At 44.2% G+C, this 57,671-nt stretch carries 44 protein-coding genes (2 of these 44 cut by a window edge); 21 read left to right on the forward strand and 23 right to left on the reverse strand.

Annotation, left to right across the window (positions count from 1 at the left end):
- Window positions 1–1,147, forward strand: the 3' portion of a protein-coding gene (locus tag AC1DU2_RS04900) for a serine hydrolase (RefSeq protein ID WP_477383089.1). The gene continues 347 nt to the left of window position 1, outside the view; the window shows 1,147 of its 1,494 coding nt (coding positions 348–1,494); its start codon lies off the left edge, out of view; it ends in the stop codon at window positions 1,145–1,147.
- A 107-nt stretch (window positions 1,148–1,254) separates the two neighbouring features.
- The gene (locus tag AC1DU2_RS04905; RefSeq protein ID WP_477383090.1) at window positions 1,255–1,599 is read left to right on the forward strand and encodes a hypothetical protein; all 345 of its coding nucleotides are present in this window, start codon (window positions 1,255–1,257) and stop codon (window positions 1,597–1,599) included.
- 217 nt (window positions 1,600–1,816) lie between these two features.
- Here the strand turns inward: AC1DU2_RS04905 and AC1DU2_RS04910 are convergent, their stop codons facing one another.
- Window positions 1,817–4,000, reverse strand: a complete 2,184-nt coding sequence (locus AC1DU2_RS04910) for a S9 family peptidase (RefSeq protein WP_477383091.1) — start codon at window positions 3,998–4,000, stop codon at window positions 1,817–1,819.
- Window positions 4,001–4,104: 104 nt separating this feature from the next.
- Here AC1DU2_RS04910 and AC1DU2_RS04915 point away from each other — a divergent pair, with 104 nt between their 5' ends.
- Entirely contained in the window at window positions 4,105–5,634 is a 1,530-nt protein-coding gene (locus tag AC1DU2_RS04915) for a serine hydrolase (RefSeq protein ID WP_477383093.1), read from the forward strand.
- Between the two features lie 107 nt (window positions 5,635–5,741).
- Here AC1DU2_RS04915 and AC1DU2_RS04920 read toward each other — a convergent pair whose 3' ends face one another.
- Window positions 5,742–6,023, reverse strand: a complete 282-nt coding sequence (locus AC1DU2_RS04920) for a hypothetical protein (RefSeq protein WP_477368103.1) — start codon at window positions 6,021–6,023, stop codon at window positions 5,742–5,744.
- Window positions 6,024–6,288: 265 nt separating this feature from the next.
- Here AC1DU2_RS04920 and AC1DU2_RS04925 point away from each other — a divergent pair, with 265 nt between their 5' ends.
- The 3 genes from AC1DU2_RS04925 to AC1DU2_RS04935 all read left to right on the forward strand — a co-directional run bounded on the left by AC1DU2_RS04925 (window position 6,289) and on the right by AC1DU2_RS04935 (window position 10,173).
- Window positions 6,289–8,625, forward strand: a complete 2,337-nt coding sequence (locus tag AC1DU2_RS04925) for an efflux RND transporter permease subunit (protein WP_477383096.1) — start codon at window positions 6,289–6,291, stop codon at window positions 8,623–8,625.
- Between the two features lie 77 nt (window positions 8,626–8,702).
- On the forward strand, window positions 8,703–9,290 hold the full coding sequence (locus AC1DU2_RS04930) for a hypothetical protein (protein ID WP_477383099.1): 588 nt from the start codon (window positions 8,703–8,705) through the stop codon (window positions 9,288–9,290).
- 106 nt (window positions 9,291–9,396) lie between these two features.
- Window positions 9,397–10,173 (forward strand): SDR family oxidoreductase, encoded by a 777-nt coding sequence (locus AC1DU2_RS04935; RefSeq protein ID WP_477383101.1) that lies wholly within the window; start codon window positions 9,397–9,399, stop codon window positions 10,171–10,173.
- On the opposite strand, the gene AC1DU2_RS04940 is transcribed toward AC1DU2_RS04935, so the two are convergent.
- Together AC1DU2_RS04940 and AC1DU2_RS04945 are read right to left on the reverse strand one after the other, a co-directional pair.
- The gene (locus AC1DU2_RS04940) at window positions 10,163–10,690 is read right to left on the reverse strand and encodes a hypothetical protein (protein ID WP_477383104.1); all 528 of its coding nucleotides are present in this window, start codon (window positions 10,688–10,690) and stop codon (window positions 10,163–10,165) included. The genes AC1DU2_RS04935 and AC1DU2_RS04940 overlap by 11 nt on opposite strands.
- Window positions 10,691–11,081: 391 nt before the next feature.
- Complete coding sequence (locus AC1DU2_RS04945) at window positions 11,082–11,282, reverse strand: hypothetical protein (RefSeq protein WP_147055114.1); 201 nt, start codon at window positions 11,280–11,282, stop codon at window positions 11,082–11,084.
- Window positions 11,283–11,365: 83 nt separating this feature from the next.
- Between AC1DU2_RS04945 and ileS the strand changes: the two genes are divergently transcribed.
- The 4 genes from ileS (at window position 11,366) to AC1DU2_RS04965 (ending at window position 18,028) form a co-directional block, all read left to right on the forward strand.
- Window positions 11,366–14,788, forward strand: a complete 3,423-nt coding sequence (gene ileS, locus AC1DU2_RS04950; protein ID WP_477383107.1) for an isoleucine--tRNA ligase — start codon at window positions 11,366–11,368, stop codon at window positions 14,786–14,788.
- Complete coding sequence (locus tag AC1DU2_RS04955) at window positions 14,789–15,172, forward strand: TraR/DksA family transcriptional regulator (protein WP_091149429.1); 384 nt, start codon at window positions 14,789–14,791, stop codon at window positions 15,170–15,172.
- Window positions 15,173–15,778 (forward strand): lipoprotein signal peptidase, encoded by a 606-nt coding sequence (locus AC1DU2_RS04960; RefSeq protein ID WP_477383109.1) that lies wholly within the window; start codon window positions 15,173–15,175, stop codon window positions 15,776–15,778.
- A gap of 321 nt (window positions 15,779–16,099) precedes the next feature.
- The gene (locus AC1DU2_RS04965) at window positions 16,100–18,028 is read left to right on the forward strand and encodes an LTA synthase family protein (protein ID WP_477383111.1); all 1,929 of its coding nucleotides are present in this window, start codon (window positions 16,100–16,102) and stop codon (window positions 18,026–18,028) included.
- Between the two features lie 78 nt (window positions 18,029–18,106).
- Here AC1DU2_RS04965 and AC1DU2_RS04970 read toward each other — a convergent pair whose 3' ends face one another.
- The 11 genes from AC1DU2_RS04970 to AC1DU2_RS05020 form a co-directional block, all read right to left on the reverse strand.
- Window positions 18,107–19,759: a RagB/SusD family nutrient uptake outer membrane protein gene (locus AC1DU2_RS04970; protein WP_477383113.1), complete on the reverse strand. Its 1,653-nt coding sequence runs from the start codon at window positions 19,757–19,759 to the stop codon at window positions 18,107–18,109.
- 20 nt (window positions 19,760–19,779) lie between these two features.
- The gene (locus AC1DU2_RS04975; protein ID WP_477383116.1) at window positions 19,780–22,971 is read right to left on the reverse strand and encodes a SusC/RagA family TonB-linked outer membrane protein; all 3,192 of its coding nucleotides are present in this window, start codon (window positions 22,969–22,971) and stop codon (window positions 19,780–19,782) included.
- 568 nt (window positions 22,972–23,539) lie between these two features.
- Window positions 23,540–24,271: a 6-phosphogluconolactonase gene (gene pgl / locus AC1DU2_RS04980; RefSeq protein WP_477362525.1), complete on the reverse strand. Its 732-nt coding sequence runs from the start codon at window positions 24,269–24,271 to the stop codon at window positions 23,540–23,542.
- Between the two features lie 131 nt (window positions 24,272–24,402).
- The gene (gene zwf, locus AC1DU2_RS04985; protein WP_477383118.1) at window positions 24,403–25,917 is read right to left on the reverse strand and encodes a glucose-6-phosphate dehydrogenase; all 1,515 of its coding nucleotides are present in this window, start codon (window positions 25,915–25,917) and stop codon (window positions 24,403–24,405) included.
- Window positions 25,918–25,943: 26 nt separating this feature from the next.
- Complete coding sequence (gene gndA, locus AC1DU2_RS04990; RefSeq protein WP_477362521.1) at window positions 25,944–27,368, reverse strand: NADP-dependent phosphogluconate dehydrogenase; 1,425 nt, start codon at window positions 27,366–27,368, stop codon at window positions 25,944–25,946.
- Between the two features lies 1 nt (window position 27,369).
- Entirely contained in the window at window positions 27,370–27,993 is a 624-nt protein-coding gene (locus tag AC1DU2_RS04995; RefSeq protein WP_477383120.1) for an HAD family hydrolase, read from the reverse strand.
- A gap of 8 nt (window positions 27,994–28,001) precedes the next feature.
- Window positions 28,002–29,099, reverse strand: a complete 1,098-nt coding sequence (gene tal, locus AC1DU2_RS05000; RefSeq protein ID WP_477362517.1) for a transaldolase — start codon at window positions 29,097–29,099, stop codon at window positions 28,002–28,004.
- 325 nt (window positions 29,100–29,424) lie between these two features.
- Entirely contained in the window at window positions 29,425–30,132 is a 708-nt protein-coding gene (gene rpiA / locus AC1DU2_RS05005) for a ribose 5-phosphate isomerase A (protein WP_477383123.1), read from the reverse strand.
- A gap of 167 nt (window positions 30,133–30,299) precedes the next feature.
- Window positions 30,300–32,303: a transketolase gene (gene tkt / locus AC1DU2_RS05010; RefSeq protein ID WP_477383125.1), complete on the reverse strand. Its 2,004-nt coding sequence runs from the start codon at window positions 32,301–32,303 to the stop codon at window positions 30,300–30,302.
- A 21-nt stretch (window positions 32,304–32,324) separates the two neighbouring features.
- Window positions 32,325–33,080 carry an ROK family protein gene (locus tag AC1DU2_RS05015; RefSeq protein ID WP_477362511.1) on the reverse strand — a complete coding sequence of 252 codons (756 nt, stop codon included), beginning with the start codon at window positions 33,078–33,080 and terminating at the stop codon, window positions 32,325–32,327.
- A 369-nt stretch (window positions 33,081–33,449) separates the two neighbouring features.
- Window positions 33,450–35,831 carry an alpha-L-rhamnosidase-related protein gene (locus tag AC1DU2_RS05020; protein ID WP_477383127.1) on the reverse strand — a complete coding sequence of 794 codons (2,382 nt, stop codon included), beginning with the start codon at window positions 35,829–35,831 and terminating at the stop codon, window positions 33,450–33,452.
- A 543-nt stretch (window positions 35,832–36,374) separates the two neighbouring features.
- Between AC1DU2_RS05020 and AC1DU2_RS05025 the strand changes: the two genes are divergently transcribed.
- Both AC1DU2_RS05025 and AC1DU2_RS05030 read left to right on the forward strand, forming a co-directional pair.
- Window positions 36,375–38,774: a DUF2339 domain-containing protein gene (locus AC1DU2_RS05025; protein WP_477383129.1), complete on the forward strand. Its 2,400-nt coding sequence runs from the start codon at window positions 36,375–36,377 to the stop codon at window positions 38,772–38,774.
- Window positions 38,743–39,972 carry a DUF3999 family protein gene (locus AC1DU2_RS05030; protein WP_477383130.1) on the forward strand — a complete coding sequence of 410 codons (1,230 nt, stop codon included), beginning with the start codon at window positions 38,743–38,745 and terminating at the stop codon, window positions 39,970–39,972. The genes AC1DU2_RS05025 and AC1DU2_RS05030 overlap by 32 nt, the downstream gene beginning before the upstream one ends.
- Before the next feature lie 119 nt (window positions 39,973–40,091).
- Here the strand turns inward: AC1DU2_RS05030 and AC1DU2_RS05035 are convergent, their stop codons facing one another.
- From AC1DU2_RS05035 to AC1DU2_RS05050, 4 genes are all read right to left on the reverse strand, one after another.
- Window positions 40,092–40,595: a hypothetical protein gene (locus AC1DU2_RS05035; protein ID WP_477383131.1), complete on the reverse strand. Its 504-nt coding sequence runs from the start codon at window positions 40,593–40,595 to the stop codon at window positions 40,092–40,094.
- Window positions 40,596–40,802: 207 nt separating this feature from the next.
- Complete coding sequence (locus AC1DU2_RS05040) at window positions 40,803–42,275, reverse strand: phytoene desaturase family protein (RefSeq protein ID WP_477383132.1); 1,473 nt, start codon at window positions 42,273–42,275, stop codon at window positions 40,803–40,805.
- Window positions 42,276–42,417: 142 nt separating this feature from the next.
- Window positions 42,418–43,347: a TIGR01777 family oxidoreductase gene (locus AC1DU2_RS05045; RefSeq protein WP_477383133.1), complete on the reverse strand. Its 930-nt coding sequence runs from the start codon at window positions 43,345–43,347 to the stop codon at window positions 42,418–42,420.
- Between the two features lie 4 nt (window positions 43,348–43,351).
- Window positions 43,352–44,170: a thiol-disulfide oxidoreductase DCC family protein gene (locus AC1DU2_RS05050; protein ID WP_477383135.1), complete on the reverse strand. Its 819-nt coding sequence runs from the start codon at window positions 44,168–44,170 to the stop codon at window positions 43,352–43,354.
- Window positions 44,171–44,415: 245 nt separating this feature from the next.
- Here AC1DU2_RS05050 and AC1DU2_RS05055 point away from each other — a divergent pair, with 245 nt between their 5' ends.
- The 6 genes from AC1DU2_RS05055 to AC1DU2_RS05080 all read left to right on the forward strand — a co-directional run bounded on the left by AC1DU2_RS05055 (window position 44,416) and on the right by AC1DU2_RS05080 (window position 50,125).
- Window positions 44,416–44,604: a hypothetical protein gene (locus AC1DU2_RS05055; RefSeq protein ID WP_477383136.1), complete on the forward strand. Its 189-nt coding sequence runs from the start codon at window positions 44,416–44,418 to the stop codon at window positions 44,602–44,604.
- Between the two features lie 65 nt (window positions 44,605–44,669).
- Window positions 44,670–45,848 carry a glycoside hydrolase family 172 protein gene (locus AC1DU2_RS05060; RefSeq protein WP_477383137.1) on the forward strand — a complete coding sequence of 393 codons (1,179 nt, stop codon included), beginning with the start codon at window positions 44,670–44,672 and terminating at the stop codon, window positions 45,846–45,848.
- Complete coding sequence (locus tag AC1DU2_RS05065; RefSeq protein WP_477383139.1) at window positions 45,848–46,705, forward strand: fumarylacetoacetate hydrolase family protein; 858 nt, start codon at window positions 45,848–45,850, stop codon at window positions 46,703–46,705. The genes AC1DU2_RS05060 and AC1DU2_RS05065 overlap by 1 nt, the downstream gene beginning before the upstream one ends.
- 4 nt (window positions 46,706–46,709) lie before the next feature.
- A complete protein-coding gene (locus tag AC1DU2_RS05070; RefSeq protein WP_477383141.1) occupies window positions 46,710–47,951 on the forward strand; it encodes a DUF6786 family protein in 1,242 nt (413 codons plus the stop codon).
- Window positions 47,952–47,963: 12 nt separating this feature from the next.
- Window positions 47,964–49,223, forward strand: a complete 1,260-nt coding sequence (gene fucP, locus AC1DU2_RS05075) for an L-fucose:H+ symporter permease (RefSeq protein ID WP_477383143.1) — start codon at window positions 47,964–47,966, stop codon at window positions 49,221–49,223.
- Window positions 49,224–49,336: 113 nt separating this feature from the next.
- The gene (locus AC1DU2_RS05080; protein WP_477383145.1) at window positions 49,337–50,125 is read left to right on the forward strand and encodes an SDR family oxidoreductase; all 789 of its coding nucleotides are present in this window, start codon (window positions 49,337–49,339) and stop codon (window positions 50,123–50,125) included.
- A 264-nt stretch (window positions 50,126–50,389) separates the two neighbouring features.
- On the opposite strand, the gene AC1DU2_RS05085 is transcribed toward AC1DU2_RS05080, so the two are convergent.
- Window positions 50,390–51,409 (reverse strand): LLM class flavin-dependent oxidoreductase, encoded by a 1,020-nt coding sequence (locus AC1DU2_RS05085; protein ID WP_477383146.1) that lies wholly within the window; start codon window positions 51,407–51,409, stop codon window positions 50,390–50,392.
- Window positions 51,410–51,639: 230 nt separating this feature from the next.
- On the reverse strand, window positions 51,640–52,662 hold the full coding sequence (locus AC1DU2_RS05090) for an SDR family NAD(P)-dependent oxidoreductase (protein ID WP_477383147.1): 1,023 nt from the start codon (window positions 52,660–52,662) through the stop codon (window positions 51,640–51,642).
- Window positions 52,663–53,028: 366 nt separating this feature from the next.
- Here AC1DU2_RS05090 and AC1DU2_RS05095 point away from each other — a divergent pair, with 366 nt between their 5' ends.
- Window positions 53,029–54,165 (forward strand): acyltransferase family protein, encoded by a 1,137-nt coding sequence (locus AC1DU2_RS05095; RefSeq protein WP_477383148.1) that lies wholly within the window; start codon window positions 53,029–53,031, stop codon window positions 54,163–54,165.
- Between the two features lie 60 nt (window positions 54,166–54,225).
- Here the strand turns inward: AC1DU2_RS05095 and AC1DU2_RS05100 are convergent, their stop codons facing one another.
- The gene (locus AC1DU2_RS05100) at window positions 54,226–54,777 is read right to left on the reverse strand and encodes a VOC family protein (RefSeq protein WP_477383149.1); all 552 of its coding nucleotides are present in this window, start codon (window positions 54,775–54,777) and stop codon (window positions 54,226–54,228) included.
- 329 nt (window positions 54,778–55,106) lie between these two features.
- Entirely contained in the window at window positions 55,107–56,405 is a 1,299-nt protein-coding gene (locus AC1DU2_RS05105; protein ID WP_477383151.1) for a BamA/TamA family outer membrane protein, read from the reverse strand.
- Between the two features lie 62 nt (window positions 56,406–56,467).
- On the opposite strand from AC1DU2_RS05105, the gene AC1DU2_RS05110 reads away from it, so the two are divergent.
- Together AC1DU2_RS05110 and flxA are read left to right on the forward strand one after the other, a co-directional pair.
- A complete protein-coding gene (locus AC1DU2_RS05110) occupies window positions 56,468–56,608 on the forward strand; it encodes a hypothetical protein (protein WP_477383152.1) in 141 nt (46 codons plus the stop codon).
- A 241-nt stretch (window positions 56,609–56,849) separates the two neighbouring features.
- Window positions 56,850–57,671, forward strand: partial view of a flexirubin biosynthesis tyrosine ammonia-lyase FlxA gene (gene flxA, locus AC1DU2_RS05115; RefSeq protein WP_477383153.1) — the 5' portion only. 747 nt of this gene lie beyond the right edge of the window; 822 of the gene's 1,569 nt are visible here — the first part of the coding sequence; the start codon lies at window positions 56,850–56,852; its stop codon lies beyond the right edge, outside the window.

Genomic DNA, 57,671 nt, shown 5'->3' on the forward strand with positions numbered 1-57,671 from the left:
TGACCCTTACGTAACCCGCGAACTAACTGTGCGCGATTTATTTTTGCACGATAGCGGCGTGGGCAATACAGATTACCTATGGGCTTACATGAACATTCCGGCTGATGAGATGCTTCGCCGTTTGCGCCTGGCAAAACCAGAATACGGTTTCAGGGCCGGGTTTGTATACCAGAACTTATTTTATGTAACCGCGGGTAAAGTGATTGAGAAAGCCAGCGGCATGCCCTGGGCAGATTTTGTGCAGAAAAGGATTTTTACACCGCTAAACATGACACGGTCTGTACCTACCTTCAGCAAAATTAAAGGAGTGCCCAACCAATCATCAGCACACATTAAGGTTGATAGCAGTATTGTTGTGGCTCAAAAAGATGTTACGGATGCCATTGGCCCGGCGGGTGGGGTATGGTCAAGCGTTGAAGATATGGCCAAATGGGTTAATTGCATGCTGGATAGCACCAAGTATAACGGCAACCAGCGCCTGCTTAAACCCGAAAGCTGGGCCATGCTACTTAGGCCGCAAACCTTTGTATCCGAGAATGAATTTTACCCCACAGCCCGGGTTACCAAACCGCATTGGATAACCTACGGCCTGGGCTGGTTTCAGCAGGATTACCAGGGACAAAAAGTTGATTTCCATACCGGCAGCTTAACCGGCCTGGTTGCCATAAACGGAATGATTGTAGATAAAAAGATAGGCGTATACATACTGGCCAACCTTGACCACGCCGAAGTGCGCCATGCCCTGATGTTTAAAGCCTTTGATTACTTTGCATTAGGCGGTAACCGCGACTGGAGCAAGGAGTTTTTAAAGCTTTATGGAGATATCCTTGCCAAACGGGAAAAATCAACCAAAGATTATGAAGCCAAACGGGTGATAGGCACACATCCTACACTTGACCTGAAAGCCTATGCCGGCACCTACACTGATCCCCTTTATGGAACAGTAGTAATAACCGCCACAGCCGATAAACTAACATTCAACATCAACAATTTTATAACCGCCGAAGCCTCCTGCTGGAACTACGATACCTTTGTTGGCCCATACGCACGCAAGGAGTACGGCAAAATTGGCGCTACATTTAATATCGACGAACTGGGTAAAGTGAGTACCGTTAATGTGGACGGGATGTTGCTGTCGAGGCAGTAAGGTAAACTATGAATAACAAAGGCGCTTGTTTTATAGGAGTAAAAAGTAGATACTGTACTTACTCACTATCAGTGGCTTTGCTGGGAGGATTATATAGCTAAAATTTCATGAGCAGGAAGCAACAATATAATTTAGTTTTTTCAAATATTGCCGTGCATGGATACCGTGATAGTTTCTTATGCACGGAGGTTGGTGAGTCGGCAGAAGCTCATGCTTTATCCAATTTGTTATATGCACTTGGAAGTTGGGAAGGACCATCTTTACTGGAAGAACTCGATAACGCATTGAACAACCGCCCATTCGAAGAGTATTACAGCCCCGATAACGCCAACTTTTCCGAGGGTGTTCAGATTACTCCTCCTATTACAATAATTAATCAGCAGATTACCGTTCCACTATCCCACGTTAAGGAATTGATTGAAGAGTGGGTAGAGTTTACAAAAATGAAGTAAAAGCTCTTTTTAAATACTGACTAACGAAAAGAAATTATTTAATATTTAAATTTTACCAAAACCCCTACATACACTCCTCCTATACCAGAGGGACAAAAGCTTTGTAGAAACACGCCATACAACCGTTCTGCGCCAGAGGGGCAGAACACCACAGTCCCGAATTAACAAAAAGGCCCCACATTTTCATGTGAGGCCTATCTATTATCAAACCGACATCCTATCTCCCACCCGGCGGGCAATGCTCTTTCAAATATTTGGTGAACATGGTATGTAGGTGCAGGCTGGTGCCCGGGCCTTCAAAAATACCGTGGGTACGGTTAGGGTATGCCATTAGTTCAAACTGGCGGTTGTATTTAACCAGCTCGTTAATCAATTCTTCAGCGTTTTTGTAGTGTACGTTATCATCGCCTGTGCCATGTATGTACAGTAGGTTACCGCGCAGGTTTTTGGCGTAGGTAATTGGCGATCCTTTGATAAATGCCGCCCTGCCTTCGTCATTAACCGGCACACCCATGTAGCGTTCCTGGTAAATGTTATCATAAGTTAACTGATCGCCTACGGCTGCTACAGCTATCCCTGTTTTGTAAATGTCGGGGTATTGGAACATCAGGTTAAGGGTTGATGATCCGCCGCCGCTCCAGCCGTGTACTGCTATGCGTGCCGAATCAACAAAAGGCCATTTCAAGATTTCTTTGGCTGCCATGGCCTGGTCGCGGATGTTGATGATGCCAATATTTTTATAGATAGCCTTGCGCCAGGCTGTGCCTTTGGGGGCCGGTGCGCCACGCCCTTCAACAGACATGTAAATATATCCGTCGTCGGCCATGCTGCCTACGTATAAGCCATTGCGGCCGGTACCCCAGGTATCGGTTACGGTTTGACCTGCAGGTTCGCCATAAACGGTAAATACAACAGGGTATTTTTTGTTCGGGTCGAAGTTGGTTGGTTTCATCATCCAGCCATCCATCTCAATGCCATCAACCGTTTTTACCTTAAAAAACTCTGGTTTGTTTTTGGCATTCTTGTTAACGGCGATAACGATGCCGCCAATATGCTGATGATTGGGCAGACTCACCACTTCGCTTACCGGAGGGGTATAACTATTGCTGAAATTGTGCAGCGCCACCTTTCCGTTAGGCGAAATATCGTAACCGTGGGTACCCGGCTGATCGGCAGGCGAAACACGCTCTGCTTTGCCGCCTGCCAGTTTTATGCGGTATAAATATTTCTGGGTAGCATTATCCGGCGAAGCCATAAAATAAATATAACCGCCGGCTTCGTCAATAAGGCTTACGGTAATTACATCATAATCGCCTTTGGTAAGCAGGGTTTCTTTGCCCTCGCGGCTTACGCGGTAAATATGTTTCCAGCCATCTTTTTCGCTAACCCATAAAAAGTCTTTGCCTTTGTTTATCCACTCCCAGCCAATCGGGTCGCCATTGTTCCAGCGCTCTTTGCCGTCAATCCATGAGTTGCTTTTTTCCTCGCGGATAAGGCGGGTGGTACCGTTTGATATATTGCCAATAAATACGCGGCTTTCGGTTTGGGCGCGATTCAGTTGCTCAACAATAATTTCGTTGGGGCTTAAAGTCCACTCCATACGGGGGATATAGTGCTGCACGTTGTCGCCGGGGATATTCATCCACCTGGTAGCGGCGGTGCTGATATCAACCACGCCAATTTTTGCCGAACTCGGGTCTTCGCTTGCAACGGGATACTCTACCGGTACTACGAACGGATATATCGAGTCGGTCGTGTTCAGCATATAATAGCTTTTAATTTTGGTAGCATCTATTTTCCAATAAGCTATATTACGGCTATCGGGTGACCAGCGGAAACCATCGCGGCAACCAAATTCTTCTTCGTATGCCCAGTCGAACGTGCCGTTGATAACGTGGGTGCTGCCATCGGTAGTCAGCTGCTTAACATCGCCGCTGGCCAGGTCTTCTACATAAATATTATGGCCACTTACGTAAGCAGCTTTAGTTGCATCGGGCGATAGCTTGGCAAACATCAAGGATGATTCGGGCAGATTTTTGCCTAACTGCCACAACTTTTGCGTGCCGGTATCAAACACCCAATAATCGCCACGGGTATCATAACGCCATACTTTTTTGGTGTTGGTGTTAATGAGTACTTTTTTGCCATCGTCAGATATGGTAAACCTTTTTACACCAATAGGTGTTTTACCTTTGGGCGTAAGCATGGCCGTGCTTATCCAAACTGTTTTTTTGCTGCTGTCGCGGGTATCGTAAACGGTAATTTCGCCGCCTGTTGTTTTGTAATATTGATAGCCATCATTGGCCCAGTGTGTAGGTGCGCGTTGCGCTTTGGCCAGGTTACTGTTTAAAATGAACAGAACGATTAACAGGAACCACCAGCCTGAACGGTAAAATTTCATATAGTATGCTTTGAATAATGAATGCGGCATTATTTAAAAAATAAGTAATGCCGCCGTAAATTTTGCGTTAAATTAGCACATTCGCCAAGTATAAAACCAGTGTAATGAAAAAAATACTTCTGCTTATTACCTTTTCAATTTCATTTATCGCTGTTACCCGGGCCCAGCATGCCGACCGGAGCAAGTTTATAAGGGATAGCCTTGACCTGTATGTAAGCCGCGCCCTTACCAACTGGCGTATCCCGGGTGTGGCTGTTTGTATTGTTAAAGACAATAAAATTGTGCTGATGAAAGGTTACGGCATTAAGGAACTTGGCCTGCCAAACCTTGTGGATGTAAACAGCTTGTTTATGATAGGCAGCAACACCAAGGCTTTCACGGCTACTGCCCTTGCCATGCTGCAAAGCAGTGGCAAGCTGTCGTTAGATGATAAGGTAACCAAATACATCCCGGAATTTAAGCTTGATAATAAACTTGCAGGCGAGCAAGCCATTGTTCGCGATTTGTTGTGCCACCGCCTTGGGCTGCAAACCTTCCAGGGCGATTTTACATTCTACAACACCAACCTTAGCCGCGAAGAAATTATTCAAAAGCTGGGGCAAATTAAAGCACCCTATCCTTTCCGCACCAAATGGGGTTACACCAATTCGGCATTTTTAACGGCGGGCCAAATTATTCCGAAGGTAACCGGCAGGCCATGGGAAGCTTACGTGAAAGAAAATATTTTTGCCCCGCTGGGCATGAGCAACACATTGGCCCTTACTGCCGAAATGCCCAAATCAATAAACCGTACCGTACCACATACTTTAAATGATGGCCGGCTAACAGCCATACCTTACTGCCAGATTGATGGGCTTGCGCCAGCCGGCGCTATCAGCTCATCGGTAAATGACATGAGCAAGTGGGTGATGGCATTACTTAATGATGGCAAAGTGGGCAACAGGCAGGTAATTCCCGCGGCAGCCATACAAGCTACCCGCCAGCCACAGGATATTGTTGGCAGCATCCACCACCTGAATGGCGAAGACAATTTTGAATTATACGGGCTGGGATGGTTTATACAGGACTACTCGGGCCACCGGCTTGTGATGCACGATGGTGGGGTAAACGGCTATTTATCTTCGGTAACATTATCTCCGCAAGACCACCTGGGTATTATCATCTTAACCAATACCGATCAGAACCTGTTTTTTGAAGCCCTGCGCTGGGAGATATTAGATGCCTATTTTGGCCAGGGATACCGCAATTATAGTGACACTTACCTGGCTAATTACAAAGCCCGCGCCACCGCCGACCAGGCCACAGATAAAAAACTGCGCGATTCGGTGCTGCTAAACTTGCGCCCTGCCTTACCGGCGCAAAACTATACCGGCAAATACACCAATAGCCTTTATGGCAGTATGACTATAACCCAGGGCGAGAACAACGACCTGGAGATAAGATTTGAACACCACCCTAAAATGTTTGCCAAACTGCAACCCTTAGGCGGCAACCGTTACTACGTAACCTTTTCAGACCCTACTTTAGGCAAAGCAGTATTCCCCTTTACTGTACAAAGCGGCAGGGTAACCGGTGTACGTGTTAAAGTAGCCGATTTTGTGGAGTATAATCCTTATGATTTTAAGAAGGAGTAGTGTGGTGAATGGTGAATGGAAAGCGGTGAGTGGTTAAATGTGGTCTATCTAAAAATTGGATATAAAACCCAATCAACCACTCACCCAATCAACTATTCACCACTCACTTAAAACTTCAAATTCGACTTAAGCCAAACCTGAACATCTTCCTGGGTAAATACTTCGGCGGGCAGTTTATCGTGAATAAGTTTCTCCATTTTGTTGCCGGTATTGGCAAAACGGTAATCCCACAATATCATCAGTTTGTTTATCAGGTAAACAACTTCGTTGCCTTCATCCTTTGCAAACGGGGTTGCATCTGGTTTGCCGTTTACGCGCGGATCGTTTTGGGTATAATTCGTCCATTTGTAATCGGTATAATGCAGGTTTCGCTTCGAAAAAAGGATCATGAGCTTAAGTAATTTCTTTAAAGGTACGGATAATTAACCCGGTATTTTGCGATAGCCCATTTTATATGCGCCCAATCATTAAAATAAGGTTAACAAATTAATGTAGCATACAACCTATAGTAACCTCATTAGCAAGCTTTCATGCGCGGGATCCATATTCCTTACGGCTTAATTGGGGACGAGCTCTTATTGTCACAAAGTCAATATCTTCAATGGGTGGTTAAATCTAAATTCGTAGTTTAGCGGCGGTCATAATTTACTGTTCATGTTCTGGAAAAAAACGGCATCATTTATTCTTAAAAACAGGCTTCTTGTGTTGATAAGCGTTGTGGCGTTAAGTGTTTTTATGAGCTATGAAGCATCCAAAGTAAAAATAACTTTTAACGGCGGCAAGGTTCTGCCCGTTACCGATTCGGCTTACATCAGGTATAACCAGTTTAAAAAAATGTTTGGCCAGGACGCCTCGTCCATGGTTATCGGCATCAAATCGGATAAAATTTTTGATAAAAACATATTTAACGACTGGTTCCAGATAGGCAACGATTTGAGACAGGTAAAAGGTGTTAAGGCGGTTATTTCGGTAGCCAACGTTTATAACCTGCAAAAGGACACCGCCAAACACCGTTTCATTATAAAACCGTTGGTTACCGGCATATTGCCAACGGCACAGGCCGTTGATAGTATAAAACAAAAACTGGCCAGCCTGCCTTTTTACAAAGGCGTGGTGTTGAGCAATGATGGCAAAGCTACCCTGATGGCTATTACTTTTGACGATAAGATCATCAACACCCCATACCGTGTACCCATTATCAACAAAATAAAAAAACTGGGAGCAGCATTTGAACAAAAGCATGGCATTAAAGTGCATTACTCGGGCCTGCCGCTTATCCGTACCGTGGTTGGCGATTTGGTGGCGCATGAGTTTTCCTTGTTCCTGGGCTTATCGGTATTAATTACAGCCTTCATATTGCTGGCATTTTTCCGCTCGTTTTTCCCGGTGGTATTTCCCATCATCATTGTTGTACTTGGGGTAGTTTGGAGCCTGGGCACATTGGTGTTGATGCATTACGAAATGACTATCCTTACCGGCATCATTCCGCCGCTTATTGTGGTTATCGGCATTCCTAATACCATCTTCATCCTTAACAAATACTACCACGAATACGAGCTGTGCAGCGATAAAATGAAAGCGTTGCACCTGGCTATTGAAAAAGCCGGTATTACCACCTTTATCGCCAATATTACAACCGCCATAGGTTTCGGCGTATTATGCTTTACCAACAGCGAGCTGCTTACCCAGTTTGGCCTGGTGGCCTCCATCAGCATTATAGCTACTTTTGCATTAAGTTTAATTTTAGTGCCCATTATTTTCAGCTACCTGCCATCGCCCAAACCTCAAAAAGCCGGCATTAAAGATAGTAAGCTGATGGCCAAAGTACTTAGCGGTTTGGATAAGCTGGTGCATAACAAACGCAAAACTATTTACATAGGGACATTGGTATTAATCGCCATATCGTGCGTGGGCATTTACCAAATAAACATTAACGGGTTTGTTGTTGATGACCTGCCCCAGCACAACAACACACTGGAAGACCTTAAATTTTTTGAGGCCAATTTTAACGGTGTATTGCCCTTAGAGGTAAGCATTGATACCAAACGTAAAAACGGCGTGGTGAACCTGGGCGTAATCCGCAAGGTTGAGAAGCTTGAAAAATTAATTTCGTCGTACCCGCAGTTTAGCCGGTCGATATCGCTTATCCAGGTTTTAAAATTCAGCACCCAGGCTTTTTACGGCGGGGCACCCGAATATTACCGGCTGCCCGATGGATTGGAGCAAAACTTTATCCTTAACTATGCAGGCAATTCCGCAGGTAAAGGCACCAGCGCTTTAAACAGTTATGTAGATAGCACCAAACAGGTAACGCGCGTAACGTTTGAAATGATTGATGCCGGGTCAAAAAAAATGAATGTAGTGCTGGCCGAATTGCAACCGCGAATCGACTCAATCTTTAACCCTAAAAAGTTTCATGTAGAGCTTACCGGCAGCAGCATCATATTTATTAAAGGCACCAATTACCTGCTTATTAACCTGTATGAAAGTTTGGCCTGGGCTATTTTCCTGATTGCCATTGTAATGTGGATATTGTTTCGTGGTGTTAAAATGATAGCCGTATCCCTGGTACCTAACCTGGTACCGCTTATTATTACAGCCGGCATCATGGGCTTTTTTGGCATCCCGCTTAAACCATCAACTATCCTCATTTTCAGTATAGCCATGGGTATCTCATCCGATCAGACCATTTATTTCATCACCCGTTACCGCCACGAACTGCGCAACACCAGCAAAAGTATATCCGTAATTGTATCCGATACTATCCGCGAAACCGGGGTGAGTATGATATTTATAGCTATTGTATTGTTTTTTGGCTTTGGTGTGTTTGTGGTATCAAAATTTGGCGGTACACAGGCGCTGGGCATATTGTTATCTATTACATTGTTGGTAGCGATGGTCAGCAACCTTACCTTGTTGCCGGCATTTTTATTGACTTTAGAAAAAGGGACAGACAGGAATAAATTGAAGGGACCGGATATAGAGGAGTAGCGGGACTCACCCTGACTTCTCCAAAGGGGGAGGGTTCTGGAAAACAATGTTGGTGTAATCATAAAATTCAAAATAGAATGGCCGAATTTGACAACGAGCAATCCTGGGATAATTTCGAAACGATAATTAGCGAACAACTATCGGTTGCCGAAGCCTGGGGTAAAATGATAGCTTCGCTGGAAGCTGTTAAACCCAAGTCATTTTGGGCAACATTGCGCAATATTGATATTGAGGCCGGCCGAAAAATAGTCAAGGAATGGGTGGAACAGACATTTATTGAAGATGGAATAAGCGACGACACTCAATGTTTTTGGATAAGTATTGCAGAATATGCCGACGAAAATGATGCGAAGGTTTATGGCCTTTCAATAACTGGTTACGATGTTGAAGATCCAGACGACCTGGATGGCGACGATCCGACCTTTTCGCCCGAAGAAAATTTAATTGTGCCCGACGATCTTGTTACCATAGAGCAGGCTATTAATGATGACGGGGATTATACCTTTTTAGATTGGTTGCTGCCCGTCGCATATTGCTCATTTGTGCTGGATGACATGATCAGGAATGACCTTGATAAACAAAACATTTTAAGATTTAAAAACAGCATTAGTGTAGCCGTTGGATACGATGGCGGAGATTTCATGAAGCTAAGTACGATAGCATAAAAAGGGAGTATTAATGACCGGCCATGATGCCGCGTCAGGTCGTAAAAAAAGTTATAACATTTTATTCAAAGTCCTCTCCTTTGGAGAGGATTTAGGTGAGGCTCTTATGGATTTTAAACTCAACAACAAAGTAGCCCTGGTGCTGGCAGCCAGTAAAGGGTTGGGCAAAGCAATAGCCACGGCACTTTCTGCCGAGGGGGCTAAAGTAATTATTGGCTCGCGCGATGAGACGGAGTTAAATAAAACTGCCGAAGAGATCAGGAAGCTAACCGGTAACGAGGTTGTGGTTATTCCTGTTGATGTTTCCCGTGTTGATGAAATCGACGCCTTTGTTGCTAAAGCAGCGGCCACATTTGGCCGGATAGATATTCTGGTAAACAACGCCGGCGGGCCACCTTTTGATAAGTTTGAAAACTTTGACGATGAACAATGGCAAAAAGCATTTGAGCTTAACCTGGTTAGCGTTGCCCGTTTCACCAAATTGGTATTGCCCCACATGCAAAAAACGGGGAGCGGCAGAATCATCAATATCATCAGTGGTTCGGTAAAAGCTGTGCTGGGTAATTCTGTATTATCTACCACTATGCGCATGGGCGTTGTGGGCATGGCCAAATTAATGGCCGATGAATTTGGACCATATAATATCACGGTAAATAATGTGGCTCCCGGCTTAATCCTTACCGACCGCATTAAGCACACACTCCCTAAAGATGTTGACCCGGAACAAGCTATAAAAGACAAAGCAAAAGCCATTCCCCTTGGCCGCATTGGAAAACCCGAAGAGCTGGCAGCGCTGGTCGCATTTTTAGCATCAGAACAGGCGGCTTACATTAGCGGGACTACTATACCGGTTGATGGCGGGGCGAACAGGGCTATTTTTTAGAATCAGGAGATTCGCTTTTTAGGCAAAAATCATAGAGTGCAATTGTGGTAATCAAATCTGGCCACGTTTCATAAGATACCAACCCAGGTAGCACCGGTATTATAGATGTTTTAACCCATTTCTTCTGGTTTAATAAATTGATTTGAGCGCTGTAATCAAGCTTTTTTGAGAAAGGGTTAACAACACTCAATATCATCTGCTGATGTATACGCCCTTCTACACTTTGGGAAAAAGATATTTTTATCGTCTTTTCTTTATGAATGTTCTCTGGCACAACCTTTAAATTCACAAGGCTATCACCAGATAACTCAGCCTCAATGAATAAGCTTTCGCCAGGGAAAACCTGGATAGTTTTTTTATTATAAACATATTGTGAGGCATTCATTGGAGCGTTGTAAAACGTAGAATCGTTAACAAATAGTTTGAGTTCAAACGGAGGCCTTGCATTACTGTCGACTGTTTGCGCACCGCACTCCTTACCTATCAGCAGGAGAAAAAGAAATAAATAGTTTTTCATGTTTAGGTTATTTGTATTCAAAAGTTACCGGATATAAAAAGCTTAATCGATCGCCAAAAGTTGTCTATAAAGTAGAATTACTCCATTGATAGGTACCATTCAACCTGGCATTACCTCAACACAGTTATTTTACAGCAGATTGATAACCCTCATAAAAAGCGTATGAAACAGAACAATAAAGCAGAACCAGGTGGGCAATATAAACTCGCTTTAGATGAATAACCTCCCGCCTATCCTCTTCACTTAGCGACTTAGCCAATGCATTATTAATAATCTTTAACGACAACCTCCAGGTACCGTTGATAACACGGGATTGATAAAGTCCGGATTGTTTTGAACCGATATATAGACTCGACAAACCAAGTAAGCCAAAAAGTGCAAATAGGATCATCTACCTTCTGCTATCCTTCAAATAATCAATAATCAAAGTAATGATACTCACTATCGCGGCCATAATTAAACCAGTGGCAGCACCCTGCATGTAAACTTTCCAATTGGAGCCTTGTAAAGCCGGGATAACCATAGTGGCCGAAAACAGGATCACGGCTACTAACAACATTAATATCGTGCGCTTTACTTTATTATTTTTCACCCGTCTAAATTAAAAAAATGATTTATAAATTCCGTATTTTTGCAACCTCTTAAAAAAGAGGTGATAAAAGGTAAAAGATATACATGTATAAGGAATATAAGCAGTTAAATTTATCGCAAACAGGCAAAGAAGTACTTGAATTTTGGAAAAAGAACAACATTTTCGAAAAAAGTATCAGCAATCGCCCGGAAGATAACCCTTACACTTTTTACGAAGGTCCACCGAGCGCCAATGGTATGCCCGGTATTCACCACGTAATGGCACGGTCTATCAAGGATATTTTTTGCCGCTATAAAACTTTAAAAGGTTACCAGGTTAAGCGTAAAGGCGGCTGGGATACTCATGGCCTGCCCATTGAGTTGGCTGTTGAAAAAGCTTTGGGAATAACCAAAGACGATATTGGCAAAAAAATTACCGTTAAAGAGTACAACGATGCCTGCCGCAAGGAGGTAATGCGCTACACCGATGTATGGAACGACCTGACCGAAAAAATGGGCTACTGGGTCGATCTGAATGACCCGTACATCACCTACAAAAACGAATACATTGAAAGCCTTTGGTGGATACTGAAGGAATTTTATAAAGCCGGTTACTTATACAAAGGCTACACCGTACAACCCTACTCGCCAAAATCGGGTACCGGTTTAAGCTCGCATGAGTTAAACCAGCCAGGCACCTATAAAATGGTGAAGGATACCACCATTGTTGCCCAGTTTAAAGTAAAACGCGACCAGGATTCGGCCTTTTTATTTGAAGGTGTAAATACCGGTGTGTTTATACTGGCCTGGACCACCACACCGTGGACACTGCCATCAAACTGTGCCCTTGCCGTTGGCGAGAATATCACCTACGTTAAAGTAAACACTTTCAACCCTTACACTTTTGAACCGATCTGCGTTGTTTTAGCAAAAGACCTGGTTAAAAAATATTTTAAGGCCGAAGGCGAGAATGCTTCTTTTGAAGACTATAAAGGCGGCGATAAAATTATTCCATGGACATTAGCAGCCGAATTTAAAGGCAGCGACTTGTTGGGCATCCACTACGAACAGCTAATGCCGTACGTAACCAACGACGACCTGGAAAAAAACGCTTTCCGCGTTATCCCTGCCGATTTTGTTACTACCGAAGATGGTACAGGCATCGTACACACTGCATCGGTTTTTGGCGCGGATGACTTTAGGGCCTGTAAAGAAAACAACGTACCATCGGTAATGGTGAAGGACGAAAATGGCAAGGAAGTTCCGTTGGTGAACAAGCAAGGCCGCTTTGTTGACGAGGTTACCGATTTTGCAGGCCAATACGTTAAAGAAGAATATTATACCGCCGAAGAGCGTGCCGTGGAAGGTTTTAGGGCCACCGACGTACAGATCTCGATCAAATTAAAAACCGAGAACAAAGCCTTCGATGTAAAAAAATACGAGCACAGTTACCCGCACTCCTGGCGTTCTGATGAGCCTATTCTTTATTATCCGCTGGATAGCTGGTTCATCAAAACTACGGCCGTTAAGGATAAAATGGTAGCGCTCAACAAAACCATCAACTGGAAACCAGAATCGACCGGTACCGGCCGCTTTGGCAACTGGCTTGAAAACCTGGTTGACTGGAACCTTTCGCGCTCCCGTTATTGGGGTACCCCGTTACCTATCTGGCGAGAGGAAAATGGCGGAGAAGAAAAATGCATCGGATCAATTGCCGAACTTAAAGCAGCGTTGGAGGCGGCAGTTGAAAGCGGTGTTCTATCTGGTACGGAACTGGAAAAGAATAAATCAATAATTCAGTCACTCAATAATTCAGACTTTGATTTGCACCGCCCTTATGTTGATGACGTGATACTAACCTCATCAACCGGCAGCAAGATGTTCCGCGAGCCGGACCTGATTGACGTATGGTTTGATAGCGGCGCCATGCCTTACGCGCAATGGCATTTCCCTTTCGAAAATAAAGATGAGTTTGCCAAAGCATACCCTGCCGATTTTATTGCCGAAGGTGTTGACCAAACCCGTGGCTGGTTTTTTACCCTGCATGCCATAGCCGTGATGCTAAGCGAGTGCAGCGATGAAATAAAGGCCGTGAATGAGCAAGTTGGCAACGGAGGCGTAGCATTTAAAAACGTAATCTCGAACGGTTTGGTACTGGATAAAAACGGCAACAAAATGTCTAAACGTTTAGGCAACGGTGTCGATCCGTTTGAAACCATCGAACAATTTGGCGCCGATGCCCCACGCTGGTACATGATTAGCAACGCATCGCCATGGGACAACCTGAAATTTAATGTAGAGGGCATTGACGAAGTTCGCCGTAAGTTTTTTGGTACGCTTTATAATACCTACTCATTCTTTGTGCTGTATGCCAACATTGATAAATTCACATACATTGAGGCCGAAATAGAGATCAGCAAACGCCCCGAGATCGATCGCTGGATTATATCGTTACTAAATACCTTAACCAAAGAGGTTGATGGTTTTTATGCCGATTTTGAGCCAACCAAAGCGGCGCGCGCCATACAGGAATTTGTGGATGCCCATTTCAGCAACTGGTTTATCCGCCTAAGCCGCCGCCGCTTCTGGAGGTCGGATAATTCGGATGATAAGTTATCGGCATATCAAACGTTATATACCTGTTTAATCACCATCAGTAAGCTAATGTCGCCTATAGCGCCTTTCTTTGCCGATAGGTTATACAGCGATTTAAACAGCGTTACCGGCAAAGAAACTTATGAATCTGTCCACCTGGCTTACTTCCCCCAGTATCATGCCAACCTTGTTGATACCGACCTGGAAGAGCGTATGAAACTGGCCCAGGACATTTCATCTTTGGTGTTATCATTACGTAAAAAAATAGGAATTAACGTAAGGCAGCCACTAAGTAAAATCCTTTTACCTATATTAGATAAGGACTTTAAAGCGCATGTGGAGCTGGTTAAAGAATTGATATTATCTGAGACCAACATTAAGGATATTGAGTATATTACCGATACCGCAGGCTTCATTAAAAAGAAGATAAAGCCAAACTTTAAAGCCCTTGGGCAAAAAGTAGGTAAGGATATGAAAGCAGTAGCCGAGGCTATAAATAACTTTACAAATGAGCAGATAGCTGAACTGGAAGCAAATGGTACCATCCTGGTACTTGATACTAAATACTTGATACTTGATACTGACGTAGAGATTATTGCCGAAGATGTACCGGGCTGGCAGGTCGCAAACCAGGGCAAACTAACCGTTGCTTTAGATGTTACCATAACCAACGAGTTAAAACAGGAGGGCATAGCAAGGGAGTTGATTAACCGCATCCAAAACCTACGCAAGGATAAAGGGTTTGAAGTAACTGATAAAATCGATATTAAGCTTTTTAACCACCCTTACATCAGCGAAGCGGTGAAAAACAATTTAGCCTATATTTGCGCCGAAGTTTTGGCCGTTGATATAGTGCTTGATACCCAGTTAAATGAAGGCGATTTAATAGCCATTGACGGACATGAAATTTTGATTGTAATTAGTAAAATATAAATGAAAGTAGAAAACGAAAAAACCAGATATTCTGAGTCAGACCTGCAGGAATTTAAAGCGCTAATCCTGGATAAACTGCGTATTGCTAAAGAAGAATTAAACTCGCTTGCAACATCATTAAGCTCGCCAAACGCGAACGGAACCGATGATACCGCAGGTACCTATAAAACATTGGAAGATGGCTCGGCCACACTGGAAAAAGAACAAATTAACCAGTTAGCTGCCCGTCAGAAAAAATTTATCGATCAGTTGGAAGCTGCATTGGTACGCATCGAAAATAAAACTTATGGTATTTGCCGCGAAACCGGTAAACTGATACCTAAAGAACGTTTGCGCGCAGTGCCGCATACGACCATGACCATGGAAGCAAAATTAAGGCAATAAATGAAGGCTGCTTACACCAAACCTTTTTTTACCGCTTTCATCATTATCCTTGCCGATCAGGCTATCAAAACCTGGGTACGCAGATATATGTATATGGGCGAAGAAATTCGCTTCCTGGGCAGCCACGGTATGCTGCACTACACCGAAAATAATGGCATGGCATTTGGCATGGAGTGGGGCGGCGATGCCGGCAAACTGGCATTAACCCTGTTCCGGATAGCTGCGGTTGTGGGTATTGTATATAGTTTGATATACCTTATTAAACACAAATACCATCGCGGGCTAATCATGAACGTGGCGCTTATTTTAGCCGGTGCCGTAGGTAACATTATCGATTCTACCTTTTACGGAATCCTGTTTCAGCATGGTAAACTGTTTCATGGCCGGGTTGTAGATATGTTTTACTTCCCCCTGCTCAGAGGCACTTACCCAACATGGTTTCCGTTTTGGGGCGGCGAGGCATTTGAGTTTTTCAGGCCGGTATTTAACCTTGCCGACTCGGCAATATGTGTAGGCGTGATCATGATACTGCTATATCAAAAACGCTATTTCAAACACGAAGTACCCGAGGTAGCGAGCCCCAACAGCGAAATGGTGGAGGAATAATAAATTAATAATATTGAAAAGAGCCGCGTTTAGCGGCTTTTTTGTTTTAAGTACCTGCGGAACGAGAGACTACCCAGCTCGGTGAGTATATAGGCTGCGGAAAAACTTCCCGTATTTCATAATTTGATAACATTAACTAAACGCACAAGTTATTTTAAATTATGACAAAAAATTAAAGCAAGATTTTTGCTTATTTATTACATTCGTTGCTTTTACAAGCACCCCTGCATTTAAACGACGATAAATTTACCATTGTTCCTTAACAGGGGACAATCACCTTTCGCCTTACACAATTTGGGGGGTAGCCAAAACAACACTTTCATGGAAGATAAATTTAGGTTATCCGAGTATAAGGTTCTTATATATCGAATGTTTTTAGGCTACCTGTTCTATTTTATAGCCCGGGTTTTATTTTTTGCTTATAACACGCACCTGTTGGCTGTTGATAATCTTTCCACGCTGTTAAAACTTTGCTATTTCGGAATGGCCTTTGATACCACTGCCCTGCTATACGTTAACAGCCTGTTTATTTTATTAAGCATACTACCCTTAACCATCAATACCCGGCCGGGGTACCAAAAGGGCATCACCATTTTATACTTTGTTAGCAATTTTTTGGCCTACGCCACCAATTTTGTCGATATCATTTACTATCGCTTCAGCCAGGTGCGTTCAACTAAAGCGGTGCTTGATGTTCTGTCCGATGAAACCAACAAAAAAGCGCTGCTTGAGCATTTCACCTGGGCCTATTGGTATATCCTGGCGATATTTATATTGTGTTGCTTGTGCTGGGTTTGGCTGTATTACCGCGTAAAAGCTAAGCCGCGACCTGTAAAGCATTTGCAGCCCTACTTTATAACATCTGTAGTTTCGCTCCTTGTTGCCGTGGCGCTGGTTATAGGTGGTATCCGGGGCGATTTTGCGCACAGTACCAGGCCTATTAATATGGTAGATGCCTACAAACACGTTACTGTGCCCAACCAGGGCGATGTGGTATTAAATACCCCCTTTGCCATTATCCGCACAATCAGCAGCAACAATTTTAAGATTCAGCACTGGACAACTACCAATTATATTAACGCCAACATTAAACCTATAAAACAGTACAACAGTAAGCCCGCTGCAAAACCCAACGTAGTGATCATCATTTTAGAAAGCATGGCCAAAGAGTATTGGGGCAGCATGAACAGAGGGGCAAACATACCCGGCTTTGTATCGTACACCCCGTTTTTAGATTCGCTATCGGATAACAGCCTGATATTTACCAACGCTTACGCCAATGGCCGCCAGTCTATCCACGCCATGTCGTCGGTTTTGGCGGGCATTCCTTCGTTTCAAACGGCTTTTACTTCATCGCCCTTTGCCAAGCAAAAAATTGAATCTATTGTATCGGTATGTAACAGCATGGGTTATCAAACTTCATTTTTTCATGGCGCGGCAAATGGCTCTATGGGTTTCCAGGGCTTTGGCAGCATTTTGGGCTTTAAAAATTATTACGGCAGAACTGAATATAATGACGACCGGGATTTTGACGGCATCTGGGGCATCTGGGACGAGCACTTTTTCCAATTTATGGGCAAAACGCTCAGCACCCAAAAACAGCCCTTTATGGCTACTTTGTTCAGCTTGTCATCGCACGACCCCTACCAACTGCCCGAAAAATATAAGGCCAGGTTTAAAGGCGGGCCACTAGCCATTGATAAATGCGTGCAATACTCGGATAATGCGGTGCGCGAATTTTTCAACTATGCTAAAACACAACCCTGGTTTGCCAATACTATTTTTGTTATAACTGCCGACCACACCAGCCAAACGTATTACCCGGAATACAGCAAAGGCGTTAACCGCTTTGCCGTACCTATTTTGTTTTACAGCGCCAATACCGCTTATGCCTTAAAAGGTACACGTACCGACCTTGCTTCGCAGATGGACATCTACCCTTCCGTTGCCGATTTAATAGGCTACAACAAGCCCTTCAGGTCATGGGGTCGCAGTTTGATTAACCCTGCGTCGGCGGAACTGCCAAGGGTAATCAACTCCACTGGTAATATTTACCAGCTGATGCAAGGCAACTACATCTATTTGTTTGACGGGAAGAACATTACCGGCATATACGCCGTTACAGATAAGGGCCTTGAAAAAAACCTGATGACCAACAACCCCAATCCTGAGATGAATACCGGCATATCCGATTGTAAGGCCTTTATCCAGGATTATGCGGATAGGATTGTGAACAAGAAATTGAACTAAATGTAAAAGGCCACGCATTTGTTTGCGCGGCCTTAGCAGTATTAACTGATATTATATAAAGAACGATACAAATATTGGTTATTGTTTTGGATTTTTTGTTGGTGCGCTACCGGCAAGAGCCGGGTTGTAGGCCAATTCATTATCCGGAACATCCCAGTAATCAAGAAAATTATAATTTATTGTTGCGTGAGTACTCACAACTGCAGAATTGCTGATTACAACAGCATTTGTACGGCCGCCACCAGCAGATATGTCATTGATTACCCCCCATCTCCTGGCATCATAAAAAGATAAACCTCTAAATGCTAAACCTATGCGTCGCTCTTTTCTGAGTTCTTCTTTAACAACAGCCACACTACTTGTTGTGCCTGCAACTGCGACCAAACCAGCTCCCTCGGCATTCCGTACTTTATCAATACTGGCAAGTGCGGCCGGCAGGTTACTCAGGTAAATATTTGCTTCGGCTTTCATAAGCTCGTTCTCTTCAAAACTGCCCACTAAAAACATCTCGTACCCGCCGGTATTCCTGTTTGAAAACTGGATTACTCCTGAAGGAAAATTGTTGGCAGCAACACCGGCATCAACCAAGGTGTAACGCGTATTAAAAATATTACCCCTATCGGCATTACCCAGCCAGGTAACAGTTTGTTTAACATTGGCAAGCCTTTTATCGCCCGCTTTAAAATCCTGAACAAAGCGTTCGCTTAATTTATAGGTGTTGCCGCCGGCAGCAGTCGCGGTAGTTTTAGCTGACACAGATCCGCTTAAAGCATCTAACAGATCATTTGTTGCATTCGATCTTAGCGTAAATACTTTTTCGCCTTGTTGAATCCCTGTATTTGCCAAAGTTAAAACAGATGTCCATTGCGCCGTAGTCATGGTAGCCACAGGCGTATTAACCAAAATATTACGCGCTTTAAGCGTGTTAATATTGTGCTTCCATTCGTCTATTGTTAAAATACCGCCATTACCAACCTGGGTAAAATCCGGAATCAGCTTACCTAACAGGGAACTGTAATCGGCCACATTGGTAATGCCTGATAAAGCCGCGGCTGCTTTATCTAAATCAGCATTCGACTCGGCAATGATAGCCTCTTTAGTTACATAATTACCGTTGGTTGCCCCCGCAGTACTATTAATAATACCGGCGTAATATATTGAACCAATGCGGGCGTAAGCAAATCCCTTCCACCAATAGGCCCATGCCGTCATGGTTGCTTTTTTTGCAGCAGCGTCGCCAGAAAATGATGCTTTTGAAACCGACGCCAATATAGTGTTGCAAACATTGTTTAGCTGGTACATATATGCCCACTCGTAGTAGGTGGTGTTTTGCCCCTGGTTGCCATTTAAATTTATCGACCGCAAAAAATCGTGCTGTTTAGCAGGGGCGCTCGGGTTCAGTACTTTTGTGCCATCATCTAAAATTACGTAATCGGGACAGCCTATCTGGTTAATGTAGCCATTGGCAGCTTCGGCGCCAATCACATCGCCCATCATTTCGTGAAACCCAACGGCTCCGGAGTAAAAAAGGCCAAAAATACCATCGCCATATTTTAAGGTGCGGAACCCGTCTTCATAAACACCTCCCTGCGCAAATGAAATAATGCCCGATTCGGTAGTTGCATTATCCACCGTTGGCGAATTCGGATTTTTTACGTCAAGCTGCTTTTTACATGATGTTATTACCAATGCAAAAAGCACTGTTACTAAATATATTTTCTTTCTATTCATGATCTTGCTATTGTTAATAATTATAAGCCAATGTTTAAGCCAAGCTGGTAGGTTTTGGTGTTAGGGATGGTATTATGATCAACCCCCCTATCAAAGGCCGAGTTTCCTGTACCTGAACTAATTTCGGGATCATAACCTGTGTATTTGGTTATAGTAACCAGGTTACGTCCTGTAAAAACCAACTGTAGTTTTTTTAATGATTTGGTATGGAAAAAAGAGTGCAGATTAACGGCAAGCGATACGTTCCTTAACCGGGCAAATGAAGCATCTTCATAAAAATAATTTTTTGTGCCGTTACGCGATACCTGTGCGTAAACTCCCCTGTAGAATGCTGTCCATGCGCCGCTGGCACCATCGATATTAATTGATTTATCATAATCGCCACTGATACCATCACGGTACATCCATTCCTTTGTCTGGTTATAAATATGGCTGCCATATACCCAATCTACCTGGAATGAAAGACTTGCAATATTGCTGAACGAGAAGTTGTTGATAAACGACATATTAAACTTAGGGTTGGGATCGCCCAGGCTATATTGAGATGATGTTACAAAAGGTTGCTTGGTGGTTTTGCTTACTACCCAGCCATTGCTTGCTGCGACGTAGTCTCCCTGCTGGCTTTGTGGTATAAAGTAAGTTCCATCGGGCGCTTTTTCATCAACTTTGTGCAGCATCAAAAAACCGTAAAGCTGGCCTATCTTCTCACCGGCCTTTAACACGTAGTTTGAACTGCCCGCAGCAGACGTTACAACAACGGGTTGACCAACAACAGAAGAAATAATTGATTTAGAGCGGCCAAAGTTAGTTGTAAAATCCCAGCTGAAAGCTTTGCTTTTATATGGGCTGAAATTTAAAGCTACCTGAATACCGTTTGATGATAAGCCAAACGCGTTTTGCAAAATACTGCCAACGCCTGTGGATGGAGCAGCATCAACACGATAAATGGCATTGTCGGTTTTGCGTTTCCAATAACTTACCGACAGTGTAAAATTCTTTAGCCAATTACCCTCTTTAAGTCCGGCTATAGCTATATCGGTACCAATTTCTGTTTCTTTTGATACCTCTACACCCAAATCGGGGTTAGGTTGGTTGGGATCGAGAAAGAAGGCGCTTGAGCCGCCCACATTTTTTGTACTGAGTGTAACATAGCGCTGAAATGCGCCTGGTTGAATACCTGCCTCGCCGTACGCGGCCCTGAATTTAACTTCCGGGAAAATTGTGCCTAAACTACCGTCATTCCAAAAGCTAAATGATGATAACCTTAAGTACGCATCGGCCCTTGGAAAGGTAAATGGTTTTGAACCCCTGCCAAATGCAGATGAATAATCGCTTCTGAAACCACCCGAAATACCACCATACTCACCATAATCAAATTTTTGATTTACCAGGTAACCATAAGTTATAAACGGCTCTACATAATCATACTGGGTTTTAAAAACCAGGTAATTGGATGAGTTGAACGGCGTGTATGACGGCGCATCGGCACCATAGGTAATAAAATCTTTATAAACGTTTTTACGATAATCGTAGGTTAACTGCGTAGATGTTTTTAAAGGTATATTGAGATGAAAATCATTTTTAAAATCGGTACGGAAAGTTGCAGTACCAATCAGATTCTGAAATACTGTTGATGCGTTGTCCTTCGTTGTTTCGCCTGTTTGGGTAATTGTAGGGGCCGAGTAGTAATTTGTTAAATACACTTGCGTATATCCCGCGTTGGCATTATTATCCTGCGCATCTATTAGGTAAGTGTTGTTATTGGTATTATAATTTAAACCATATTTTACATCAAGCTCAACAAATTTTGGAAATGTATAGGTTAAGTTAAAGTTTTGCAACAAATCTATTTTGGCAATTTTGCTGTGACTGTACTGTGTGTTGTAATTAGGGTTAAAACCGTTTACACCTGTGGCATCGCCAAAGTAAGAGCCATAGTTACCATCAGGATCGGTATAATTATAATTTGCAAATGGCCTTGTATTATTTAAAGAATAAAGAATACCACGGCCTGTTTGATCCAGTAAATTATTCTGGGTGTAAATTAACTGCGTATTGGTGCGGAACTTTAGCCCCTTAAAAAGCTGGATACCGATATTGGCGGAAAAGTTTGATCGTTTATAGTCGCCGTTATTTTTAAACGTAGTGTTCTGATAACTGTTAGATGCAGAAACATTATAGTCTATTTTCTCGGCACCGCCATATATACTGATTGAATTATTGATGGTTGAAGCACTTTTAAAAAATTCCTTGTAATGATCATAATAGGTCAGGTTCTTATACGGTTTGTTGTTTTGGTTAAGTGGGTCAAGGCTATTCCAGGTAACGTTTTCCGGGTAATAGCTCAGCGTCTTATCAAACACAAGCGGCTTTCCGGATGCCGCGCCTAATATATTCCCGCTGGCATCAGTAACCAGGCTCATTGATTTAGCTTTATGTACATCGCCGCTATTGATTAATGTATTAACGCCGGCGCTGGAAGATATGTCCACATGCATTGATCCGGGCTTACCTTTTTTGGTAAATAACTGGATAACACCATTGGCACCCTGGGCACCATAAATTGTACCTCCCGCCGCTCCTTGCACAACCTCTACCCGCTCAATGTTATTTAGATCAATAGCGTTAATATCGGTGGCCGATAGCTGCACTCCATCAATCAAAATAAGTGGTTTTGTGCCGCCTTGAATGCTATTGATACCTCTGAGTACAATATTAACCTGCTGACCTGGGTTTCCGTTTACGCTCGAGATTTGCGCTCCCGGAATTTTACCCACCAGCGCTTGGTCAATTGAAGCGCTTGGAGTAGCCGGTAATTGCGCTGCCGTTACCGATTCAACCGCGATACCAAGTCTTGTTTTACTTGTAGCCACACCCGAGCCTGTGACAACAACCTCGCTTAATAATTTAGAATCGTCGAGCAATGTAGCATTTACCACATTTGATTCAATTGGAACTTCCAATTTTACATACCCTATAAAGGTAAAAACCAATGTTTTGGCCGTAGCAGGCACACTTAAGGAAAACTTACCGTCTCCGGATGTTTGTGTTCCTAAGCGGGTACCCTTTATTACAACACTTACACCGGGAATCGGCAGGCCATCGCTTTTACCAATGACAGCACCCGTAATGGTTCGGTTTTGGGCGTACGCGTATTGGCAAAATAATGCCAATAGTATCCCCATCAAGTTTTTGAGAAAACTTTTTTTCATACTTAAATCAGTTAAATAGTTAATAGTTGTTAACTAACAAGATAGCTTGTAACATTTATATTACAAACGAGGCGCTAATTTTTAGCAATGACGTAAAATAGAGGGGAATTTGGGCACAATTATTTTGTGATTTTCATTTTTTTGTATGCTTTATTTAAATAAACGAAATCAAAAATAGATTCTTGTGCTAAAAACTAAATAAAAAAAGACGATATGTTACGATATTGTTATGCAAAAATTAAAATTTACAATACTTCATAATAAAACAACTTGGTGTATATACATATTTTACCATTTAAAATAAAAAATATAAAACAAAGATACAAATACCGCCTATTTTATAAATAAATCCCAAATGACACCACAAAAAACCTATAAATCAATATATTTAGTTTTTAAGAACAACCATTTAATCATTGATTATCGATTTATTTATAATTATATAATTACACTAAGTACATCCCTTTTTATTAGTAAAAAAGCAATGATTTTTGCAAATCTTCAGATAAAAAAAAGGCCGGTAGATGGTTAATCTATCGGCCTTTTTTATCTGATCGAAATGTCTTAGTTACTCCAGCTCCTGCAGGTTTGCAGCGGCGGGTTCGTCTAAAAACCACTCCGTTTCGCCAACTATCGAATCTATCAGTTGGGCAGGGTATTCTTCAATGTCTTCATCATCTTCCAGTACATGGTGAACGGCAATTGCTTTGCCCTCGCCATAAACCAGGAACGCGATGTAGCGGGCATCATTAATCAGCGGGGCATTCAGTGTGATACGCCACACCTGCTGATCTTCCAGCCACACTTCTTTTACACCTGGCGTCGTATCATGCAATACCGGTGTATGTGGGAATAATGATGCGGTATGCGAGTTATCGCCTAAGCCTAAAAGTACCAGGTCAAAGCTTAATTCATCTTCATCAAAAAATGTAGCTATCATATCCCAATACCTTGCAGCGGCGTCGGCCGGTTCAAATGTGGTATCAACAGCAAATATGTTGGCCGGGCTTATCAGCAGCGGATCAAACAGGGCGGTTTTGGCCATTAGGTAGTTACTGTCCTTATGGGTTTGGGGCACATTGCGCTCATCGCCAAAAAAGAAATAAACTTTTGTCCAGTCTACCTGGTCGGCATAACTGGTTGAAGCAAGCAGCTCATACAATTTTTTTGGCGAGCTACCACCCGAAAGGGCTACTGTAAACTTACCCCTTGCGGTGATTGATGCATCGGCTATTTTAACAAAATAATCTGCCAGCGCCATCAGCACTTCATCGGCTGTATTAAAGATATTTAAATTCATATTTTTTAAGTTCGAGGTCCGTGTTGCGTGGTTCCAGTTGCGAGGGTCGTGTTGCGTGGTTCGGGAAAAGAATCTATCTATTCATAAACCAAGCACCCGAGCCTCGCACCACGCAACCCGAACCACAATTACTATTTTTTTCCGTTCACCGGTAAGGTAAACCAGTTAAAGCCGTCGCGGGCAATTAATGCTTCGGCAGCTTCAGGCCCCCATGAATCGGCAGAATAGTTAGGAAAATTCAGGCTCTTTTTATGTTGCCAGGTGCTTAGTATCGGCATAACCAGCGCCCATGCCTCTTCTACCTGGTCACCACGCATAAACAGGGTTTGATCGCCCATCATGGTATCCAGTATCAGCGTTTCATAAGCTTCGGGTGCCTGGTTGGTATAGGTGCCTTTATAATCAAACACCATGTCAACCACGTTTAATACCATGTCAATTCCGGGGCGCTTGGCCTGTACCTGCAAACGGATACTCATTTCGGGCTGAATGCTGATGATGAGCCTGTTTTGCTGCCAGCTTTCGGCGGCCTCTGTTGGGAATATTAAATGCGGAACATCTTTAAATTGTATGGTAATAACCGATGATGACTGGTGCATTCTTTTACCGGTACGTAAATAGAATGGCACACCCTGCCAGCGCCAGTTATCAATAAAGAATTTAATAGCTGCAAAAGTTTCGGTATTTGATTCGGGATTAACCTTTGGCTCTTCACGATAACCGGCTACTTCTTTTCCTTTCATCCATCCGCTGCCGTACTGGCCCCTAACGGCCGAACTGCGTACATCTTCGGGTGTAAACTTACGCATGGCTTTTAATACATCAACCTTACGGTCACGCACTTCATCGGCGCTAAAGCTAACCGGCGGCTCCATGGCAATATGGCAAAGCAATTGAAGCAGGTGATTCTGGATCATGTCGCGCATTGCGCCAGAACCGTCGTAGTAATCTCCGCGCTCTTCAACGCCCAATTGTTCGGTAACCGAGATTTGTACGTGCTCAATATAATTACGGTTCCACAGCGGCTCCATAATGGAGTTTGCAAAGCGGAAAGCCATAATATTCTGTACGGTTTCTTTACCCAGGTAATGGTCTATACGGTAAATCTGGCACTCGTCAAAAATGCTTTTTAGTAAGGCATTCAGTTCCTTAGCTGTTTCCAGGTCGTGTCCAAATGGTTTTTCGATAATGATACGTACCCGTTTTTTATCGTCGGCCAGTTTAGCTTTTGATATGTTGGATGCAATGATTGGGAAAAAATTAGGCGCTACCGCAAGGTAAAACAATACGTTGGCTTTAGTTTTCCACTCGGCATTATGTTTTTCAATTCGTTTTCCAAATTCCTTGTAGGTTTCAAAGTCGTTAGCATCTGATACCTGGTAGTAAATATTTTTTACAAATTCGGTCCATTGTTTATCGTCGGTTTTACCGTTACGCGAAAACTGGTTAATATCGTTATGCAGGTTTTCTCTGAATTGCTCGTCGGTTAATTTTGTACGACCGGTACCAATTATCGAAAACTGCTTAGGCATCCAGCCATCTAAATATAGATTATAAAGGGCCGGGGCTATTTTACGGGAATTTAAATCGCCCGTTCCGCCAAAAATGATAAATATGGTAGGGTCTGATTTCGTGCTTGCGCTCATTGTGATCAGCTTTTAATAGTTTATGTTTAGTCTTCGGCTTTGGTCCACTGTGTGTGGAAAGTTCCTTCTTTGCCTATTAGCTCGTAGGTATGTGCGCCAAAATAATCGCGCTGGGCCTGTGTAAGGTTCGATGGCATCTTTTCGCTTCGGAAAGCATCAAAATAGCTTAAAGCCGATGCATATCCCGGTGCCGCAACACCGGCCGCTATTGTGCCAGATAAAATTTTCCTAATCCCAGGAAGTGTTTCACTCACCAGTTTTTGAACATCGCTGTCCAATAATAAATGCGGCAGTTGTGGGTCTTTGTTATAGGCATTAAAAATATCGTTCAAAAACTCCGAACGGATGATACAGCCGCCTCTCCAAATCTTGGCAATCTCGCCAAGGTGAAGGTCATACTTGTACTCTTCAGATGCTTTTGACAGCAGGTGCATGCCCTGTGCGTAAGTAACTATAGATGTAAAGTAAAAAGCCTGCTCCAATGCAACCAGTAATTCATCTTTATCGCCTGCCAGTTCAATTTCAGAACCGTAAAGGGTTGAAGCCTTTTCGCGCAGGTGCTTGTATTTAGATAAATCGCGCATAGATACCGAAGTATCGATGGTTGGGATAGGTGTAACCAGGTCCATAGCCACTTGTGATGTCCATTTACCGGTACCTTTGGCTTTTGCCTCATCCTTAATATCATCCAGTAACAGGTGATCTGTTCCCGGGACCTTGTATGCAAAAATATCTTTGGTTATATCCAACAAAAACGACTGTAAACGGCCGGCGTTCCACTCGGCAAATATTTTTTGGATCGAATCGTTATCCAGCTTCAAGCCTTTCCTTAGTATCTCATAAGTTTCGGCAATTACCTGCATAATACCATACTCGATACCATTATGCACCATTTTAACAAAGTGACCAGATGCACCAGGGCCAATGTAGGTTACGCATGGCGCGCCATCAACCTTAGCGGCAATGGCTTCAAATATCGGTTTCATTACTGCGTAGGCATCCTTATCGCCGCCCGGCATCATGCTTGGGCCGCGACGGGCACCTTCTTCGCCACCAGATACACCCATGCCAAAAAAGTGCAGGCCAATAGCCTCCAATTGATCAACACGGCGGTTGGTATCGGTAAAGTGCGAGTTGCCGCCATCAATTAAAATATCGCCTTTCTCCAATAACGGCGTAAGTTCCTCAATTACTGCGTCTACAATTTTACCGGCAGGTACCAGCATCATAATGGCACGTGGTGTGGTAAGGCTTTGTATAAATTCTTTTACATCGCCAAAGCCTTTAGCGGCCCTGTCGCCGGCCTCATCATTTAATGACGATACCTTTGCGGCGTCCTTATCATGCCCGGCTACTGCAAAGCCATGATCGGCCATGTTAAGTAGTAAGCTGCGGCCCATAACGCCTAAGCCTATCATGCCAAAAGCATATTTATCTGTTGTTGCGCTCATGTTATTTGAGGTTTTCTTTTTTAAGGTCTTCTAATATTTTTTTGGTGGTCTCGAAACTGGTATGCTGAAACGAGCGGATCCCCAGTTTTTGGGCCGTGGTAACAAACATCATCCTGTCATCAAAGTACACACATTGCTGGGGCGATGCCTGGGCAATACCCATGGCCAGTTGCCATATGCCCGGATCGGGCTTGCGCATTTTTACCTCGCACGATGATACAAATGCATCGAATGCATCGTGTAGTTTAAACTTATGCACGCGGTAATCATTTAACTCTTTACCCTCGTTATTAAGGGATATAATACGGAAACCGCAATCTTTTTTCCACTCCTTAAGCCAGGCCAGCATATCCGGCAGTTCATACGAAGTAGAATAGATAAAATCCTTAAAATCTTCCCTTACAAAATCGCGGGGATGGTTAAATATAACCGTATCCAGGTACTCATCTAAGGTGATGCTGCCAATTTCATATACGTTGAAAATGAAATTGTGCAGGGCGTTTACTTCGGCATAATCAAGGTTAAACCTTTTGGCTGCTTCCTCGCGTGCCTCATGCCCCCACCCGTTCGACAATAAAATACCTCCTACGTCGAAAAAAAGGATCTTTACGTTTGCGGTTTCCATAAAGCCGTTTAGGCTACTTTACTTTTTTGATCTTCGATAGCTTTTAACAGTTTTTCGAATGGTTTATTAAATTTTTCGATGCCTTCATCTTCCAGTTGTTGGGTAATGGCGTCAAGATCGATGCCTAAATCTTTCAATTTGGCCAATGTTGCTGTTGCTTCATCTAAACCTGCTTCAAGCGTGTTGGCAGCAATACCATGATCGCGGAAAGCTTCAACAGTTTCTAAAGGAACGGTATCAACAGTATCAGGGCCAATTAAAGCCTCTACATATTTGGTATCTTTAAATGCAGGGTTTTTGCTGCCTGTACTTGCCCAAAGTAAACGTTGTGGCTGTGCACCTTCGGCAGCAAGTTTTTGCCATCTTTCGGTACTAAATACCCTTTTGTATATTTCGTATGCTTTTTTAGCCGATGCAATAGCTACTTCGCCGACTAAAGCTTTTTCGCCTTTTGCTTCCAACAGCGGATCAACAATAACATCAATACGGCTTAAAAAGAAGCTGGCTACTGATGATATGTGCGCAATTTTATGGCCCGCAGCTAAATGCTCCTCTAAACCAGAAATATAGGCTTCAGTTACTTCTTCGTAACGCTCCAAACCAAAAAGCAGGGTAACGTTAATGTTGATACCTTTTGCAATGGATTGCTGAATAGCCGCCAAACCCGGTTTTGTACCAGGAATTTTGATCATTACGTTTTCGCGGTCAACTTTATTCCAAAGTTCTTCGGCCTGTTTTGCTGTACCTTCGGTATCTAATGCCAAAAACGGAGAAACTTCCAGGCTAACATAGCCGTCAACTTTGTTCGATTCGTCATACACGCCTTTAAACAGGGCAGTAGCTTGCTGAATATCGCTTATGGCTAAACCAAAAAATATCTCTTCGTTATCTTCGGTGGTTGCCGAAAGTTCCCTGATATCATTGTCATAATCAGCGCTGCCGGTTATTGCTTTTTCAAAAATAGCCGGGTTTGAGGTAACGCCTCTTACGCCATCTTCGTCAATTAGTTTTTGCAGTTTTCCGGATGCGATGATTTCGCGGTCGATAAAATCAAGCCAGATACTCTGTCCGAAATCATGTATCTGTTTTACATTGTTGGTTGCCATATTGGTCGGTTTTTAATATTATATTTTTTATTGGATTGAATTTCAGATTTGCGAATGCCTATGAATTTGATAGATATTTCCTGCAAATGTATTCGTTTGATCCGTTTTGTAAAGTTCTTTGTTAATATTCTATTTATTGTAAGCTAAATATCATCATTCGGTTACACCAGCGTAACAAATTAGAGTCAAGATATTAGAGTCAAGAATCAAGAAACACAACGATAGTAGCCTAATTTATTGTTCTTAGATTACTAATTTCTATATCAAGGCATTTTTTGCGCTTCTCTTGATTCCTGGCTCTTGACTCTTGATTCTCATCGTTATGTTAATTATTAGATGCTACCAAAATTTCGAGGTTGTACCCTATAAATAAGCCACTCTCGATAACGCCGGTAATTCCCTTTATATCTTTCTCTAAAGTTAGCGGCACATCATCAAAGCGGCAATCCAAAACCATGTTATTGTTTTCGGATATAATTGGGCCATCCTTGCCTTTGGCCGGCCTGATCACGATGCTGTTGGCTCCTAACTTTTGCAATTCGGCCTCTACATATAACAGCGCCTGCGGAAATACCTCAATAGGGATAGGGAAGTTTGTACCTATCTTATCCACTATTTTGGATTCATCTACAATAATATAGTTAACCGCACTGGATGCAATCAGCAGCTTCTCCTTAAACATTGCTCCGCCGCGGCCTTTAATCAGGCTGTTGTTCGGGTCAACCTCGTCGGCGCCATCAAACAGCCAGTCGGGTTTGTGCTCAAACAAAGTAGTAAGCGGTATGCCCAGCTTGGTGCAAAACATCGAAATCTCTAACGATGTGGGGATAGCTAAAACGTTTAGCTTCTCCGTCTTGATCCTATCAGCAATAGCCAGCAAGGCCATGTACACCGTAGAACCCGAGCCGACGCCAAGCACATCGCCATCCTTTACTTTAACGGCAATTTGCTGCGCCACCTTTTGCTTGCCCGCGGCATTAATGATCTCTGACGACCACGCAAGGTTTTTAATTAAACTACTATCCCAATTCATTTTTGAGTATCAACTATCGTTTTAGTATCAAGTAGTAAGTATCAAGTATCAAGACTGTTAGCTTTTAATCTCTACTATCAAATCCTGATTGAACTTTAATACTTCGAAACGAAAGTAAGTATCAAGCCGCAGACAAAATCTTGCTACTTGATACTTACTACTTGATACTATAATAAAGCTTTAGCGCGCGCCACTACGTTATCAACTGTAAAACCAAAATGCTTGTACAGGTCATCGGCCGGGGCCGATTCGCCAAAGGTGGTCATGCCCAGCATATCGCCTTCGTCGGTGGTGTATTTGTGCCAGCCCATTGGGGATGCCATTTCAACAGCCAAACGTTTGCGGTATGCTTTAGGGAATACTAATTCCTTATAAGCTGCATCCTGTTTTTCAAATAACTCCCATGATGGCATACTTACCACGCGGGTTGATATACCTTCGGCCTCCAGTTTTACCTGCGCATCCATAATCAAGGCAACTTCAGATCCGGTTGCCATTAATATCAGGTCGGGATTTTTGCTGGCTTCGGATAGGATGTAAGCACCTTTCTCCAGGTTTTCGGCTTTACCATATTTATCCTGGTCAAGGATAGGTAAGCCCTGGCGGGTAAATACCAATATAGTAGGGCCATCTTTTTTCTGAATAGCCACACGCCATGCATGCGCGCTTTCGTTGGCATCGGCCGGACGGATGGTGGTTACATTAGGGATAGATCGTAAAGAAGCCAATTGCTCAACCGGCTGGTGGGTAGTACCATCCTCGCCTAAACCTATACTATCGTGGGTGTAAACAAATATCGGGTTTATCTTCATTATGGCAGCCAAACGTATTGGCGGGCGCATATATTCAGAGAACATCAGGAAGGTCGCGCCAAACGGTAACAAACCTTTGGTTAAAGCCATACCATTTAATGCCGAACCCATAGCATGCTCGCGGATACCAAAGTGAAAGTTACGGCCGCTCCTGTTTTCGGATGTGAACGAATCAAACCCTTTCAGGTTGGTTTCTGTTGATGGGGCCAAATCTGCCGCGCCGCCAATTAAGTTAGGCAAGCTTGCCGCAATGGCGTTTAAAACTTTACCAGATGCCTGGCGGGTAGCCATTTTAGGATCAGAGCCTTTAAATACCGGCAGTTTATCTAACCAGCCTTCGGGCAGGTCGCCTTTAAACGCGGTTTCATATTCGGCTGCTAATTCAGGATATTCTTTTTTATAATCGGCAAATAGCTTGTTCCATTTTTCTTCGGATGCACCACCGCGGGCACCTTTATCATGGTAATATTTCAACACATCATCAGGCACATTGAATGATTTATCCGGATCGAAGCCAAAAAACTCCTTAACCAGTTTAATTTCATCGGCGCCAAGCGGCGAACCGTGCGAGCCTGCAGTACCCGATTTATTAGGGCTGCCGTAAGCGATCAACGAACGCACACGGATCAATGATGGTTTTTGTGCTTCGGCTTTGGCGTTTACTAAGGCCAGCTCTAAAGCGTGCGTATCGTTAACATCAGGCAAATCCTGTACATGCCAGCCGTATGAACGGAAACGTGCGCTTACATCTTCATTAAAAGTAATATCTGTAGCACCTTCTATAGATATGTGGTTATCATCGTATAAATAGATAATGTTACCTAATTCCAGGTGCCCTGCTAATGAAGCGGCCTCAGAAGTTACACCTTCCATCATATCGCCATCGCTCACAATAGCGTAAACGTGGTAGTTAAAAAGATCGTAACCAGGTTTGTTGTAGCGTGCTGCCAGGTGTTTTTGCGCAATGGCAAAGCCAACACCATTTGCAAAGCCCTGGCCCAGCGGACCGGTAGTAACATCAATACCAGGGGCCAAACCATACTCCGGGTGGCCGGCAGTTTTGCTGTTTAGCTGGCGAAAGTTTTTGATATCATCTAAACTTAAATCGTAACCGGTTAAGTATAAAAAGCTGTACTGCAACATACAAGCATGACCGCATGAAAGTATAAACCTGTCACGGTTTGCCCAATCCGGGTTTTTAGGATTGTAATTTAATGCTTTTGACCATAAAACGTGGCCCATAGGTGCAAGCGCCATAGCTGTACCCGGGTGGCCCGAGTTTGCTTTTTGCACTGCATCTGCCGATAAGATCCGTACGGTATCTATTGCTAATTTTTCTATGTCCTGTGTGTTTTCCATTATCTTTTTGGGTATTGTATGTTATGCTGTTGGGGTTGCTATAGCGCGTTTGGTTTTGCTGTCGTCGTCATTTAACCATAACCGCGCGCCGCCTTTAATGCCATCGGCATTGGTTACAATTTTCATGTTTTTATCCAGTTTAAACGTTAACTCATCAGAGTTGCCGCCGCCTATATATAAAGTATCGTAATTGAATACAGTTTTTAAAATCTCAAAAACCTTTTGTATGCGCTTGTTCCATTTCTCTTTGCCCTCTTTTTCCAAGGCCCGTTCGCCAATATACTGGTCGTAGGTTTTACCTTCTTTTATAGGCAGGTGTGCCAGTTCAAAATGGGGCAGCAGGTGGCCATCCATTAGCAACGCGGTACCAAAACCGGTGCCCAGGGTAATTACCATTTCCAGGCCTTTGCCTTTTACTACGCCCAAACCCTGCATATCGGCGTCATTTACTACTTGTGTAGGTTTGCCCAATACATCGGTTAGTTTTTTGGCCAGGTCAAAATCGGCCCATAGCTTGGTACTTAGGTTAGGGGCAGTTTTAACTACACCGTTTTTTACATAACCAGGAAAGCCCACCGAAATCCTGTCATAACCAGGGAATTTCTTCACCAGGGTTTGAATAGCTTTAATCACGTTCTCGGGGCTGGCCGGGGCTGGCGTGGCTATCTTATCGTAATCCATTTTAAGCTCGCCCTTGATATTTAAAATGGTTGCCTTAATGTGCGAACCGCCGATATCGATTGAAAGAATTTTAAACTGGGATGGAGTGTTTTTCATCGGTGTTTTTTGTTGTTAAATTATGATGAAGCTATCATTGGCAGTATAATTAATAGTACAACCATGACCCATCCATCTTTATTGTATTTACCTGTCAGGCGCCTCCCGTTACCGGGCGGGCCTGTTTAATAACTGTAGCGCGTAAATATCACATTTTTAATAATAATTGATTGTTAAATATGTAATTAACGCAAGTGTAACTAATACAATAACTAATAAACATTGCAAGAGTAAAGTTAGCGTTGCTTTTTTCTTTTCAAACAAAAAACCGATGTTTTTTACCGCAACGTGGCAAAAACGACACAAAAATGCTTCATTTATTGGTATTTTCCTAAAAAACATGATATAAATCATACTTTTTTATTGTTTTTAGACAATTATTTTGTTTTTTCCGGGATTAATGGCGTGATTTTGCCCTTTCCAGATAAAAATACCCGATGCGCCGGGCGGTAGAATAACTTCTATATCCCATTTTTCTTTTTTAAACTCATATTTTACGGCAATTTTTCCGTTAGGATGAGGGATCTCTCCGCCTATTTTTTTTAAATCGCCCAGGTGCGGCTCTATTTTTATTTTGCTGAAACCGGGAGCATAACTATCGATACCCAAAATGGTACGGTAAAACTCGATGTTTGGGCTGGCGCCCCAGGCGTGGCAGTCGGACCGGTTATGTTGCAGGTCAGATATTTCGGCCCAGGTGGTAAGTCCCATCCGGATATTGCTGCGCCATATATCAAGCCATTTCAGGTAATCATCGCCATAACCACTTTTAATTAGGGCCTGGTGCAGGTAATATTTAAAGTAGATGGTGCATTGGGTAAGCGTTGTATCGGTCATGAGCTTTTTGCCAAGGGCCGATGCCTGGTCGCCGGTTACCATGCCTGTTAAAATTGCCAGCGAATTGGTATGCTGTGAAAACAGTGGCTGGTCTTCTACATCAGCGTATAGTTGCCTGCCGGGTACCCAATATTTTTGTTGGATAGTGCCTTTTAACGTGTTGGCCATGTCATGATAATATTGCGCGATGATGGGTATACCAAATTTGGCTTCCATTTGGGAAGCCTGCTGGTAAGCCCAAAGCAATTGCAGATCTAACAAAGCCGATGATCCGTTTGCGCTTACGGGGGCCGTACCAAAATCCCAGCCCTTACCGCCCACCCAATCGGCAAAGTTCCAGTACGGGGTGCTTTTTAACGAACCGCCGGGTTGTTGATATTTTCTGAAAAATGCCAGTATATCTTCTACACCCTGCAATTTGCTTTGCACAAAAGCGCTATCGGGCCGGTACATCCAATAATCATGCAGCATGCCTATGTACCATAGCGAGAAGGTTGAAATAATCTGGGGCGAAAACGATGGGTGACGGCTTAAAGTAACCCCTTCGGCAATACGCGAGTGGTCCATCAGGTTAATGGCATTACGCACCAGGCGGTCGTCGCCGCTGTTGTAGTACGATACCAGGGCCTGTATGCGGCTATCGCCCACATATTGCAACTGCTCGTAATACGGGCAGTCGTAATAGGTTTCGCCTGCGCAAAGGCGTGCTGTGCGCCAGCCTATATCCAGCATCTTTTTCATTTCGGCTGTGCCGTCAAGCTTTGCGTTTAGTTTAAAAGGATAGCCGGTAAAAGTGCCGTATACGTCGTCTACCTGTAAAGGCTGGCCGGCGGTTGTTATCTTTAACTCAATATACCTGAACGTGCGAAAGCTAAGCGTATTAAACGACTGGCCAGCGCTGCCATCAGATACGATGCTATCCCGGCGACCCGAAAATATTTTACCTTCTACATCATCACGGTTGCCTTTTTCAAGACCGCCGGGGCCGTGCAGTTTGGTAAATAGCGTTTCGGCATAACTAAGGCTGATGCCGGCGTTTTTACCAAGGCTAAAGTTAAACGATACAAAAGCATTGGTTAAAAAAGTTTGGTCGAGCAAAAAGGTAACAGTGGTATTTGCAGGAATGGTTATAGCCGTTTTAGTGGCCGGGAAGCTTTTGGGGGCGGTAATCCCTTCGGCCTTGCGTAATACCGGGATACGCTGGTAGGTCAGCTCAACCGGCGGAATAGATGAAGGTACCAGCATCCATCCAAAGGCGTTCGGCAAACCTTTGGGTTTCCCCCCTTCTATCTTAGCGGCATTTTTCCAGCCGCTAACATCTGTCTTTTCGGCATTCCAGTTAGCAATACCGGCATTCATATCCACCCGCTCGCCGGGGCCGGCTACGTAATAAGTGCCGTACCCAACGCCTACAATGGGCTTGTATGCTTTGTCGCGGATGCCTTTCCAGCTTTTATCGGTATTAACAATGGCTTCAGCCTCGCCATCGCCCTGCATAATAAATCCTGTCTGGATCGAGATCTGCGCTTCGGGCCGGTAGTCGCCATCGTTCCAAACTACGGCGGCGATTGTATTATTGCCGGCTTTAAGATAAGGCGCCATGTCTACACTTTCGTAGTTCCAGTAATAGGTATCGCCACGGGCGGGGCCTAAGGATATCAGCGTTTGGTTTACGTATAATTTGTATCGGTTATCCGCAGATATGTGCACAATGAATGTAGCTGGTTTGTCTTTTATGTCGATGTTTTTGCGAAAATAGTATATCCCATAGTCTTTCAGCGATTCGCCGGGCACGGTGATCCAGGCCGCTTTCCATTGGCTTTTTAGCAGTACTGGATTAATGGATTGCGCATGGCCGGCAAGTGCAGCCAGGATAAAAAACAGCGATAACGCGGCTTTAAATACAATTTTCATGGAAGGTGGGTTATGATGTGGTTAGCAAGTGCTTAAGTGCTAAATTACAATTAAAATAATTATAGGGTGAATGGAGAATTACCATTTTGTTTAATCCTGCAACACTTTTTTTGTACAGACGCATAATTGCGTCTCTGGCAGACAGGTAACAGATTTTCATGGTTGGATTTGCATACAGTAGACTTGTCTTTATTGGCTGCTCCCTGTTAAATGATCTGCCTACCGGAGGAACTTGTATTGGCCAAAAACAGGCACAAATATTTAGATGCGAGTAAATCGCTATCATTTTAGTGTTAACCATGATAAAATATAATATATTGATTATCAAATATTTATAAATTTCTTATCTGAAATGTGTTAAGTTATGTTAACCCAATCAGATGCACTTGCCTGTGCAGGCAGGCGACGGGTTTACCCGCTTGGATTTGCATGCGGGAGACGTAATTATGCTGCTCTACGTTGAAGAAAGAAACCTCCTTATTTATTTAAAACGCACATTAGTTTCATAATTCCGCTATCTTTAATTTTAATAAACCTAAGGCTATGGATTTTTTTATCGTTGTTTTACTCATATTGATTATTGTTTTAATTGTAAACAACAAAAGCAGCGTTGCCCGCCATATAGAAGCGCTTGAAACCCAGATACTGGAATTAAAGCGGATGATTGAACATTTACGGGTATCCAAACTTACGGAAGAACCGCGCAAACGCGAAGAAGCGGCTCAACCTGTTATCAGAGAAATCCCGGTTGTAAAAGTTCCGGAACCTCCTGTTACACCTATACCGCCACCGGTTCCACCAGCAATAAAACCTGAGCCGGAACCCGTTAAGATTGAAAGGCAACCCGAGGTGATCAGCGATGGCATACCTGTTATTAACCGCCCGGTAAAAACAAACGCACCCACCCCACCGGTACCCGAAGAGCCCCAGCTTTCCTTTTTTGAACGCTACCCCGACCTGGAGAAATTCATCGGCGAAAACCTGGTTAACAAAATAGGTATCGCCATATTAGTGCTGGCCATAGGTTACTTTGTAAAATTCGCTATTGACAGCGGTTGGGTTGGCCCTGCCGGCCGTGTGGGTATTGGCATTGCCTGTGGCGCTATATTGGTAGGCATTGCCCATTGGTTACGCAACAGTTATAAAGCCTTCAGCTCGGTGTTGGCCGGTGGCGGTTTAGCGGTATTTTATTTTACTATAACACTGGCCTATCACCAGTTTAACCTGTTCACTCAAACGGTATCATTCGTAATCCTTATCGTCATTACCATTTTCGCAGTGCTGCTGTCATTGCTTTATGATAAGCAGGAGTTGGCTATCATTGCGCTTGTTGGCGGTTTTGCCAGCCCATTTATGGTGAGCACCGGGAAGGCCAATTACGATGCTTTATTTATTTACCTGCTGATACTGAATACCGGCCTGCTCATCATCGCTTATTATAAAGCATGGCGCGTGCTCAACATGGTGTCTTTCGCGTTTACGGTCATTGTATTTGGTGGGGTGTTGTATACGCTTACGGCGCCAACCTATCATTACGGATTAATTTACGGCAGCATATTTTATGTGCTTTACTTTGCCATCAATGTGGCTAATAACGTTAAGGAGAATAAAAAATTTATCGGTTCGGATTTCAGCATCCTGCTGATCAATACCGGGCTTTATTTTGCGGCCGGCTTGTACCTGCTCACCGCTATGCACCAGGAGCAATTCCGCGGGTTGTTTTGTGTGAGTTTGGCTGTAGTAAACCTTATCCTGTCATACATCCTGTTCCGTAACCGTAAGGTTGATACCAATGTATTGTACCTGCTAATTGGTATTACGCTCACCTTTATATCGCTGGCTGCGCCTATTCAACTTCATGGCAACAGCATTACCCTGTTCTGGGCTGCCGAAACGGTGGTGCTTTACTGGTTGTACCTGCGCTCATCAATTAAATTAATGAAGCTTACCTCGCTTATTTTATGGGTAGCCATGTTATTAAGCCTCTTGATGGACTGGTACCAGATTTACCCCGATCACCTCATTAAGCTTACCATTATTGCCAACAGGGGTTTTATTACAACACTGGTAGCCGCCATCAGCTCGTTCCTGTTATCGGTGCTGGTAAGCCGCGACGAAAACGACGACGCCGGTATAAAATTCAGCAAACATATATTCAGCACCGTAGGGCTGGTCCTATTATTTTTAAGCGGCCTTGTCGAAATTAATCACCAGTTTTTAAACAGGTATCCCGAGGCGTCGCTCAATATATTGTACATAATGCTGTATACGCCGGCTTTTATATTGGGCTATTACCTGGTATCGTTAAAAGTATCAGCAATTCAATTCAGCAACAACATCCGTATAGGTGTCCTTTGGATTTGTATTATCATTTACCTGGTTTTAATGCCACAGTATTTTGGCTTGTTGACAGATATGCTTACCGGCAAAAAAGTACCATCGGGCCATTTTGCAGCGCATTGGATAAGTGCCGCGTTTATCGGCCTGCTATTTTACCGTACCATCCGCCTTTGCCAAACTACTATGGACGATGGCATGAAAACGCTTTTCACCTGGATACTGAGTGCCGGCATCGTAGTATTTTTAAGCCTGGAATTTTGCCTGCTTAGCAACCTGGTATTTTACAGCAAAATGCACTCCATTGAACGGATAGAAACAGTTTACGTTAAAACCACCCTGCCTATATTATGGGGTCTGCTATCATTTGCGCTCATGTGGCTGGGTATGCGTTATAAAATGCGCACCATGCGTATAGTATCGTTAACCCTGTTTTCTATCACGCTGGTTAAACTATTTACTTATGATATTGTAGATATACCACAAGCCGGAAAAATAGCGGCATTCTTTTGCCTAGGTGTTTTGCTGCTCATTATATCCTTTATGTACCAAAAGGTTAAAAAAATTATTGTTGATGATGAAACTGCTAAAAATAAGGAAGACTAACATTGCCTTAACCGCTTTTTTTTGCGGACTGATGTTTACGGCATCGGCACAAAAAAGCTTTAAATATGGCGCTGCCCTGCAACAGGTTGATAGTACCGGCTTTTACCGCATCAGCCTGAAGCCCGGTTTTGTGGCCAAGGCCGGGAACGATATGGCCGATATCCGCATTGCCGATGCCAAGGGCAATTTTGTACCTTATATACAGGCCGGTAGCCTGCCCCAAAAAAACCAGCAAAGCTTTGTGGTATTTAACCGGATAGATACGCGCCTGCCAACCGATACAGGTACCACTTATATTGTTGAAAATAAAACAGGCCTCGCGCTTGATAAGCTGTGGATAAAGCTGCAAAACACCGCAGTACAACGCAAGGTAAACCTAATAGGCAGCGACGACCTGCAGCAATGGTTTGCCATACAGGAAAACATCCCCTTGCAGGAGGCAGTACAAAACAGCGAAGGCACCTACATGCAATTACTCTCGTTCCCGGCCAGCAGTTACCGGTATTTTAAAATATTGGTTGATGATAAAAACAAAACCCCCATTAAGTTTTTGCAGGCCGGTATTTATACCGAATATGCCAAAACGCTGGCTTATACACCTGTGCCCTCGCTTCAGTTTACGCGTGCTGATAGTAACAAAACCACCTTCATCAACATCAAACTAAACGATAATTACCAGGTAAATAAGCTGCATTTAAATATCAGCGCGCCTAAATATTTCAGGCGAAACGTAACGGTGTACCAAATTATTGGCGGTTATAAAGAAGCTGTTGCCGAGGCTGAATTAAACTCAACCAAAAACAACGACCTGCTATTTTCTGCAAAGGCCAGCCAACTGTTATTACAGATTGCCAATGGCGATAACCAGCCATTAACCATTACCGGAATTGATGCCTACCAAACCGATCAATACCTGGTGAGTTATCTTGATGGCAAACAAAGCTACCGCCTGCTGGCCGGCGATTCGACCGCGCAGGCACCCGAATACGACCTGAAGTTTTTTGCCGACAGCATAAAAGATAACATCCCAACCATCAGCCATGGCGCTATTGTTAAAAACAATGCGATTTTGCAGGCCCAAGCCAAAGCAGGCAAGGATTATACGGTATTGATTTGGGCGGCTATTGTAGTTGCTTTGGGGCTATTACTGCTGCTTACTTTGAAAATGACGAAAGAGGTGGGGAAGAAGGATAGCTAATTTCAGTAAATTGTGTCCCCCGATTCTGTATCCTCACAGATCGCTATTCTCCATTTGATGCGGTAAACTGAGAGCATACCGGTAAGATGCTTGTGGAGACACGGGCATTGGGAGGAAATTTAACTACTAAAATTTAGCACTTGTGTTTTAAGATAATGCTCAATTACAAGTTTGGCCTCTTCTATATTTTGTATTCCTATCTGGATTTTTTCGCCATTTTTAAATATAATCTGAATACCATTATTAGCTTTTAAGTTATACCCCATTCCGTTTTTATGAGTGCTTCTTAATCTTAAAAAGCGATCGCGGATAAACACCTGGTCAATATTATCCCATTTACATAGTATTTCGACTTTTGAAGGCCTCTCCTTCAGAAAGATGCCTTGCTCGTCAATTTTTATAACCAAGCTTTTAAAAAATACATATATATCCACCACGATCATAATACCGCAACCGCCAAAAAGTCCAATTCCTATACCAGCCGGGATAGAATTAACCGGTGCGATTAATGAATAGGTAAGTCCCGCAACAAAAACTACTGATAGTATAATTGCGATAAACTTTGCCCCTGGAGTATCAAATTTTTGAGTTTCGGTGAATATCCTATCTGAATTAAAAGACATGATTTTTTAAATATGTTGGTTGAAGATATGTAAAACGTACCGAAATGAAAAGGCAACCCGAAAAGATGGCTTTAACGGTGAAAAAAGAAGTGGCATACTTCCCTTCCCCGATCTGTGTCCTCACAGATAGATATTATCCAGTTGATCCGGTAAACCGACGTTATACCTGCAAGATGCCAGTGAGGATACAGGCATCGGGGAGGTAAATTACTCCTTCAGGAGTTGATCGGCCACGATTTTGCTGCCTACAATACAGGCTACGGTTCCAAGTCCGGGCCAGGTGGTATCGCCCACCATTCTAAAATTTTTTACGCCAATATCGTGGGGCATGGCCTTGAAATTTGAATTGTGTAAATTTTGCCTAACGCCTCCAACTGTGCCATTTATCCTGCCTGTAAATCGCTGATAGGTTCGGGGAGTACCCACCTGGTATACGATGGCGTTTGTTCCCAACTGCGGATAGATCCGCTTGGCCAGGGCGACCAAATGGTTTCCTATATTTTCTTTTTTTAACTGGTATTCTTCTTCGTTAAGATTTTGCCATTCAGCAAGTTTACAATGAGTGGAAATCATTACCGACCTATACCCTTCAGGCGCACTATCTGTGTCGCCGGCGGCCGAAACAGAAATGAACATATTATTCCCGTTGCCTAATGGCAAATCATAATTGTAAAATAGCTGGTGGTGTGTAAGATCCTGGCAGGCTATCTCAGATTCGGGCACACCCAAAAAAACGACTACTGCACTTTCATAGCGATCTTTATCCCTTTTAACATACTGCTCTAAAACTTGCTTTATGTTAGGCGGGGCAATGACCATGGTATTTTCGGCCGGTATCGCACTTATTACCTGGCGGGCCCTGAATTTTCCTTTTCTTGTTATCAGAACATATTCTTTATCCACCATCTCCAATTTTTCAACCTGTTGACCAACCAACAGTACGCCGCCCAATTTTTTATAATGTGCTGCTAAATTTACCCAAAAGCCTCTCATCCCGCCCTTTGCCCTTCGTAACCCTGCACCCCTGATAGTTATCCCGAGCGCTGCATTGATTAATGGGGCCTCCTCCAGCGCGCTGTTTACCGTATCTTCTACCAGCATTGATAATACGGCTTTTAATTCCCGGTCGTTTTCAAGACCATATTTCTTTAATATATCTGCCACGGTGTAATTCAAAAAACGTGCTAACGATATATTACCAATGCCAATTGCCCTGGCAGCACGTAAAGCATCTGCAACATTTTGAATAGGTAGCTTGATACCTTTGCGGCTTGCATTCCAAAAAACCAATGCCATTTTATCCATCAGCGCCCAGAATTTAAGATGAGCAGGTGAATTTCCCAATTTTTCTGCCCTTTCCTGGTGCCATTTACTTTTGTCGCGATATAAGTGGATTGATTTATTGGGCAGCCATAATTGATAATCCAAAGGCTCCGATTCGGGCATTTGTAAACCGACGGCACCAAGCAATTCGCCGCCAATGCCACCTGGTTCAAAATCAACAAGCGTGGTTGCACCAACATCAAAACTAAATCCCTTTTTGGAATAAAAGCCGGCGCAGCCGCCAGGCTGGCCATGTGCCTCTAAAATTAAGGTTGATTTACCTGCCGCCTGGAGTCTCATTGCGGTTGCCATACCAGCAATGCCACATCCTATTATGGCTACGTCGTAATTGTGCATTTGCCAAGATAAATTAATATAACACTTCTTTTTTCCGCGATCTGTGTCCTCACAAATCGCTATCCTTTTGTTGATCCGGTAAGCCGACAGCATAGAGGCGAGATGCCTGTAAGGACACTGGCATAGGGAATAGAGACGATCCCTACCCCCTTATACTCAATATATCATGTATTGCATGCTCAGCCTTTTGATACTGAAAGGTAAACCCGGCATCCATTAAACGCTGCGGTTTCACCCAACGGCTTTTTAATATTAGTTCCGATTCGGTGCCAATAACCAGGGCGCCAATCTCCAACAGCCATTGTGGTGCGGGCAGGCCAACAGGCATACCATATGCTTTGCGGATGAGTTGCATAAAATCGGCGTTCTTTTCGGCATACGGTGCGGCACAATTGTATACGCCTTCCGTTTCAGGATGATCAAGCAAAAATTGGGTACTGCGGGCTACATCGTGCTCATGCACCCAGGCCAGGTATTGTTGCCCATCACCTTGTTTGCCGCCCATTCCCATTTTTACCAGGTTAAGCAAGCGCGGAAAAACACTGCCGCTGCGGCCAAGGGCGATACCCAGCCGCAAAGCTACTTTACGGGTTTCAGGTGTTTCGCACTTAAAGAAAGTGCTTTCCCAAATGTTGCATACGTCGATGCTGAAACCGTAACCTATCTCGCCGGTTGCTTCGTCCTGCGGATGGTCTTCGGCATGGCGGTAAATAGTGGCAGAGGTAATGTTGATCCACAACTTTGGCGGATCAACCATTTTATGGATCACATCGCCCAACAGTTTGGTAGGCGTAACACGTGAGGCGATGATCGCGGCCTTGTTCTTTTTGGTATAGCGGCAGTTTACGTTTTTACCGCAAAGGTTAATAAGCATATCGGCGTGAATGAGCTGCACAGTCCAGCCGTTTTCTGTTTTGCCATCCCAAACTACCGTGCGGATGTTGCCGACAGCCGGGGCTTGCTTGCGGGCCAGGATAATGACCTCATCGGCCAAATCTTTGTAATATTTGGCCAGCACAGTACCCAGGTAACCATTGCCACCCGCCAGTACTATTTTTTTGTACGCTTTCATGATATCAGTTTAGGATAAGAATCAATAAAATAACACGGTAAGTTACCCAGCTGATGGTCATTCCCCAGCCCAATTGCAGTAGTTTTGTACGGCGAATATGCTCCAAAAACATCAGCCCGGCCACTCCTACAAAGAACAACGTACAAATCAATGGCCCGGGATGAAACCAATGGTTAACAGCAAGCGGGATAAGCAATAGCAAACTACCTGCAAAAGATATGGTCATCATGTTGCCCATGTAGGTCCAGATTTTGTCTTTAGCGTAAATGCCGATCACAACACCTTGTACCAATACCTGCCCGCCGCAAATGAGGTATTCGCGGTAAGCATTGCCCGGCGGTACCATGCCCACCAGCAAATTCGCGTAACGGGTTAATATAAACGCGGTACAAAACCAGGTAAACAGCAGATAAACTATTCTGTAATGGAGTTTAAAAGAAGGTTTGTAAGCAAAATCCGTGGCCTCATGAACAGGCGGAATAATTACCCTCCTGTTGTAGGAGATAAAAGCGTAAATCTTGCTCATGAGCCAAATAAAAGGTTTAAAAGCAAACAAAGGGGTAAATATGGGCCAGGCGTTGCCCAGTATTTTAAACAGGCTTTTGATACCATAAGTAACCTCGCCGCTTTTAAGGTTAATGAGGGCAATTTCGTTAACTGCCCTTTGCCTGTCATAAACCGGGCAGGTGTTTTGGGGCATGGTTTGGTAAGCAGCCCTGCCGCCATCATCAAGCATGCCGGGCTTTACAAAGGCTTTGGTATAAACACTACACATGGGACATTCGGCATCGAAAAGGATCATGTGGTTATTAAGCGTTTTCATTGTTGCGGGTTTTACTATTCCTGATTGACGACACAAAGGTATAGTTTATTTTATATTTTCAATAATTATTGAAAATATAAAATTTGAACGTTTTACTTAAGGAAAAGAAACTTTTAAACCCGGTCAGGCTATCTGCAATTATCCAAAATCCACAAAGCTTTTCACGGTTGTAAGGGATAAAACAACACTCTTTACAATTATCAGGATTGGTCAGGCTATCTTGCATAATTATCGCAACTGCAAGAATGAAAAAGGTGGGCTTTATTGGCATGCCTGAGCCTGGCACGGAAAAGATTTTGCGTGGATTAGTCCCCATGCTAATATCCTTGAAGTTTATGCTAATAAAGCGGGTTGTAATAAAAAAAATTATCTTTATGATTGTGACCGGCTTTGGGCTTATTGTGCATAAAGCAAGCGTTACAGCATATAAATAAGGTATTGCATTTTACCAATTGATGCATTATTGATTTTTTACTAACAAATAACCTATGTTTTTAAGATGAAAAATTATGTTTTGTTATTGTTAAGCTGGATGTTTGTTTTACTGGCAGCACCGGCTGCGTTTGCCCAAAAAAAGTTTAATGGCCTTGATGTTGGCCTGGGCAACCTGTACCGCACCAGCGATGCCAAAACCCGGTCGATAAGTCCGGAGAATTTTAATGGTGAAAAAGGTAAAGGCGGTATGGCCACTACCGGTACGGGAGGTAACGCATCGCGCGATTTGGGTCAAACCTGGAAGGTGAGCCCAAGTGTAGTGATCAAAAAACACACCACATTTACCATTGCCGAAATTAACGAAAGTGGTGCCATTCAGCACATCTGGATGACGCCTACAGGCAACTGGCGCTACAGCATCCTTCGCTTTTACTGGGACGACGAAACCACCCCATCTGTTGAGGTACCCGTTGGCGACTTTTTTTGCATGGGCTGGGGTAAGTATTCGCCCCTCGCCAGTTTAGCCGTGGCTGTTAACCCGGGCAGTGCTTTTAACTGCTACTGGCCTATGCCATTCCGCAAAAAATGCCGCATCACCATGGAAAATATTGATGATAACGATATGGTGCTCTATTACCAGGTTGATTATACGCTTACAGATATTCCGGATGATGCGGGTTACTTTCATGCGCAGTTTCGCCGTACCAATCCCCTGCCCTATAAAAAAGATTATGTTTTGGTGGATAGTATTGTAGGCAAGGGACAGTATGTGGGCACTTATTTAGCCTATGGCAGCCACAAAAACGGCTGGTGGGGCGAGGGCGAGATTAAGTTTTTTATGGATGGCGATACYAAATTCCCTACTATAAACGGCACCGGTACCGAGGATTATTTTTGCGGATCATATGACTTTGATACCCGCCACAAGGACGCCAACGGCAAAGAGAAGAACGAAACCGAATACACCGAATTTAATACGCCCTACAGCGGCCTTGCCCAGGTAATTGGCGGCGACGGCCACTATACCGTAGCCCAGCGCTTTGGCCTATACCGCTGGCATATTGTTGATCCCATCAGGTTTGAAAAAAGCCTGAAAGTAACCATCCAGGCACTGGGCTGGCGACACGATGGGCGGTATATGCCTTTGCAGGACGATATTGCATCTACCGTGTTTTGGTACCAGACCGGCCCAACTAACCCATTCCCCAAATTACCGTCGCGCGACGAACTTGAAGTAAACTGATGAAGCTATACAAAATTGCCAAAGGCATCCTGCTGGAGCATGAAGGTGCCGCTTACATTATTGATGACAGCTGGGATAAACTGGTAAACCGCGATAACCTGGCCGCCTACCTGCAATCCGTTATTGACGATACTACGCCGTTAACTGCCGGTGTACACCAGGAATTTACCAACAGCCAGGCGCTGCCGCCCATTGGCACACAGGAGGTTTGGGCTGCCGGCGTAACCTATTTAAAAAGTCGCGACGCCCGGATGGAAGAATCAGAAAGCTCGGGCGGTGCCAGTTTATACGATAAGGTTTATGATGCCGCAAGGCCCGAACTGTTTTTTAAAGCCACGCACTACAGGGTGAGCGGCCATGGCGGAGAGGTGTACATCCGCAAAGATTCGGAATGGAACGTGCCCGAACCCGAGCTAACACTGTACATCAACAGCAAAGGCAATATCCAGGGCTATACCATCGGCAACGATATGAGTTCGCGCAGTATTGAGGGCGAAAATGCCTTGTACCTGCCACAAGCCAAAATCTACGAAAAAAGTGCCGCGCTCGGCCCATGCTTATATGTAAGTGCAGAGCCATTGCCTGCTGATTCGGCCATCAAACTGCTTATCAAAAGCGACGGCGCCGCGGTGTACCAGGATGAAACCACCATATCGCGCATAAAACGCTCTTTTACCGAACTGGTGGGCTATTTATATGCCGAGTGCGATTTTCCGCAGGGCTGTTACCTCATGACGGGTACCTGCCTGGTGCCGCCGCCAACGTTTACTTTGCAGCAGGGCGATGAGGTTTATATTACGATAGACCACATCGGCACTATGATCAACACCATCGGCATTAACCCAAAACATAAGTAAGCCAATGAGGAATCTGAAGATAGCTTATTTTATGCTGATAGCTGCAAGCCTTAATTCCTGCACCATGCGAATGCCGGATGCCTTACCCGGAGAATTCCGTTATGATCGTCTCTTTTTAGAAAAACACGATAAAGGTCTTATTCTTTTAATTACGAAAGACTTAAATAGCGCAATCCTGGTTTCGCCAAAATACCAGGCCAAGGTGTTTACATCAACAGCTGATGGGATTACCTTTGGGAAAAGTTTTGGCTGGATAAAATACGAAACCTTCGACCTGAAACAACCCGACCCGCATATGAACGCTTTTGGCGGCGAAGACAGGCTTTGGCTTGGCCCCGAGGGAGGCAGGTTCTCGCTGTTCTTTAAACCGGGTACCAAAATGGATTTTGATAACTGGCATACCCCGGCCGCGGTTGATAATGAAAGCTGGCAACTGGTTTCCTCGTCGGATACCAGGGTATCTATGAGCAAAGCTACCCGGCTGCAAAACTATGCGGGCACGCAGCTGGATATCAAACTCGACAGGGACATCGAGATCCTGGAACCGGAAGCGATTAAGCAGTTGCTGGGCATTAGCCCGGATTCCACTATAAAAATGGTTGGCTTCAGTACTATAAATACCATTACCAACACCGGCAGAACAGCCTGGAACGAAACCACCGGCGCCCCCTGCCTCTGGAACCTGGATATGTTTACCCCATCGCCCAAAACAGTTATTGTGGTACCTTACATTGATAGCGCAACAGGCAAGGTTGCCACCACCAATTATTTTGGCGAGATTGCTAAAGACCGCGTCAACTACAACAAAGGCATCCTGTTGTTTAAGGCCGATGGCAAATCGCGCGGCAAACTGGGCATCCCGCCAAACCGGGCCAAAAATATGGCCGGCAGCTATGATGCCAGCAACCGGGTGTTAACCGTCACCGTTTTTGATATCGACAGCAGCGCCAAATACCTTAACCAGGAGTGGAAAACCGACACGGCCCCCTTCAGCGGCGACGCGGTAAACGCCTATAACGACGGCCCCCTGGCAGATGGCAAACAGATGGGCCCTTTTTACGAAATTGAAAGCGTATCGCCCCCCGCTTTTTTAAAACCCGGCCAAAAGCTGGCGCACAAACACAGCGTATTCCACTTTACCGGGGATGAAAAAGCGCTTAACACCATCGCCCTGAAAACCCTGGGAGTTTCAATAAAAGATATTACATCAGCATTAAATAAAAGCAACCCGATAAACCAATTATAACAAAACCCAATTATGTCAAAAGACAAAAAATTATTTGCCGTTGGCCTCATCACTTCCCTGTTTTTTGTGTGGGGATTTGCATTAAATTTAAACCCTATACTCATCCCCCACCTCAAAAAAGCTTGCCAATTAACGGATCTGCAATCGTCCCTCGTCGATTCGGCTTCGTATATCGGTTATTTTGTAATGGCTATACCCGCAGGGCTGTTCATGAAAAAATTTGGATATAAGGGCGGTATTATTGTGGGGCTAACGCTTTGCGCATTAGGCGCCTTTTTGTTTTATCCTGCGGCTTCGGTACGCAGTTACGCATTCTTTCTCACCGCTTTGTTCATCATCGCCTGCGGACTGGCATTCCTGGAAACTGCCGCCAACCCTTACATGACCGCTCTTGGTGATCCCGAAAGCGCCGCCTTTCGCCTCAACTTCGCGCAATCATTTAACGGATTGGCGGCTACCGTTGCCCCTTATGTAGGCGGACTATTTATCCTATCCGAAACCAATTTAACTGCCGACCAGGAAAAAAGTATGGGGACCTCGCAATTGGCGCAGTACCTTAATAAAGAGGCATCAGCTGTGCAGGTGCCCTTTTTAATCATCGGGGCAGTTGTTTTGCTGCTGGCCATTATCCTGTATAAAACCTCGCTGCCCGAGATTACCGACGAGGAAGAAACCGTTACCCCATCACACGCCGAAACCTCGGCTAAAACCAAAAACCTGGTGCTCGGCGTTATCGCCCAGTTTTTTTACGTGGGTGCCCAGGTTTGTGTAAGCAGCTTTTTTATCCGCTTTGCGGGTAAGGTGGCGGGCATCGCCCAAAAACCGGCGTCGGTGTTTTTGGCTATTGCTTTAGCAGGTTTTATGTCGGGCAGGTTTATCGGCACTTTTTTGATGAAGTACATCCGCCCGGCCAAACTGCTGGCCATTTACAGTGTAATTAATATTTTCCTGGTGGTGCTGGCTGTAGTATTGCATGGCAAACTGGCGGTGTATGCTTTGATGGGGGTTGAGTTTTTTATGTCAATCATGTTCCCAACCATATTTTCGCTAAGTATCCGGGGGCTGGGGCCAAAAACCAAACTGGGCTCGTCGTTGGTTATTATGGCCATTGTGGGTGGCGCGGTTTTTCCGCCAATACTAGGTTTGGTATCAGATATATCCAACATCCAATTGGCATATCTGGTACCTGCTGTTTGCTTTGTGTTTGTACTTTATTTTGCATTAACCAACCTGCGGGTTAAGGACAAGGTTGACATGACCGTTGCACATTAACCATGTAGCACATTAATAACAAAGTTGATAGCGATATAATACAGTAAAAAATAAATGCTTCTTCAAGTCTCCTCCTTCAGGGGGAGATTTAGAGGGGGCTTAATCCATATACCATGAATTTACAACTTACAGATAAAGTAATTATAGTAACAGGCGGCGCAAAAGGCATAGGCGAGGGCATTGTTAAAGTTTTGGCTGCCGAGGGCGCCATCCCGGTTATTGTAGGCCGTAGCGAGGCGGATAACCTTAAAGTGGTTCATGAAATTGAAGTCGCCGGTGGCCGGGCATTCCAGGTTGCTGCCGAACTTACCGACCCTAAGGCCAATGAAAACGCCATTACCGCCACTGTAGCCAAATATGGCCGAGTAGACGGCCTGGTGAACAACGCCGGCGTAAACGACGGTGTAGGCCTGGAAGACGGTAACTACGAGGCGTTCATCGCATCGCTGCATAAAAATGTGGTGCACTATTACCTGATGGCCCATTACGCCCTGCCCGAGTTGATCAAATCCAAAGGCGCTATCGTCAACATTACCTCTAAAACTGCCGACACCGGCCAGGGTCACACCTCGGGATACGCGGCGGCAAACGGCGGGCGTAATGCCTTAACCCGCGAGTGGGCTGTAGAGCTGTTGAAATACGGGATCCGTGTAAACGCCGTTGTAGTGGCCGAGTGCTGGACCCCGCTGTACGAAACCTGGCTAAACAAAATGACCGACCCGGAAGCCAAGCTCAAAGAAATTCAATCAAAAATCCCCCTGGGCAACCGCATGACCACCGCCGAAGAGCTGGCCAACACTACCGCCTTCCTGCTCTCGCCCGTATCCAGCCATACCACCGGCCAACTGGTATACGTCGACGGCGGCTACACACACTTGGATAGGGCGCTGGCAAACGCTTAAAATAGAATCAAGAGTTAAGACTTTTGAACGCTGGCTAATACCCACCCGGCGACCTCGATTTTATCGGGGCGTCACCTTCTCTTCGACTGGGGTGTAAAAGTATTTAAGGCACTCAATATCAATATATTACAGAAAAAAAACAAATAATAAAATTTCACGCCCCTCTTTCCAACGAAGTTGAAGAGAGGGTGCCCAGCAAAGCCTCGGGCGGGTGAGTCTTCGCCGCCATTCCGCAAATGACTAATGAACTATCCCACCAATGAACTAATGAACCAGTGAACCAATGAACACCTCCGCAAACAACCTGTACGATTTCAGCTTCGCTTCACTATCGTAAATATGCGATGTTGCCATAATTTCGTCTACCCCGTTTTCTGCCACAAAATCGGTTAGCGCGGCGGTTATTTTTTGCTTGCTGCCTATGAACGAGTAGGCCAGCATCTGCATTACGGCTTCCTCTTCAAACACGTTCCAGATGTGGGCCATGCTTTCAACCGGGGGTTGCAGCAGGCGGCGTTTGCCGGTAACAATGCCCATAAACATTTGCTTAACGCTGGTGGCCAGGTATTCGGCTTCCTCGTCGGTATCGGCGGCTACTACGTTTACGCAGGCCATTACGTAAGGCTCCTGCAACACTGCCGAAGGTTTAAAGTTATCCCGGTATATTTTAATGGCCTCTTTAAAGTAGGCCGGCGCAAAGTGACTGGCGAAGGCATAAGGCAAGCCCTTGGCCGCAGCAAGCCGGGCGCTATCCGTGCTCGATCCTAATATCCATATCGGCACCTCCAGCCCCTCGCCGGGAATGGCGCGAACTTTGGCATCGGCATTATCTGCCGAAAAATATTTTTGCAGCGCCTCCACATCCCGAGGGAAGTGAAACGACGCGTTCATGTTCTCGCCCCTGATGGCCATGGCGGTTACCTGGTCGGTGCCTGGGGCGCGGCCAAGGCCAAGGTCAATCCGGTTGGGGTATAGGGTGGCCAGGGTGCCAAACTGCTCGGCCACCACCAGCGGTGAATGATTGGGCAGCATAATACCGCCCGAACCCACGCGGATGCTTTGCGTATTGCCCGCCACATACCCAATCAGTAACGATGTGGCCGAACTTGCCACCGCAATCATATTATGATGCTCGGCAAACCAGTAACGCGTATAGCCCAACTGCTCGGCCTGCCGGGCGTTTTGCAGGCTCAACCTGTAGGTATCCGCAATAGGGTGCCCCTCAACCACGGTAGCCAAATCCAGTACCGAATAAGTCAGCTTATCCAATGTTTTTAAACTCATACCACAAATTTAAACCTAAACCCCGCAGCAATGCGAGACCCTAAGGCAGATATGACTTTGGCTAAACAATAGCCTCCCGACACCGTCATGCGGGGGTAAAAAGCGGGGAAGTCTTAGCCTGCGTTCAAGGTCAATGTTTTTGTGTTGGAAAATCCCAGACTTACGTTTTTGCAACTTTAAGCCTTTTGCCTGTCACTCTCCTTTGGCCGGTCTGACAATGGATACCACTATCAATCAGCCCTAAATAATACCCCTGTTATTTCTTCGCTCAATGCCCACAGTTTTCCTGCATTTTCGGCATTTACCGAGTATGGTTTTACACCCCTCAGGGATGAAGGATCGCTGTAGTCATGATTAATATTTCCCTCGTCAAGTTCGGCCACATCGGCATCTTCACAATAAACACCGCCTATGCCATTTAATTGCGGGCTGGTAGCGCACCAAACCGAAGTAGCAGCACCCTGATCAACATTTTTAAGTTTGGCTGCCACTTCTGGCTTAATGTTACCGTCCTGGTCATGCGTGCCCATTTGCTGAAATAAAGCCATAGGGGCTACGCGGCCCAGGTCGGTGCCGATTACCGAACCGGGATGTGCCGAAAAAGCGCGCACATTAAAAGCCTTGCCCCGGTGGTCAAGCTCTACCGCGAAAAGATTATTGGCCGATTTGGATTGGCCATAACCCTGTAACGTTTCATAATCACGGTTTATAAAATTGGGATCGTCAAAATTGAACGGAGCAATTTGGTGGCCAAAAGAAGATACATTAAGCACCCGGGCGCCATTTGCTTTACGCAAAGCGGGCCAAAGCCTGGCCGTTAACTGAAAATGACCCAAATGGTTGGTAGATAGCTGTGACTCATATCCCCGCCCGTCCCGTTGCAGTGGCACCCACATAATGCCGGCATTGTTAATAAGGATATGCAGAGTATCATGAACCGCGAGGAATTTTGCTGCGAACGCATCGATGGATTCCGGCTGCTGTAAGTCCATTTCTTCAATTATTATGTTGGCCGTTCCCTTTAAGTTATTAGCGGCTTTACTGCTATCGCGGGCTGGTACAATTACCGTTGCGCCGGCCGCAGCCAGTGTTTTTACTGTTTGGAGGCCAATGCCAGCGTAACCGCCGGTAACAATGGCGGTTTTGCCATTAAGGTCAATCCCTTTTATAACATCATGAACAGTAGATGTTGCATTAAACCCTGATTGGAGCGGTTGCTGTAGGGCTCCGTTATAATTGTCTTTTAAGTTCATCGTTTTTTGATTTTATTTTCAAGACAAAACTAACGGCGTCAGGGAAAAACAGGTTTGTTTAAAACATCAAACTGCTTTGTTTAAAACGTCAAAAAAAACAGGCCCGAAGCAAACGGACTTTTATGCTTTGGTTTATTGAAGCCAACTTTCTTTTTATCGCGTGCAAAACAACATCGTTTAGCCTTATTGTCAATTTAAAAGTTTTATTTATCATTGCGTCACAAAAACGCATAGGGTTGCCCCTGTTCAATAAACCGGTTATAACATTACATTTCTTCTTGTATTTAAATAAAATAAAGCATATTTATAATTCGTGCCGCGTTGGCACAGCCAAAGCCATACAAAACCTTTAACACTTTTAAACTAATGACCCAAACTCCTGCGTACCTCGAATCAAAAAGCCATTATAAAATTTTAGACGGACTGCGCGGTGTAGCCGCCCTGTTAGTGGTAACCTTCCACATTCTGGAGGCCAACAATGGTGGCAGTCGCTTTGCCCAGATCATTAATCACGGCTACCTGGCTGTCGATTTCTTTTTCCTGCTATCGGGCTTCGTTGTTGCTTATGCTTATGATGACCGTTGGGGCAAAATGAGTCAATGGGAGTTTTATAAGCGCAGGCTGGTACGTTTACAACCAATGGTTATTATGGGAAGTATCATTGGTGCCATATTTTTTTATTTACAGGCATCGCCAACGGTGTTCCCGCTAATAAGCGCAACGCCGGTTTGGAAAATGCTTTTGGTTATGGTGATTGGTTGTACACTAATCCCGATACCTATATCGATGGACATTCGCGGATGGCAGGAAATGCACCCGTTGGATGGGCCTGCCTGGTCGCTGTTTTTTGAGTACATAGCCAATATTTTGTACGCGGTAATTGTACGCCACTTTTCAAAAACAGTACTTGCCATATTTGTGGCCATATTTGCCGGCTTGCTTATCAACTACCTGGTAACAGGGCCGCAGGGCGATGTTATAGGTGGCTGGAGTATCAATAAACAGCAAATGAGCATAGGCTTTATACGATTGCTCTACCCGTTTTTTGCCGGGGTGCTGCTTTCTCGCTTAGGAAAGCTTATCCACATTAAAAGCGCATTTGCGGTATGTAGCATACTTGTTTTTATTGTACTTGCTATCCCCAGAATTGGCGGCACAGGGCAGCTTTGGATGAACGGTTTATACGAAGCGTTTGTGATTATTATCATGTTCCCGCTTATTGTTGCCATTGGGGCCGGCGGCGAGCTAACCGGCAAAACAGCCACCAAAGTGTGTAAGTTTTTTGGCGATATTTCTTATCCCATTTATATAACCCACTACCCTTTAATTTATTGGTACACCGCCTGGGTTATTGATAATAAAGTGCCCATGGGCTACAGCCTTTGCATTGGCTCGGTAGTGCTGGTTAGCAGCATAGCCATTGCTTATGCCTGCCTTAAATTGTATGATGAACCTGTTCGCGAGTGGCTCAGGAAACGTTTTTTGGTAAAAAAGGCACAATGATATAATCGATGCAGTGCATCGATTATAAAGCGGGAGATTTGTAAGTTTCCCGCTTTTTTTTTAGTGTGCAGCTTTGTTTTCAAAAAACCTTTTCTGGGTTTTCAGGGCTCCATCTAACGATTTTTGAATATAGGCAATCCCCTCTATCGCTTCAGGGGTTGATGCTCTTTGGGCAATTTCTACCGGATTGGTAAAATCAACTTCTTCAACGCGTTGGTTAATCCACCAAAGGTTACCAAAGGGATCTAAAACCCGGCAAACCTTTTCTCCAAAATAAAGCGTAGTTATGTCGGTAACCGATTTAGCCCCCAGTTGTAAAGCTTTTTGATAGGCGTTTTCAACATCGTCCACATACAAATTCAAAAACGACGGCGTTGATGCCCAGTCGGTTCTTGAATCAAATAACATAACCAAGGCGTCTCCAATTTTCACTACCACATGTATAATTACGCCTTTATTATTGGTAATCCTGCTATTTGGAACTTCTTGGGCATCAAATGCGGCTACCAAAAACGCAATTAAACTGGCGGATGATGGCGATATGATCCATGGCGTTATTGATGTATAATCATCTGGTACCGTTTTGATTTTTTGCGAATCGAAGCTTCTCATGATTTTCTGTTTTAATTTTTAACAAAATTACCGGTAGCGAATGACAGCCCTATGTCAGTAGGATTGAAATTAATTTTTAATGGGGGAAGAACGAAAATCGGCGAGAGACTAAGGTTTTTAAAGCTTCGTAGGCAAAGGGCTTACAACATGTGATGAGTAGGTCGTCAAAACCTAACGGGAAGGGGCTCTAAGTACTATCCTTCGATAAGCTGCTGATGACAGCGCCGTTTTTTGCTTCATCGCGCTAAATATCTGGAAACTATATACGGTTATGAATTACCGGCAGATCCTTCATTGCCCAGGATGACAGAAATGGTGTGGTAAAACCCCTAAAAAGCCTCGTTCAAACCCAAAAAGAAGCCTTTTGAGCCAAACTTGCCAAAGGCATAGTCGAGGCATAAATTGGTCCTGGTAGCTTTGTTAAACAGCACCCGCAAACCACCGCCGCCACCGGGCTGAAATTTTTGGAACAGTTTGGTCCCGGCTTCGTCATTGGCGGTTTGCTCGTTAAAAAAAGCAACCCCGCTTATAAATTTGTTTTTGAGGATAGGGAAGCGGTATTCCACTTCGCTGTAGTTAAACCTGGTACCCTTAAAATAACCGGTAGTATAGCCCCTGCCGCTGCGGAAACTGCCATCTTTGGCCGTACCAGGCAATTCAAGATAGGGTATATCGCCGCTAATCAGGTACGAACCCCAATTCCAAAAGGCAATAACATGCTCCGGGTTTTCTGACGACAAGCTAAAATACTTCCTGAAATCGGTAGTAAACTGTACCGCGCTTTTGGTACTGCCCATCCAGGTTTGGTTAACCCGGAAACCGGCATCTGCATAAATTCCTTTATAAGCACGGTTCTGATTATCTCGGGTGGTGTACTGAACGTTAAAAAGCAAACCATCGGCCCGGTAACTGTCCCGCTTAAATCCGTGCTCGTCACTATAAATATTATATGGGGTTAAATGGTTGGTGGTATCTGCCTTGTCCTGAATTTTGGTACGGATGTCAAATGACACCCCGGCGCCTACAAACAGGTTTTTCTCTACTTCCTTGTAAACCTTTTCGCGCAGGTTTAAATATATGGAATGATATGCGCGGCCTTTACGGTTGGCATTAACAAGCGCCTGGTCGGCTGCGCTGCCTCCCGGATCGGGCAGGCCTATCCCTAAGCCATAATCGGGCGTAACGCTTTTGGCCGCCACTATGTTACCCTGAAAATTCCACTTGTTACCTGGAGTATAAACATTATGATTGATGTAAAAATAAAGAATGCCTTTTGTAGTATACGATACTGAAGTTGCCGCAACCGATAATAGCGTATTCGGGTCGCTTCCTAATTTACGCCCTGCCACGGCCTTTATGCCCAGCTGAAACCCAATACTGGGGTTAGAAGCGATATTGGGAATAACTGTTATGCCCGAAGGCTTTTTGAAAACAGAATCGGGCTTCTTTTTGGGGTGTAAAACATCTGTTACCAGGTTGCCAAAATCATACTGTTTTGAAATATCATTGGCTTTATTCTGAAACTTCACCGAATCGGCATGATGTTTTATTGAATCTGTTTTCAGGGTATCGTGGGGTACTACTTCCTGCCCATAAACATAGCCTTGTACAGCTATCAATGCGGGCAATAATAAAATTTTAAATACGAAGTAAAACCGGTTGTTTATATTGTTTTGCTGCACTATCAGGATTGAAAAATATTAAACTTCAACTACTTATCAGGGCCCTTAAAACACAGGGCCAATTTTTAAACCTGAAAACCATTGAAATGTTTGATGTTAAAACCGCCAATACACACGTACAGGGAGTAGGCTTTAGTGGATCCGGTTAATAACTTCGCCCAAAGTACCCTGATTAATGTCCCTGTAAGGTTTTGAATACTTCTATCGTCTGCGTATTTACATAAACGGTTTAATAACCTTGGGGCGGTTATTTATATATGGTATTTGCTTTTGGTGGGGCATCAATAAAGAACTTAAATAGTATCATATCTGAAATATTTATCCTATTTTCGGACGTTTTTTGTGTGAATTTTTAATGAAGTTTCTTTTTTAATATAATAATTTTAGTTCATGATACATATAGGGGCGCGGTACCTTACTGCCGATGATTTTTCTAAGATTTTGTTTGATGGCGAGGAAGTTGGCTTGGATGCATCGGTTGTTAAGAATGTTGAGGTTAATTACCAGTTTTTGCAGGGTTTCTCTTCAAACAAGCTCATATACGGCATTAACACCGGTTTCGGGCCAATGGCCCAGTATAAGGTGAGCGAAGAAAATTTGCTGCAGTTACAATACAACCTTATCCGCAGCCATGCTTCGGGTGGTGGTAATTTAATGCAGCCCCTGCTGGTTAAAGCCCTGATGATTGCCAGGCTGAACAGCTTTATGCAGGCCCGTTCGGGCGTGCACACCGATTTGCCCGAGCTGCTTACCCAATTAATTAATAAAAATGTTGCACCCAATGTATTTGAACATGGCGGTGTAGGCGCATCCGGCGATTTAGTGCAACTGGCCCACCTGGCGCTGGTTTTAATTGGCGAAGGCGAATCAAGTTACAAAGGCGAACAGCACGACACTGCCGAATTGTTTAAAGAACTGGGCATCGAGCCGCTATCTATAAAAATCCGCGAAGGCTTAGCCATTATCAATGGCACATCGGCCATGACGGGTATTGGTATGGTAAACATTATCCAGGCCAAAAAACTGCTGGAATGGTCAATCGTACTATCGTCTATGATAAACGAAGTGGTGCAGGCTTTTGATGACCATTACTCTTACGAGCTAAATGTGGTAAAACACCACCGCGGCCAAAACGAAGTAGCCGCCATTATGCGCGATGTACTTACCGGCAGCAAAATGATCCGCGACCGGTCCGAACACTTATATAACCCC

The organism is Mucilaginibacter sp. P4_C11, assembly GCF_056402115.1.

Coding starts and splice junctions, on each gene's coding strand:
- AC1DU2_RS04905 (WP_477383090.1), top strand. CDS start 1,255: ATGAGCAGGAAGCAACAATATAATTTAGTTTTTTCAAATATTGCCGTG.
- AC1DU2_RS04910 (WP_477383091.1), bottom strand. CDS start 4,000: ATGAAATTTTACCGTTCAGGCTGGTGGTTCCTGTTAATCGTTCTGTTC.
- AC1DU2_RS04915 (WP_477383093.1), top strand. CDS start 4,105: ATGAAAAAAATACTTCTGCTTATTACCTTTTCAATTTCATTTATCGCT.
- AC1DU2_RS04920 (WP_477368103.1), bottom strand. CDS start 6,023: ATGATCCTTTTTTCGAAGCGAAACCTGCATTATACCGATTACAAATGG.
- AC1DU2_RS04925 (WP_477383096.1), top strand. CDS start 6,289: ATGTTCTGGAAAAAAACGGCATCATTTATTCTTAAAAACAGGCTTCTT.
- AC1DU2_RS04930 (WP_477383099.1), top strand. CDS start 8,703: ATGGCCGAATTTGACAACGAGCAATCCTGGGATAATTTCGAAACGATA.
- AC1DU2_RS04935 (WP_477383101.1), top strand. CDS start 9,397: ATGGATTTTAAACTCAACAACAAAGTAGCCCTGGTGCTGGCAGCCAGT.
- AC1DU2_RS04940 (WP_477383104.1), bottom strand. CDS start 10,690: ATGAAAAACTATTTATTTCTTTTTCTCCTGCTGATAGGTAAGGAGTGC.
- ileS (WP_477383107.1), top strand. CDS start 11,366: ATGTATAAGGAATATAAGCAGTTAAATTTATCGCAAACAGGCAAAGAA.
- AC1DU2_RS04955 (WP_091149429.1), top strand. CDS start 14,789: ATGAAAGTAGAAAACGAAAAAACCAGATATTCTGAGTCAGACCTGCAG.
- AC1DU2_RS04960 (WP_477383109.1), top strand. CDS start 15,173: ATGAAGGCTGCTTACACCAAACCTTTTTTTACCGCTTTCATCATTATC.
- AC1DU2_RS04965 (WP_477383111.1), top strand. CDS start 16,100: ATGGAAGATAAATTTAGGTTATCCGAGTATAAGGTTCTTATATATCGA.
- AC1DU2_RS04970 (WP_477383113.1), bottom strand. CDS start 19,759: ATGAATAGAAAGAAAATATATTTAGTAACAGTGCTTTTTGCATTGGTA.
- AC1DU2_RS04975 (WP_477383116.1), bottom strand. CDS start 22,971: ATGAAAAAAAGTTTTCTCAAAAACTTGATGGGGATACTATTGGCATTA.
- pgl (WP_477362525.1), bottom strand. CDS start 24,271: ATGAATTTAAATATCTTTAATACAGCCGATGAAGTGCTGATGGCGCTG.
- zwf (WP_477383118.1), bottom strand. CDS start 25,917: ATGAGCGCAAGCACGAAATCAGACCCTACCATATTTATCATTTTTGGC.
- gndA (WP_477362521.1), bottom strand. CDS start 27,368: ATGAGCGCAACAACAGATAAATATGCTTTTGGCATGATAGGCTTAGGC.
- AC1DU2_RS04995 (WP_477383120.1), bottom strand. CDS start 27,993: ATGGAAACCGCAAACGTAAAGATCCTTTTTTTCGACGTAGGAGGTATT.
- tal (WP_477362517.1), bottom strand. CDS start 29,099: ATGGCAACCAACAATGTAAAACAGATACATGATTTCGGACAGAGTATC.
- rpiA (WP_477383123.1), bottom strand. CDS start 30,132: ATGAATTGGGATAGTAGTTTAATTAAAAACCTTGCGTGGTCGTCAGAG.
- tkt (WP_477383125.1), bottom strand. CDS start 32,303: ATGGAAAACACACAGGACATAGAAAAATTAGCAATAGATACCGTACGG.
- AC1DU2_RS05015 (WP_477362511.1), bottom strand. CDS start 33,080: ATGAAAAACACTCCATCCCAGTTTAAAATTCTTTCAATCGATATCGGC.
- AC1DU2_RS05020 (WP_477383127.1), bottom strand. CDS start 35,831: ATGAAAATTGTATTTAAAGCCGCGTTATCGCTGTTTTTTATCCTGGCT.
- AC1DU2_RS05025 (WP_477383129.1), top strand. CDS start 36,375: ATGGATTTTTTTATCGTTGTTTTACTCATATTGATTATTGTTTTAATT.
- AC1DU2_RS05030 (WP_477383130.1), top strand. CDS start 38,743: ATGATGAAACTGCTAAAAATAAGGAAGACTAACATTGCCTTAACCGCT.
- AC1DU2_RS05035 (WP_477383131.1), bottom strand. CDS start 40,595: ATGTCTTTTAATTCAGATAGGATATTCACCGAAACTCAAAAATTTGAT.
- AC1DU2_RS05040 (WP_477383132.1), bottom strand. CDS start 42,275: ATGCACAATTACGACGTAGCCATAATAGGATGTGGCATTGCTGGTATG.
- AC1DU2_RS05045 (WP_477383133.1), bottom strand. CDS start 43,347: ATGAAAGCGTACAAAAAAATAGTACTGGCGGGTGGCAATGGTTACCTG.
- AC1DU2_RS05050 (WP_477383135.1), bottom strand. CDS start 44,170: ATGAAAACGCTTAATAACCACATGATCCTTTTCGATGCCGAATGTCCC.
- AC1DU2_RS05055 (WP_477383136.1), top strand. CDS start 44,416: ATGAAAAAGGTGGGCTTTATTGGCATGCCTGAGCCTGGCACGGAAAAG.
- AC1DU2_RS05065 (WP_477383139.1), top strand. CDS start 45,848: ATGAAGCTATACAAAATTGCCAAAGGCATCCTGCTGGAGCATGAAGGT.
- AC1DU2_RS05070 (WP_477383141.1), top strand. CDS start 46,710: ATGAGGAATCTGAAGATAGCTTATTTTATGCTGATAGCTGCAAGCCTT.
- fucP (WP_477383143.1), top strand. CDS start 47,964: ATGTCAAAAGACAAAAAATTATTTGCCGTTGGCCTCATCACTTCCCTG.
- AC1DU2_RS05080 (WP_477383145.1), top strand. CDS start 49,337: ATGAATTTACAACTTACAGATAAAGTAATTATAGTAACAGGCGGCGCA.
- AC1DU2_RS05085 (WP_477383146.1), bottom strand. CDS start 51,409: ATGAGTTTAAAAACATTGGATAAGCTGACTTATTCGGTACTGGATTTG.
- AC1DU2_RS05090 (WP_477383147.1), bottom strand. CDS start 52,662: ATGAACTTAAAAGACAATTATAACGGAGCCCTACAGCAACCGCTCCAA.
- AC1DU2_RS05095 (WP_477383148.1), top strand. CDS start 53,029: ATGACCCAAACTCCTGCGTACCTCGAATCAAAAAGCCATTATAAAATT.
- AC1DU2_RS05100 (WP_477383149.1), bottom strand. CDS start 54,777: ATGAGAAGCTTCGATTCGCAAAAAATCAAAACGGTACCAGATGATTAT.